The following is a 57,078-nucleotide window of genomic DNA, read 5'->3' as shown; positions in this document are numbered from 1 at the left end:
CCCAGGACGATATCGTCTACGCGCATATCTTCGAAGCGATCCTCGAACAACGCCTGGCACCCGGTACCAAATTGAGTGAAGAGGCACTGGGCGAAATCTTTGGCGTCAGCCGCACCATCATTCGCCGCGCACTTTCGCGCCTGGCCCATGAAGGCGTGGTGTTGTTGCGGCCCAATCGCGGCGCAGTGGTTGCCAGCCCGAGTGTCGAGGAAGCCCGCCAGGTCTTCATGGCGCGGCGTCTGGTGGAGCGGGCGATCACCGAATTGGCGGTGCAGCACGCCACCGCCGAGCAACTGGCCGAATTGCGCCAGATGGTTAATGACGAGCGCGACAGCTTTTCCCGTGGCGACCGAGGTGCCGGCATTCGGCTTTCCGGCGAATTCCACCTCAAGCTGGCGGAAGCTGCGAAGAACGCACCGCTGATCAGCTTCCAGCGCAGCCTGGTGTCGCAGACCTCGTTGATCATCGCCCAGTACGAAAGCGGCAACCGCTCGCACTGCTCGTACGATGAACACACCCAGTTGATCGATGCGATCGAAGCGCGCGACGCGGTGTTGGCAGTGGATCTGATGATGCATCACATGGATCACATCGACAGCAAGCTCAACCTCGATGAGGAAAGCGCGTCGGATGATTTGCATGCGGTGTTTTCGCATTTGCTGCAAACCAAGAAGCCGGGGCGTTCCTCGATCAAGCTGTAAGCCTGATCAAAAAAATGTGGGAGCTGGCTTCTGTGGGAGCTGGCTTGCCTGCGATGAGATCACCTGGGTCTGTCTGAAAGACCGAGGTGTCTGCATCGCGGGCAAGCCCGGCTCCCACAAAAAGCCCGCTCCCACATTGGTTTTATGGTGTGGCTGAAGTCAGCGCTGGTGCACCAGGTTGCCCGCCGCGTAGGTCTGCAACACCGTCCGATCATCCCCCAGCGTCATCAACACAAACAACGTCTCGGCAATGTTATTGGCCTGCTTCAAGCGATAGCTCAGCAGTGGCGTAGCGTTGTAATCCAATACCAAGAAGTCCGCATCCGTCCCTGGCTGCAACGTGCCGATCTTGTCTTCCAGGCGCAGCGCCCGGGCGCCGCCCAGTGTTGCCAGGTACAACGACTTGAACGGACTCAAGCGCGCGCCCTGCAACTGCATGACCTTGTAGGCTTCGTTCAGGGTTTGCAGCAGCGAGAAACTGGTACCGCCACCCACGTCGGTGCCCAGGCCTACATTCAATTTGTGCTTTTCTGCCATCGGCAGGTTGAACAAGCCACTGCCGAGGAAGAAGTTTGACGTCGGGCAGAACGCCACCGCCGAACCCGTTTCCGCCAGCCGTGCGCACTCGTCATCACACAGGTGCACGCCATGGGCAAACACCGAGCGTTCGCCCAGCAGCTTGTAGTGGTCGTATACATCCAGGTAGCCGTTGCGCTCCGGGAACAATTGCTTCACCCACTCGATTTCCTGCTTGTTCTCGCTGATGTGGGTCTGCATGTACAGGTCTGGGTATTCCCCCAGCAATTGCCCGGCCAACGTTAATTGTTCCGGTGTGCTGGTCGGCGCAAAACGTGGCGTGACGGCGTAGTGCAGGCGGCCTTTGCCGTGCCAGCGTTCGATCAGCACCTTGCTTTCCTGGTAGCCGGTTTCGGCGGTGTCGGTCAGGTAGTCCGGCGCGTTGCGGTCCATCATCACCTTGCCGGCGATCATGCGCAGGTCGAGCTTCTCGGCCGCTTCAAAGAACGAATTAACTGACTGTGGATGCACGCTGCCAAACACCAGCGCGGTGGTGGTGCCATTGCGCAGCAGTTCCTTGATGAAGATGTCCGCGACTTCCTCGGCGTGAGCCTTGTCGGCGAACTGGCTTTCGCACGGGAAGGTGTAGGTGTTGAGCCAATCCAGCAACTGCTCGCCGTAGGCACCGACCATGCCGGTCTGCGGCAGGTGGATATGGGTGTCGATCAAGCCGGGGGTGATCAGTGCGTCCTGGTAGTGGGTGATTTCAATATCGGCCGGCAGGGTCGGCAGCAAATCACCGGCATGGCCGACGGCACTGATCTTGCCGTTCTCGATCACCAGCAGGCCGTCTTCGAAATACTCATAGGAGGCTTCGATACCCACTTCGGCAGGGTCGGCGATGCTGTGCAACAGGGCGGCACGGTAGGCTTTGCGAGTCAAAGGCATGGTCGTCTCAATTCAAATGGCTTGGCTGCGACGCGAGGCCGGCAGCAGTTTGGCAATGGGTTCGGCGCTGGCGGTGTGCCGGCCGAAATTGGCGTTATAGGTGGCGATGATTTCGCCGGCGATGGAAATAGCGATCTCCACCGGCAATTTGCCCTTCACCTCGGTGAGGCCCATGGGGCAGTGCATGCGTTGCAGCTGTGCGGCGTCGAAGCCGCGGTCACGCAGGCGGTGTTCAAATTTGACGCGTTTGGTCTGCGAGCCGATCAGGCCGAAGTAGGTAAAGTCGTTGCGCTTGAGCAGGGCGGCGGTGAGTTCCAAATCCAGTGCGTGATTGTGGGTCATGACGATGCAGTAACTGCCCACCGGCAGGTCGGCAATTTCGTCCACCGGCTCTTCGCTGACGATTTTACGCACGCCTTCGGGGATATGTTCCGGAAACTCCTGCTCACGGGAGTCGATCCAGCGCACCCGGCACGGCAGGCTCGCCAGCAGCGGCACCAGTGCGCGGCCCACGTGGCCTGCGCCGAACACCGCGATCTGCGCTTGTATCTGGCCCATCGGTTCGAACAGCAACACGGTCACGCCGCCGCAACACTGGCCCAGGCTCGCGCCCAGGCTGAAACGCTCCAGATGGGTGTTCTGCTGGCCACGCACAAGCATGTCACGGGCGATCTGCATCGCCTTGTATTCCAGGTGCCCGCCACCGATGGTGTCGAAGGTCTGGGCGGCGCTGATGACCATCTTGGAGCCGGCGTTGCGCGGGGTGGAGCCGAGCTCTTCGATGATGGTCACGAGCACGCAGGGTTCGCCGCTGTTTTGCAGATTCGCGAGGGCGCTGATCCAATAATTCATAGTCACCTCTTGTGGTGTCTTTGAGACCGCTATCGCAGGCAAGCCAGCTCCCACATTTGACAGTGTTCACAGATCAAAATGTGGGAGCTGGCTTGCCTGCGATGGCAGCACCTCGGTCTAAAGCGAAGCCAACTCGGTTTCAGTTTCCACAGGCGAAGACGCAGTCAACTGCCGCATCTGCTCACACCCCCACAACACCCGCTCCGGCGTCGCCGGCGCATCGATCTTCGGCTGATGGCGATAGTCACCCAGGCTCGCCACTGCATCCTTGATCGCACACCACGAGGCGATCCCGAGCATGAACGGCGGCTCACCCACGGCCTTGGAATGGAACACCGTGTCTTCAGGGTTCTTGCGGTTTTCCACCAGCTTCACCCGCAGGTCCAGCGGCATGTCTGCAACGGCGGGGATCTTGTAGCTGGCCGGGCCGTTGGTCATCAGCTTGCCCTTGTTGTTCCACACCAGCTCTTCCATGGTCAGCCAGCCCATGCCCTGGATGAACCCGCCTTCTACCTGGCCAATGTCGATGGCCGGGTTCAGCGAGGCGCCCACGTCATGGAGGATGTCGGTGCGCAGCATCTTGTATTCACCGGTCAGCGTATCGACGATCACTTCGCAGCACGCCGCGCCGAACGCGAAATAGTAGAACGGCCGACCGCGTGCCTGGCTGCGGTCGTAGAAGATTTTCGGGGTCTTGTAGAACCCGGTGCTCGACAGCGACACCTGGGCGAAATACGCCTGCTGGATCAGCGCCTCGAACGTCAGGATCTGGTCGCGCACGCGTACATGACCGTTGTGGAACTCCACATCCGCTTCACTCACGTCGTACTTGCGCGCGGCAAATTCCACCAGGCGCTGCTTGATGGTTTCGGCGGCGTTCTGCGCGGCCTTGCCGTTCAGGTCGGCACCGCTGGAGGCGGCGGTCGGCGAGGTGTTGGGCACCTTGTCGGTGTTGGTGGCGGTGATCTGCACACGGTCGATTTCAACCTGGAACACTTCGGCCACCACTTGCGCAACCTTGGTGTTCAGCCCCTGGCCCATCTCGGTACCGCCGTGGTTCAGGTGGATGCTGCCATCGGTGTAGATATGGATCAGCGCGCCCGCCTGGTTGAGAAAGCTCGCGGTAAACGAAATACCGAATTTCACCGGGGTCAGCGCCAGGCCTTTTTTCAGGATCGGGCTGTGGGCGTTGTACAGGCGAATCGCTTCACGGCGCTCAGCGTATTGGCTGCTGGCCTCAAGCTCGGCGGTCATTTCTTCGAGCATGTTGTGCTCGACAGTCTGGTAGTAGTGGGTGACGTTGCGTTCGGTCTTGCCGTAGTAGTTGACCTTGCGCACCGCCAGCGGATCCAGCGCCAGATGGCGAGCGATGGCGTCCATCACTTCCTCGATGGCGACCATGCCTTGCGGGCCGCCGAAGCCGCGATAGGCAGTGTTGGACGCGGTGTTGGTCTTGCAGCGATGGCCGTTGACCGTGGCGTCGCCCAGGTAATACGAGTTGTCGGAGTGGAACATCGCACGGTCGACAATCGAGTTCGACAAGTCCGGTGAACAGCCGCAGTTGCCGGCCAGGTCCAGGTTGATGCCGTGCAGGCGGCCGGTGTCGTCAAAGCCCACGTCATATTCGATATAGAAGGGGTGGCGCTTGCCGGTCATCAGCATGTCTTCCACACGCGGCAGGCGCATCTTGGTCGGCTGGCCGGTAAGGCGCGCGACCACGGCGCACAAACACGCGGGGCTGGCAGCCTGGGTTTCCTTGCCGCCGAAACCACCGCCCATGCGGCGCATGTCGACGACGATTTTATTCATCGACACGTCCAGCACTTCGGCCACCAGTTTCTGCACTTCGGTGGGGTTTTGCGTGGAGCAATAGACGATCATGCCGCCGTCTTCGGTGGGCATCACCGAGGAGATCTGGGTTTCCAGGTAGAAGTGTTCCTGGCCGCCGATGTGCAGGGTGCCCTGGATGCGGTTTTTCGCGCTCGCCAGTGCGCTTGCCGAATCACCGCGCTGGTGGGTGTGGCTGTCCAGCACAAAGTGTTTTTTGCGAAACGCCTCGACCACATCCAGCACCGGTTCCAGATCTTCGTATTCGATCACGGCTGCCATCGCGGCTTTGCGCGCGGTTTCCAAGTCACGCGCCGCGACGGCGAGTACCACCTGGCCGACGAACTGCACCGTGTCGATGGCCAACAACGGGTCGCCAGGCATCAGCGGGCCGATGTCTTTCAGGCCCGGCACGTCTTCGTGGGTGATGACGATGCGCACGCCGTCAATGGCGTAGCACGGCGCTGTATCGATGCTGATGATGCGGGCGTGGGCACGGTCGGACATGCGCGCATACAGGTGCAATTGGTTGGGGAATTCCAGGCGGTCATCGATGTATTGCGCTTCGCCGGAAACATGCTTGGCGGCGCTGTCATGCTTGACGCTGCGGCCCACACCGGAGGTGAGGTCCTGGGCGAACAGTTCGGCGAGTTCGGCTTGGGTTTTAACGACGGCGTGATGGTTAGACATAAGCGGTCACCCGAGTCTCGATGTGCGGCGTTTGCAGTTCGATGAAGTATTTGCGCAGCAGGTTCTGTGCGCTGAGCAGGCGGTATTCCTTGCTGGCGCGGAAGTCCGACAGCGGGGTGAAATCCTCGGCCAGGGCGGCGCAGGCCTTCTCGACGGTGGCGGCGTTCCAAGTGGCACCGGTCAACACGGCCTCGCAGTGTTGGGCGCGTTTTGGCGTGGCGGCCATGCCGCCGAAGGCGACGCGGGCCTCGCGGATGACACCGTTGTCGATCTTCAGGTTGAAAGCGGCACAAACCGCAGAAATATCATCGTCCAGGCGCTTGGAAACCTTGTAGGCCCGAAACAGCGTGTGGCCCTTGGGCACGATGATTTTCTCGATGAATTCGCTGTCTTGACGCGCGGTGACGCGGTAGTCGATGAAGTAGTCCTCCAGCGCGAGGGTGCGCCGGGTTTCGCCCTTGCACAGCACGATCTGCGCGCCGAGGGCGATCAGCAGTGGCGGCGAGTCGCCGATGGGCGAAGCGTTGCCGATATTGCCGCCCAGGGTGCCTTGGTTGCGGATCTGCAAGGAGGCGAAACGGTGCAGCAGGTCGCCGAAGTCAGGGTATTGGTGGTGCAGCGCGCTGTAGCAGTCGGAGAGGGCGGTGGCAGCGCCGATTTCCAGGCGGTCGTCGAAGTCGTCGATGCGCTTCATCTCGGCGATGTTGCCCACGTAGATCATCACCGGCAGCGTACGGTGAAACTGGGTGACCTCCAGCGCCAGGTCGGTGCCACCGGCCAGCAGGCGCGCTTGGGGGTAGGCGTCGTAGAGGTCGGCCAGGTCGGCGACGGTGAGCGGCACCAGGCAACGTTTGTCGCCGCTGTTGAGTTCGCCGGTCTGGGTGGGCGCGATGGCTTTGAGGCGCGCGATGGTCTCGGCCTGGCGGCTGTCGAATTGGTCTTGTGGTTTGTTGCAGCAAGCCTGTTCGGCAGCGGCAAGGATCGGGCGATAACCGGTGCAACGGCAGAGATTGCCGGCCAGGGCTTCATGGGCTTTTTGGCTGTCGGGGGCATCGCTGTTCTTTTGCAGGGCAAACAACGACATCACAAAACCCGGGGTGCAAAAGCCGCATTGCGAGCCGTGGCATTCCACCATGGCCTGTTGCACGCTGTGCAGTTGGCCCTGGTGCTTGAGGTCTTCTACGCTGATCAACTGCTTGCCGTGCAGGGACGAGACAAAGGTCAGGCACGAATTGAGGCTGCGATAACGAATTTGCTCGATGCCTTGAGCATCGGCGTGCAGTTCGCCGACCACCACGGTACATGCACCGCAATCGCCACTGGCGCAGCCTTCCTTGGTACCGGATTTGCCCAAGTGCTCACGCAAATAGTTGAGCACGGTCAGGTTGGGGTCCAGGGCGTGCTCGCTACGGAGTTCCTGGTTAAGTAAAAACTGGATCACGGAAGGCCTCGCAGACTCATTATTGTTGTTAACCGCTTTGCGCCGAATCTAGTCATGTCTGACTTTTCGGTCAACGATTTTCTGACCAGAAGGTCAAGAAAATGCAGTCGCAACACTTTCAATTATGGTCCAGTCTTCTGGAACCGGCGTTTTCAGGGGCTTTTGGCTTTTCAACGTTGCTTATTTCATGCCAAATTCGCCACGGCGGGCGTAGCGCCATCAGCGGGCCAATGCGCTACACTGCCGCGCTTGTACCGATAGAAGATTTTGAAGGGAAAACATGACGTTCAAGGCGCCGGACAGTCTCGCCGAGCAAATTGCTCACCACCTCGCCGAACGTATCATTCGCGGCGATCTCAAGCCTGGGGAGCGAATCCAGGAGCAAAAGGTCACGCTGGCGCTCAATGTCAGCCGTGGTTCCGTGCGCGAAGCCTTGTTGATCCTCGAACGCCGCCACCTGATCGCGATCCTGCCGCGCCGAGGCGCCCACGTCACCGAACTCACCGCGCACAAGGTGCAGAGCCTGTGCACGCTGATGGGCGAGTTGTACATTCTGTTGGGCAATGCCGTTGCCGAAGGCTGGCAGACCCAGGCCGACATGGCGCCATTCCTGCAGATCCAGCAGCGCTTGATCGTCAGCTTCGAGCGCCAGGATATCCGCGCCTTCGTCGAAGAAAGCTTCAACGTGATGCGCGCCGCGTACCCCTTCGCCAACAACCCGTATCTACAGGAAACCGTCGAAAACCTGCAGCCGGCGATGAACCGCGCCTACTACCTGGCCCTGGACCAGCGCAAAGCGTCCATGAGCGAATACCTGGTGCTGTTCGAGCAACTGCTCGCCGCCGTACTCGCCCGTGACCTGGCGCAGATCCGCCAAGTGCTGTCCGCCTACGGCCAGCGCAGTTGCTCACTGGTCATCGCAGCCTTGGCGGACGCCTAAGCGTGCGGCTCAAGTGCATCAAACTGGCGGGGTTCAAATCCTTCGTCGACCCGACCACGGTGAACTTCCCCAGTAACATGGCGGCGGTGGTCGGGCCCAATGGTTGCGGCAAGTCGAACATCATCGACGCCGTCCGCTGGGTGATGGGCGAGAGCTCGGCAAAAAACCTGCGTGGCGAGTCGATGACCGACGTCATCTTCAACGGCTCCACCAGCCGTAAGCCCGTGAGCCAGGCCAGCATCGAACTGGTGTTCGACAACTCCGACGGCACGTTGATTGGCGAGTACGCGGCCTACGCGGAAATCTCCATCCGCCGCAAAGTGACCCGCGACAGCCAGAACAGCTACTTCCTCAACGGCACCAAGTGTCGCCGTCGAGACATCACCGATATTTTCCTCGGCACCGGCTTGGGCCCGCGCAGCTACTCGATCATCGAACAGGGCATGATCTCCAAGCTGATCGAAGCCAAGCCCGAAGACCTGCGCAACTTTATCGAAGAAGCGGCCGGCATCTCCAAGTACAAGGAGCGCCGCCGCGAGACCGAAAACCGCATTCGTCGCACCCACGAAAACCTCGCCCGCCTCACCGACCTGCGCGAAGAGCTGGAGCGCCAGTTGGAGCGCCTGCACCGCCAGGCCCAGGCTGCCGAGAAGTATCAGGAATACAAGGGCGAGGAGCGCCAGCTCAAGGCGCAACTGTCGGCCCTGCGTTGGCAGGCGTTGAATGACCAGGTTGGCCAGCGCGAAGCGATCATCGGCACCCAGGAAATCAGTTTTGAAGCGCTGGTGGCCGAGCAGCGCAACGCCGACGCCAGCATCGAGCGCTTGCGTGACGGTCACCATGACCTGTCCGAACGCTTCAATTTGGTGCAAGGCCGTTTCTATTCGGTGGGCGGCGATATTGCCCGGGTGGAGCAGAGCATCCAGCACGGCCAGCAGCGCCTGCGCCAGTTGCAGGACGATTTGAAGGAGGCCGAGCGCGCGCGACTGGAGACGGAGTCGCACCTGGGCCACGATCGTACCTTGCTGCTGACCCTTGGGGAGGAGTTGGACATGCTCACCCCCGAGCAGGAAGTCACCAGCGCTGCCGCCGAAGAAGCCGCCGCCGCCCTGGAAGAATCCGAAGCCACCATGCATGGCTGGCAGGAGCAGTGGGACACGTTCAACCTGCAATCCGCCGAGCCGCGCCGCCAGGCCGAGGTGCAGCAGTCGCGCATCCAGCAACTGGAAACCAGCATGGAGCGCCTGGCCGAGCGCCAGCGTCGCATGCAGGAGGAACGTGCGCTGCTGTCCGCCGACCCGGAAGACGCAGCGATCATGGAACTGAGCGAGCAACTGGCCGAAAGCGAAATGACGCTGGAAGAGCTGGAAGCCAGTGAAGAACAACAAGTGGAGCGCCTTGAGCAATTGCGTCAGCAACTGCAACAGGCGACCCAGGCGCAGCAACAGGCCCAGGGCGATTTGCAGCGGTTGAACGGGCGCTTGGCGTCCCTCGAAGCCTTGCAGCAAGCGGCCTTGGACCCAGGCACCGGCACCGCCGAATGGTTGCGTGATCAACACCTGGCTGAACGCCCGCGATTGGCCGAAGGCTTGAAAGTGCAAGCCGGTTGGGAACTGGCGGTGGAAACCGTGCTGGGCGCCGACCTGCAAGCCGTGCTGGTGGATGATTTTGGCGGCTTCGACCTGGCCGGTTTTGCCCAGGGTGATTTGCGTTTGCTCAGCCCCGCGGCCGATGGCGCGCGCGTGCCGGGCAGCCTGCTGGACAAGGTTGAGGCAGCCATTGATCTGTCGCCATGGCTGGGCCAGGTCAAACCAGTGGATTCCCTGGAACAGGCGCTGGCCCAACGCGGCCAACTGGGCGCCGGTGAAAGCCTGATCAGCCGTGATGGCTACTGGGTGGGTCGCCACTTCCTGCGGGTGCGCCGTGCCAGTGAAGCGGAAAGCGGCGTTCTGGCCCGAGGCCAGGAAATCGTCAACCTGATCGCCGAACGCGAAGAGCGCGAAGCCACTCTGGAAAGCCTGGAAACCCAACTGCAAACCCTGCGCGCCACCCAGCGTCAGCAAGAGACTGGCCGCGAACACCTGCGCCGTCTGTTGCAGGACGAAGCGCGCCAGCAAGGCGAACTCAAGGCCCAGCTCTCTGCGAGCAAAGCCAAGGCTGAACAACTGACCCTGCGCCGCACTCGCCTAGACGAAGAAGTTGCCGAGATGGGCGAGCAGCGGGCCCTGGAGCACGAACAGATCGGCGAAGCGCGCCTGCACTTGCAGGAAGCCCTCGACAGCATGGCGCTGGACACCGAGCAACGTGAATTGCTGCTGGCCCAGCGCGACAGCCTGCGCGAACGCCTCGACCGCGTGCGTCAGGAGGCGCGGCAGCACAAGGATCATGCTCATCAGTTGGCGGTGCGGTTGGGCTCGCTCAAAGCCCAGCACGCGTCCACGGCCCAGGCCCTTGAGCGTCTGGAGATGCAATCCGAACGCCTGACCGAAAAGCGTGAGCAACTGAGCCTTAACCTGGAAGAGGGCGAAGCGCCGCTCGAAGAGTTGCGCCTCAAGCTCGAAGAACTGCTCGACAAGCGCATGACGGTCGACGAAGAACTCAAGACCGCGCAGATCGCGCTTGAAGACGCCGACCGCGAACTGCGCGATGCAGAAAAACGCCGGACCCAGGCCGAGCAGCAATCCCAACTGATCCGCGGCCAACTCGAACAACAGCGCATGGAATGGCAAGCCCTGACCGTGCGCCGCAAGACCTTGCAGGATCAGTTGCTGGAAGACGGCTATGACTTGCATGGCGTACTTAATACGTTGACCGCCCAGGCCAACGAGAAAGACGCCGAAGAAGAACTTGAGCGCATTGCTGCACGTATCCAACGCCTTGGCGCGATCAACCTCGCCGCCATCGACGAATACCAACAGCAGTCCGAACGTAAGCGTTATCTGGATGCCCAGGATGCCGACTTGGTCGAAGCCCTGGACACGTTGGAAAACGTGATCCGCAAGATCGACAAGGAAACCCGTAATCGCTTCAAAGATACCTTTGATCAGATTAATAGCGGTTTACAGGCGTTATTCCCAAAAGTTTTCGGTGGTGGCAGCGCTTACTTGGAACTGACAGGCGAAGATCTACTCGATACAGGGGTAACGATCATGGCGCGGCCTCCGGGCAAGAAGAACAGCACCATCCATTTGTTGTCCGGTGGCGAAAAAGCCCTGACCGCTTTGGCCCTGGTATTTGCCATCTTCAAGTTGAACCCGGCGCCGTTCTGCATGCTCGATGAAGTTGACGCACCGCTGGATGACGCTAACGTTGGACGGTACGCACGACTGGTGAAAGAGATGTCCCAGACGGTGCAGTTCATCTATATCACCCACAATAAGATCGCCATGGAAATGGCCGATCAACTGATGGGTGTGACGATGCACGAACCTGGCTGTTCGCGTTTGGTGGCCGTGGATGTGGAAGAAGCGATGGCGATGGTGGAATCCTGACCCGCGCTTTGAAAGAGAATTTTCGGCAGGATGTAAGGTCTTTTACGAGGCTGGCAAAGATGGCTAAAGGACATAATTGTCCAAGGCATTTTGACAGACGGTGTAAAGTTATCTTTGGTCGTGCTAGTTTAATGTCAATTTTTCGTATGCGTGGGCAAAACGTCAGTCAGAACATAGAGTTGGCGCCACGTTTTAAAGCGGTTTGCACGGTGCTAAACCCCTTATTTTTCAGCATTTTTTATTAGAGGCACGGGATTACATGGAAATCGGTCTGCGCGAGTGGCTGATCGTCATCGGCATTATTGTCATTGCCGGTATTCTTTTTGATGGCTGGCGCCGGATGCGCGGTGGCAAGGGCAAGCTCAAATTCCGTCTGGACCGCAACCTGTCCAACTTGCCTGACGACGACGGCAGCGCCGAGCTGCTGGGGCCGCCCCGTGTGCTGGATACCCATAAAGAACCGCAATTGGACGAGCACGACTTGCCGTCGATGAGCGCGCCGGTGCGTGAAGCCCGCGAGCCGTCTTCCAAGCGTGGCAAGCGCAACAGCGCACCGGTTGCCGAGCCGCACCAGGGTGACCTGAACTTGGACGTCGATGAAGGCCCGAGTTTCAGCAGCCGTGACGATGATTTCCCGGATGAAAATGTTGGCAAGACCGCACCGCGCCAATCGGTTGCCGATCAGCCGGCTGCCGAAGAAGTCTTGGTGATCAGCGTGATCTGCCGCGACGCCGCTGGTTTCAAAGGCCCAGCCCTGTTGCAGAACATCCTCGAAAGCGGCCTGCGTTTTGGCGAAATGGATATCTTCCACCGCCACGAAAGCATGGCCGGCAACGGCGAAGTGCTGTTCTCGATGGCCAACGCGGTCAAGCCGGGCACCTTCGATCTGGACGATATCGACCTGTTCAGCACGCCAGCCGTGAGCTTCTTCCTCGGCCTGCCAGGCCCGCGTCACCCGAAACAAGCGTTCGACGTGATGGTGGCCGCAGCCCGCAAGCTGTCCCAGGAACTGAACGGCGAGCTCAAGGACGACCAACGCAGCGTCCTCACCGCCCAGACCATCGAGCACTACCGTCAGCGCATCGTCGAGTTTGAGCGTCGCGCCCTGACACAGAAACGCTGAGGTTCGATCTTAAGCGTTGTCTGTAGAATCCGTGCACTAACATATTGAGCAGCTTCGGCTGCTCTTTTGCTTTATGAGAGAACACCCATGACCGCCGCCCACACCCGCATCCTCGAACTGCGCGCTGAACTGGATCAGCACAACTACCGTTACCACGTACTCGACGAGCCGAGCATCCCGGACGCCGAGTACGATCGGTTGTTCCACGAGCTCAAGGCCCTGGAAGCCGAGCACCCGGACCTGGTGACGCGCGATTCACCGACGCAGCGTGTGGGCAGTGCGGCATTGTCGGCGTTCACCCAGGTGAAGCATGAGATCCCGATGCTCAGCCTCGGTAACGCGTTCGATGAAACCACCATGCTGGAGTTTGATCGCCGGGTGACCGAAGGCCTCGACCTTCCGACGGGCGATCTGTTTGGCGGTGGCGCGGCGGTGGAATACAGCTGCGAACCCAAACTGGATGGCCTGGCGGTCAGCCTGTTGTATCAGGACGGCGAATTGGTGCGCGGTGCCACCCGTGGCGACGGCACCACGGGTGAAGACATCAGCGTCAACGTGCGCACAGTGCGCAATATCCCGCTCAAGCTGCACGGCAGTGGCTGGCCGGCGACCTTGGAAGTGCGCGGTGAAGTGTTCATGTCCAAGGCCGGATTCGAACGCCTCAACGCCTCGCAGCTGGAAGTCGGCGGCAAAACCTTCGCCAACCCACGCAACGCCGCCGCCGGCAGCCTGCGCCAGTTGGACTCGAAGATCACCGCCAGTCGCCCGCTGGAATTCTGCTGCTACGGCGTGACCACCGACATCAGCGACACGCATATCGGCAACCTGCAACAGCTACAGAAGTGGGGCATGCCCATCAGCCACGAGCTGAAATTGGCTAAAGGTATCGAGGATTGCCTGGAGTACTACCGCGACATCGGCGAGCGCCGTAACAGCCTGCCCTATGAAATCGACGGCGTGGTGTTCAAGGTCAACAGCATTGCTTACCAGCGTGAACTGGGTTTCCGCGCCCGTGAGCCACGTTGGGCGATTGCGCATAAATTCCCGGCGCTGGAAGAGCTGACCGAACTGCTGGATGTGGAATTCCAGGTCGGCCGTACTGGCGCCGTCACCCCGGTGGCGCGTCTCAAGCCGGTCAAGGTTGCGGGTGTGACGGTGTCCAACGCAACCCTGCACAACATGGACGAGGTCGCGCGTCTGGGCGTCATGATCGGCGACACCGTGATCATCCGTCGCGCCGGTGATGTGATCCCGCAAGTCGTCTCCGTGGTGCTCGAACGCCGCCCGGAAAACGCCCGCCCGGTGCCGATCCCCGAAAGCTGCCCGGTGTGCGGCTCCCATGTGGAGCGTACCCAACTGGTCAAGCGCAGCAAGGGCAAGGAAACCGTCAGCGAAGGCGCGGTGTACCGCTGCGTCGGGCGCCTGGCCTGTGGTGCGCAGCTCAAGCAGGCGATCATCCACTTCGTTTCGCGACGCGCCATGGACATCGACGGCCTGGGCGACAAGACCATCGAGCAACTGGTGGATGAGAAACTCATCGGCTCGCCGGCCGATCTCTACAAGCTCAAGTACGAGCAGATCATCGACCTGGAAGGCTTCGCCGATATCTCCAGCAAGAAGCTGATCACCGCCATCGAAAACAGCAAGACGCCGACCCTGGCGCGTTTTATTTACGCCCTGGGCATCCCCGACGTCGGCGAGGAGACCGCCAAGGTGCTGGCGCGCTCCCTGGCATCCCTGGAGCGCGTGCAAAAGGCCTTGCCGGAAGTGCTGACGTACTTGCCGGACGTGGGCCTGGAAGTGGCGCACGAGATTCACAGTTTCTTTGAAGACAGCCATAACCAGGACGTGATCGGTGCGTTGCTGTCGCCGGAGGAATGCGGCCTGCAACTGCAGGATCAGGGCGACCTGAGTGCCGAGTTTGCCTCCAGCACCACGCTCGGCGGCTTGCTGGACAAGCTGCACGTGCCGACCGTTGGCCCTGGCGCTGCGCAGAAGCTGGCGGACAAGTTCGGCAGCCTGGAAGGGGTGATCAAGGCCGATTGGCTGGATATGCGCCAGGCGCTGCCCGAGAAGCAGGCCAAGGCCGTGCGCGACTTCTTTGATAACGCCGACAACGCCAACCGTGCCCTGGCCATTGAGCAGCAGCTCAAGGACTTTGGCATGCATTGGGACAGCGAGAAGAAGGTGGTCGAAGGTTTGCCCGAAGCTGGCCACACCTGGGTACTCACCGGCTCGCTGGAACTGATGAGTCGCGACGTGGCCAAGGACAAGCTCGAAAGCCTGGGCGCCAAAGTGGCGGGCTCTGTTTCGGCGAAAACCCACTGCGTGGTGGCCGGGCCGGGCGCTGGTTCGAAACTGACCAAGGCCAGCGAACTGGGCTTGAAGGTGCTGGATGAAGAAGCCTTCGTCGCGTTCCTCGCCAAGCACAACATCACCGTCTGACCGCGAGAGATCGTTCCCACGCAGAGCGTGGGAACGATCTCTCGCGGGAAATGATCTAGTCTCTGTCACCCAGGGAGAGATCGCCATGTTCCGCTACTTCGAGCAGCTCAGTTCGCGCATCGCCGCACCGTTCGTGGCCGGCCCATCTCGCAACAGCAAGGTGTGGCAATGCCGCTGCGGCCAATCCCTGTTCTTTCGCAACAGCCAATGCCTGGCTTGCCAGGCGTTGCTGGGCTACCAACCCCAACAAAGCCGGCTGGCCTCCCTGCAGCCCGGCCCTGTCGAAGGCACCTGGCTGCAGGACGGCAACCTCGACGCCGGCGCCTTCCGCCGCTGCGCCAACCTTGACACCCCGGCGGCCTGCAACTGGTTGATTCCCGCCCACAGCACCGCACCCCTGTGTGTGGCTTGTAGCTTGAATCGCACCATCCCTGACCTGTCCGTCCCGGAAAACCCTGAGCGTTGGCGCAAGGTCGAGATCGCCAAGCGTCGTCTGGTGGCGCAACTGGTCAGTCTGGGTTTGCGAGTGGTCCCCAAAACCGTCGATGAGGATGCCGGCCTGGCTTTTGACTTCGTTGGCATCGACCTTGAAGGCAACGCCCCCATGACGGGCCACGCCAACGGCCTGATCACCCTCGATATCAAGGAGGCCGACGACGCCCACCGCGAAAAAGTCCGGGTGCAAATGCGCGAGCCTTATCGAACCTTGCTCGGGCATTTCCGGCATGAAGTCGGCCACTATTACTGGGATCGTCTGATCGCCAATACCCAGTGGCAGCAACCGTTTCGTAACCTGTTCGGCGACGAACGCGCCAGTTACGCCGATGCACTGGATCATCACTACCAGAACGGCCCGCGTCCCGACTGGCAACAAACCTGCGTCAGCGCCTATGCCACCATGCACCCCTGGGAAGACTGGGCAGAAACCTGGGCGCACTACCTGCACATGATGGACGCCGTCGACACCGCGCTCGGCTTCGGCATGAGCGCCCGCGAGATGGACCTGGATTACCAGCCGTTTCCCCTCACCACCCTCTACGACCCCGAACACCCTGGCGGCATGGCGTTCCTGTCATTCGTCAACGCGTGGATCGAGCTTGCCGGCATGCTCAATGAGCTGTCGCGCAGCATGGGCCAGCCGGATTTCTATCCCTTCGTGCTGCCACCGCCGGTGATCGCCAAGCTGCACTTCATCCACCTGGTGATCCAGGAAGAGGGCGGCCGGGCGGATGACGTGCTACAGGTTCAATAGCTGAGTCTGTAGTGAGCGGGCTTGCCCCGCGCTGGGGGGCGAAGCCGCCCTAAACCGGGCGTCGCCATGTTTCAGAAAGACCGAGGTGCCGGGATTTGGGGCGGCTTCGCCCCCCAGCGCGGGGCAAGCCCGCTCACTACAGGCCGAGTCGTCTGCATCCCGGCTCTACAGCGGGCGATGTACCTTCTGGGGAAACAGGCAAGTACTTGAGCCATCAGATATTTTTAATCCGCCACGAACGGTTGTAACTTCTGATTAGATCGGTACAATGGCCCCGCTTGCCGAGAGGCAGGCGTCGTTATGGTGACCCCATCGGTCCCCCCGCAACGATTACCCGTGAACCTGGTCAGAGCCGGAAGGCAGCAGCCACAGCGGGAACATTGTGTGCCGGGGTGTGGCTGGTGGGGTTGCCTCCATAACGCTCTTCCTGCAACACCCACCTAAATCCAAATTTTTTATATGCGCTTTGCTGGCAATCATTGCCTGCGAACAGCGTTGTGCTGTCCGTTCTACGGCCTTATGGCCGGTACTTCGGAAATGCCTCGATCAGCGGCACTATTTCCCGGCCTGTTTCCACGGCCTTTGCCTCGGGGTCACTCGGAACCGGAATATTCCTCGCGAAGTGGAAAATGATGGTCTGGCCGGTGCCGCTGTCTTTGTAATACTTGAAATAACTGATTTCAGAGAAGTGCCCGTCTTTACGCAGTGACTTGGGGTAGAAATGCATCGAATAGTCGATCCCCGTTTTATTGTCCGTCAGCAGAATCGCCGGGCTGTTCGGGTTTTCCTGCTGGTGCAACTGGATGGCGCGCTTGGCGAGGTCCAGAGGCGTGAAGCGGTTGAAGTCGCGAGAAACGACGGTGAAGTCCACCATTTCACTCCAGGCATCGACGCTTTCCTCAGCGGGGAAATACTCCCACAAGCCATCCTTCTGGAATTTCAGGACGAACGTCTTGCTGCCGAACACCACTGTCTTGGTTTCGGCAATCGAGGGGCGTGACATATCTGGGGTTGAAGAGGTGGTGCAGCCGGACAGCAGGGCCAGGAGCAACGAGATCAGTAGTAGAGGCGCTTTCATTTCAATCCTTGAATGGTTTCAGGTGCGTCATGCGTCCGTGACAGTAGCCCAGCTTGTGAATAAACGCTTCGTTTAAATTGAAAGGCCGAATTTTACAGGCGGGCTAATCCGTCGCCTGGCTGCGCCCAAGCCCTGACTCGCGTAGCATGCGCCTCCCGTAGACATGGAGGTCCCACATGCGTTTTTCGTCCCTCGTTTTACTCTCCGCACTGGTGCTAGGTTTGCACGGCTGCGTGATGATTCCCTATCAGAGCCCCGAAGACCGGGCCAAAATTGAACATGACCTGGGCGTTGCACCGGCCGATATCATCGGCATCACCGAAACCAACTGGTGCCCCTACACCTACGGGATTGCAGAGATCTGCCATGCCACCCAGGGGTTGGGTGTGTTGACCAAGCAAGGGTTCATTCTCAGCCTCTACCAGAACAAGACTTATATTCCGGTCAGGACCTTACGTGTCGAAGAGGTGATGTGCGCGAAAGTGACGGAGGGTCGTGACAAGCCGGAAATCTTCTACGTGTTCACCAAAGACGATGCCTTCATGCTGGCGCCCATCACGCCAGGCGGCCAGATGAATATGCCGATGAAGTTGAAGATCTTCGATTACCTGACGGGCAACCAGCAGAAGGTGTTCACCGGTGTCGAGGGCTCATTTGTGAAACTCACCGGTAATAAGGTTTTGCGCTACGTCACCACGCCTGGCTATAAGCCGGGGATGGCGAATACGGATGAGTTTGCAATCGTCAATCCGTGCCCGCAGTGAAGTTAGGCTAGCCGAACGTCTCCCGCAGCAACCCGGCAAACGCATCCCGCGCCAGGTGCCGCTGGGTGTCTTTGTGCCAGAACAGCAGGTTGTCCACGGCCTGCAGTTCTTCAAACCGGTAAGACGCCAGTTGGTTGGCCTGCTCATAGCGCGCCAGGATGCCCTCTGGCGCCAACGCCACGCCGATCCCCGCACTCACGCAGCCGATGATTGTGCCCCAGCTGGCATAGCTGGCGATGCTTGGCTTGAAGTCGTGGGGCTTGACCCAGTTTTCCAGCGCCGCGCGGTAGGGGCAGCCGGGCGGCCATACCAGCAGGGTGCGGCCGGCCAGGTCGGCGGCGTTGCGGATCGGTTCGCTGGAGGCGCTGGCGATCAGCACCAGGCGCTCGCTGTAGACCACGCTGTGTTCAAGCTTGGCGCGTTTGCCGCCGGACGCCACCAGCGCCACATCCAGGCGGTGATGTTGCAGGTCGTCGAGCAGTTGGCCCCAGGCGCCAGTCACCAGTTCCAGGCTCACATCCGGGTAGCGCCGGTGATACTCCGCCAGTAACGGCGGCAGGCGGCCGCTGGCACTGGACTCCACGGCGCCGATGCGCAAGGTGCCACGGGGAATGGCGTTGGCGTCCACGGCGCGTTTGGATTCGTCCACCAGCGCGAGAATGCGTTCGCAGTACTCCAAAAAGATCTCACCGGCGGCACTGATGGCCAACCCACGCCCGGCACGGATAAACAGCGGGGTGCCCAACTCGCCTTCCAGTTGCTTGATGCGCGTGGTGATGTTGGACGGCACGCAATGCAACTGCACGGCCGCCTGGGCCACGCTGCCGGTTTGCGCCACGGCTCGCACCATTTTCAGTTGGGCCAGTTCCATTGCTCAGTTCCAGTGATTTCAGAAGTCAGAAACGGTTAATTGTCCTACGCCTTGCGCGGCCCAAGACTGACGGCATTCCTTCTCAGTTTCTGGATACCTTCGATGAATACCCCGTCACCCGTGAAGCTTACGCTAGTCATTGCCGGCGTCATCCTTTGTTGGGCTTATTCGCCGATTGGCGTGCACATGGGGCTGCACAGCTACAGTCCTGGCCAGTTGGCGTTGCTGCGGTTTTTGATTGCGTCGGTGTTCATGGCGGGTGTGGCGCTGGTGATGGGTATCGGTCGACCGCGGGTGAGGGATCTGCCGTGGTTGCTGGTGTTGGGTTTTTTCGGGGTGTTCCTGCATCACACCAGCCTCAATCACGGGCAGCAGTTCGTCACGGCGGCGGCGTCCAGCGTATTGGCGCAGTCGGCGCCGCTGTTCAGCGTGTTGATCGCATTTTTCTGCTTGAAGGAGCGGGTCAGTGCCTGGCGTTGGGGCTGCGTGTTGCTGGGGTTGCTCGGCGTGCTGGTGGTGATCTGGGGCGATCATGGCGTGGGTGATATTGACCCGCGTGGCTTGCTGATCCTGCTGGCAGCGGTGTCGTGGAGCGTGTATTTCGCCCTCCAGAAACACTATGCCCATCGCTACAGCCCGCTGACCATGGCGTGCTACATGGTGTGGGCGGGCACCTTGATGTTGCTGGTGAACCTGCCGGGCCTGCCCGCTGCCGTGGTGCAGGCGCCGTTGCCGGAGAACCTGGCGGTGCTGGTGCTGGGCATCTTTCCGAGTGCCCTGGCGTACCTGGCGTGGGGGTACGTGTTGAAGCATGTGGAGGTCAGCCGCGCGTCGGTGGCGATGTATTTGATCCCGCCCGTGGCGATGGTGATGGCGGCGACATTGTTAGGCGAGCACATTGCTGCGCAGGTGGTGTTGGGCGGGGTGATTGTGCTGGCCAGTGTGGCAGCCATCAGTCTTGAGGGGCGCTGGGTGCGGTCTCCCCAGTGTACAGCCGGATGATGTCGTCGATCTCGCCGGACATCTTCATCCGTAGCAGCGTGCGCAAAATCGGTTGCACTGGCACGTTTGGGTCATTGCGCACAATGCAGCCCAGGCTCAGCTCCTCGATCGCTGCCACTTTATGCAGCCGGCGACCTTCTGGCATGCCCAGGTTGAAACGGTCCAGGGTCCATTCATTGATGACGGCGTACTGGTAGCGTCCGGCCACCAGCTTTTGCAGCACTTGCTCTTCGTTGCGAGCGTCGTCGCGAGTGAGTTGGCCTTTGGCGAACAGCGCGTCTAGGGTGGAGTAGCGGTAGTTGAGCACTGTGCCGATCGACTGCGGTGCCAGCTTGGCCAGTTGCACCGGTTGCGCCGGAGCGCGGGGGCTTACCAGCACGTTGCGCTGCACCATCAGGGGCACGCTCCAGATGTAGTCGCCGGAGAGGTTGTCGACCCAGGCTTGGGCGACATAACAGCGTATGTCGATGTCGCCGTGTTCCATGGCGCCGGCAATGCGCGCCCGAGCCAGGACATGGAACTGCGCCGGGCGCCCGACCTGGGTGGCCAGGCTCGACATCAGGTCATAGAGGATGCCTTGGGTGGGCTGGTCGCCGTCCAGCTGCACCATGGGCATCGCCCAGCTGTCGGAAACCGAGAAGCGCAGCGGTGTGGGCGCTGCCAGGCTTGCCGTGGTGATCATCCATAAAGCGCCCAGGACTACGCGCATACACTCTCCGGGTTCAGGCCTTTTCGGGGCCAGCCAACAGAGCTTAGTCAGATTAGGCGAGCGTGCCGGATGCAATTTCCCCCTTGCTCCGCTAGCATTACCGGCTTCTGTTTCCCAGTTGCGACGGTTTTCGATGAGTTATCAGGTTCTTGCACGTAAATGGCGTCCGCGCTCGTTCCGCGAAATGGTCGGCCAGACCCATGTGCTCAAGGCTCTGATCAATGCCTTGGACAGCCAGCGGCTGCACCACGCCTACCTGTTTACCGGGACCCGTGGGGTGGGCAAGACCACCATCGCGCGCATCATCGCCAAATGCCTAAACTGTGAAACCGGTATCACTTCTACGCCTTGCGGCACCTGCTCGGTGTGCCGGGAAATCGACGAAGGCCGTTTTGTCGACCTGATCGAGATCGACGCCGCGAGCCGCACCAAGGTCGAAGACACCCGCGAACTGCTGGACAACGTGCAGTACGCGCCCAGCCGCGGGCGTTTCAAGGTCTACCTGATCGACGAAGTGCACATGCTTTCCAGCCATTCCTTCAACGCACTGTTGAAAACCCTGGAAGAGCCGCCGCCCTACGTCAAATTCATCCTGGCCACCACCGACCCGCAGAAACTTCCTGCAACCATTCTGTCGCGGTGCCTGCAGTTCTCCCTCAAGAACATGACGCCTGAACGGGTCGTCGAGCATCTGACCCACGTGCTGGGCGTCGAGAATGTACCGTTCGAAGACGACGCGCTGTGGCTGCTTGGCCGCGCCGCCGATGGCTCGATGCGTGACGCCATGAGCCTCACCGACCAGGCCATCGCCTTTGGTGAAGGCAAGGTCATGGCCGCCGATGTGCGCGCCATGCTCGGCACCCTGGACCATGGCCAGGTATTCGACGTGCTGCACGCCTTGATCGAAGGTGACGCCAAGGCATTGCTCGAAGCCGTGCGCCACCTGTCGGAGCAAGGTCCGGACTGGAACGGCGTACTGTCTGAAATTCTCAATGTGCTGCACCGCGTTGCCATCGCCCAGGCTTTGCCTGAAGGTGTCGACAATGGTCATGGCGATCGCGACCGCGTGTTGGCCCTGGCCCAGGCACTGCCGGCCGAAGATGTGCAGTTCTACTACCAGATGGGCCTGATCGGCCGCCGGGACTTGCCCTTGGCGCCGGAGCCGCGCGGTGGCTTTGAAATGGTCATGCTGCGAATGCTGGCCTTCCGGCCAGCCGACTCGGCAGACGCACCGAGACAGCCGCTAAAGCCAGTGGGGATCAGCCAGGCCACAGTTGATTCCGCCAAACCAGTGGCTGGCGCGGCAGTCGTTGCGCCAGTGGTTGCTGCGCCTGCGCCAGAGCCCTTGCCGGTCGTGGCGGCGCCCGTGGTTGAGCCGCAACCTGCACCAGTTGCAGAGGCCGCGCCGGTCGTCGATTTGCCATGGAATGACCCGGTAGAAGCCGAGGCCGAGCCCGAAGTCGAGCAACAGCCGGCGGTGGAGCCCGTTCTGGAAACCACCGGTGAGCAGCCGGAACTCACACCGATGCCCACGCCAACCCCGGACAGCGTAGTGCCGGATGCGCCTGAGTGGGTGTCGGCGCCTGTGCCGGAGCCGACCGTCGCCCAGGTGGAAGCTGCGGTGCCGGGTATCGATGACGACGAACCGCCGCTGGACGAAGACTACATCGAGCCGGACATGGATTCGGCCTACAGCTACCTGGACGATCTGGCCAGCGAGCACACCGCCGAGCCGGCCCCCGAGCCCGAGGCGGAACCCGCTGCCGCGCCGGCCACGGGCTTGGCCTTGCAATGGCTGGAGCTGTTCCCGAAGCTGCCGATCTCCGGCATGACCGGCAGCATCGCCGCCAACTGCACACTTATCTCCATCGATGGCGACCACTGGTTGTTGCACCTGGACCCGGCCCACAGCGCCCTGTTCAACGCGACCCAGCAACGTCGCCTCAACGATGCCCTGAACCAGTACCATGAGCGCACGCTGACCATCGCCATCGAGTTGATCAAGCCTGAGCAGGAAACCCCGGCCCAGGCCGCGACCCGCCGGCGTATCAACCGCCAGCGCGAAGCAGAAGACTCGATCCACGGTGATCCGCTCATCCAACAAATGATGCAACAGTTCGGTGCGGTCGTCCGCCACGATACTATTGAACCTGTCGAAGCCCTGGTGCCCCAAGCGTCATGACACCGGGCAACTAACTTGATCCACGTACTTTGAGGTGATTCCCATGATGAAAGGTGGCATGGCCGGCCTGATGAAGCAGGCGCAGCAGATGCAGGAAAAGATGGCCAAGATGCAGGAAGAACTGGCCAACGCCGAAGTCACCGGTAAAGCCGGTGGCGATATGGTCAGCGTGGTGATGACCGGTCGTCACGACATCAAGCGCGTGAGCATCGACCCAAGCGTATTGCCGGGCGTAGGTGAAGATGACCTGGAAATGCTGGAAGCGTTGTTCGCAGCAGCCGTCAACGACGCGGTGCGCAAGATCGAAGCCAACAGCCAGGAAAAAATGGGCGGCGTGACCGCTGGCATGCAACTGCCACCGGGCATGAAGCTGCCGTTCTGATCGGCGAGCGTTAGCTAGACTCCAATGCCAGGCCCAGTGCCTGGCATTTTTGTATGTGCTCGTAGTGAACGCAGTTGCTGTGGTGAGCGGGCTTGCACCCGCGCTGGGGCGCAAAGCGGCCCTAAAACCAGGCGCCGGGTTTTACCTGGAATGGTACGGTGAGTTTAATGGGGCTGCGGCGCAGCCCAGCGCGGGGCAAGCCCGCTCACTACAGGGTCATCTGTTCTGAACCCTGGCACTGCAAAGACGGTCTGCACCCTATACCGATGGATTCGTTAAAGGAGCCCCTGATGCCTCAACAACCGATTCTGAACCAGCGCATTGTCCTGGTCTCACGCCCCCAGGGTGCGCCAACCCCGGAAAACTTCCGCCTGGAGCGTGTGAACCTGCCGGAATTGGCAGACGGCCAGGTGTTGCTGAAAACCCTGTACCTGTCCCTCGACCCCTACATGCGCGGGCGCATGAGTGACGCGCCTTCCTACGCGGCACCGGTTGAAATCGACGAGGTGATGACCGGCGGGGCTGTCAGCCGTATCGAGCAGTCACGTAATCCGAAGTTCGAAGTGGGTGACCTGGTGGTCGGTTCCACCGGCTGGCAAAGCCACAGCATTTCCGACGGCCACAACGTGATACCAGTGCCTAAGGGCTTGGCCAGCCCCTCGATGGCCTTGGGCGTGTTGGGTATGCCGGGCATGACGGCCTACATGGGCCTGATGGATATTGGCCAGCCCAAGGCCGGTGAAACCCTGGTAGTGGCGGCCGCGTCCGGCGCAGTGGGCTCGGTTGTTGGCCAAGTGGCCAAGCTCAAAGGCTTGCGGGTGGTGGGGATCGCGGGCGGTGCGGACAAATGCCGCTACGTGGTGGACGAATTGGGCTTTGATGCCTGCATCGACCATAAGAGCGCGGATTTCGCCAACGAACTGGCGCTGGCCTGCTTCAAAGGCGTGGATATCTATTTCGAGAACGTCGGCGGCAAGGTCTTCGACGCGGTCGTGCCATTGCTCAATCCCAAGGCACGCATTCCCCTGTGTGGTTTGATCGCTGGCTACAACGCCCATCAGCCACCCAGCGGTCCCGACCGGCTGCCGGCGCTGCAACGCACGTTGCTGACCAAGCGGGTACGTATCCAGGGCTTTATCGTGTTCGATGACTATGGCGACCGTCATCCTGAGTTCATCAGCGCGATGGCTCCGTGGGTGCGCGAGGGTAAGGTGAAATTTCGTGAAGACGTGGTGGACGGCCTTGAGCAAGCGCCCGAAGCGTTTATCGGTTTGCTCGAAGGGCGCAACTTCGGCAAGTTGGTGGTGCGGGTCGCACAGGATTGACCATTTGACGCTAATCCGGGGCGCGGGTATAAACCGCGTCTCGTTGTTTTGTCGGACCTTTCGCCCATGAGCTTCAGCCCCCTGATTCGCCAACTGATCGACGCCCTGCGGACCTTGCCGGGTGTGGGCCAGAAAACCGCCCAACGCATGGCGCTGCAACTGCTGGAGCGCGACCGCAGCGGCGGCACCCGGCTGGCACAGGCCTTGAGCCAGGCCATGACCGGAGTGGGCCACTGCCGCCAGTGCCGCACCCTCACCGAGGAAGAACTCTGCCCGCAATGCGCCGACCCGCGCCGCGACGACACGCTGCTGTGCGTGGTGGAAGGGCCGATGGATGTGTACGCGGTGGAGCAGACCGGTTATCGCGGGCGCTACTTTGTGCTCAAGGGCCACCTGTCACCGCTGGATGGCTTGGGGCCGGAAGCCATCGGCATTCCGCAGCTGGTCGCACGCATCGAAGAACAAGGCACTTTCACCGAAGTGATCCTGGCCACCAACCCGACGGTGGAAGGCGAGGCGACGGCGCATTACATCGCCCAACTGCTGACCAACAAAGGCCTGATCACCTCGCGGATTGCCCATGGCGTGCCGTTGGGTGGTGAGTTGGAATTGGTAGATGGCGGGACGCTGGCGCATTCGTTTGCAGGTCGCAAGCCGATCGCGCTCTAAGCAACACAGCAAAGCAAAATGTGGGAGCGGGGTTGCTCGCGAAAGCGGTGGCTCAGTCAGAAAACCTGTACCTGATACACCGCTTTCGCGAGCAAGCCCGCTCCCACATTAGTTTTGCGTTGCCAGTGATAGCTGTGCTTGGCTTGAAAACCAAGCAAGCGCTTGGTAATTTCGCTCCACCTCTGCGTGGAGTTTGCCGATGTCTGCCTATCAGGATTACTTCGACCCCAGCCACCAATTGGTCCGCGACAGCGTGCGTCGTTTTGTCGAACGCGAGTTGTTGCCGGGCATCGAGCAGTGGGAGGAGGCTGGAAGCTTTCCCCGTGAGCTCTACCTCAAGGCGGGCGCGGCGGGAATTTTAGGCATCGGTTATCCAGAAGCGCTGGGCGGCAGCCACGAAGGTGATCTGTTCGCCAAAGTGGCGGCCAGTGAAGAGCTGATGCGCTGCGGTTCTGGCGGGGTCGTGGCGGGGCTCGGGTCACTGGATATCGGCCTGCCGCCGGTCGTCAAATGGGCACGGCCCGAGGTGCGCGAACGCGTGGCACCGCAGGTGTTGGCAGGCGAGAAGATCATCGCCCTGGCCGTCACCGAGCCCGGTGGTGGCTCGGATGTGGCCAACCTGCAAACCCGCGCCATTCGTGATGGCGACCATTACCGCGTCAGCGGCAGCAAGACCTTTATCACCAGCGGTTTCCGCGCCGACTTCTATACCGTCGCCGTGCGAACCGGCGGGCCTGGCTTCGCAGGCATTAGCCTGTTGCTCATCGAAAAGGACACCCCCGGTTTCACCGTTGGCCAGCCACTGAAGAAAATGGGCTGGTGGGCGTCGGACACGGCTGAGTTGTTCTTCGATGATTGCTGTGTGCCGGTAGGCAACCTGATCGGCGCCGAGAACATGGGGTTTGCCTGCATCATGGGTAACTTCCAAAGCGAACGCCTGGCCCTGGCGCTGATGGCCAATATGACCGCACAGATGGCACTGGAGGAGAGCCTCAAGTGGGCCGCCCAACGTCAAGCCTTTGGCAAACCCATTGGGAAATTCCAGGTGCTCAAGCATCGCCTCGCGGAAATGGCCACGGCGGTGGAAGTCTCGCGGGAATTCACCTACCGCCAGGCGGCGAAGATGGCCGGGGGCAAGAGTGTGATCAAGGAAATTTCGATGGCCAAGAACCTGGCGACCGATACGGCTGACCGGGTCACTTATGACGCGGTGCAGATTCTGGGTGGGCAGGGCTACATGCGCGGCAGCCTGGTGGAGCGGCTTTACCGGGACAACCGTATCCTGTCGATTGGCGGTGGGACGCGGGAGGTGATGAACGAGATCATCAGCAAGCAGATGGGGCTTTAGCCCTGTGTTGTTATTGAAGGCCCTATCGCAGGCAAGCCAGCTCCCACATTTGACTGTATTCGCAAATCAAAATGTGGGAGCTGGCTTGCCTGCGATAGGGCCGGCACAGTCAACCAAGAACTGTTACTGCTCGCTCAACCCAAACTGCGTCAAACAAAACGTCGCAATCCCCATATCTTCTAGCCGCTGCGACCCACCCAACTCTGGCAAATCAATAATCGCCGCCGCTTCAAAAATCTTCGCGCCCATGCGCCGTACCAGGTTCGCCGCTGCAATCAAGGTACCTCCCGTGGCAATCAGGTCATCGAACATCAGCACCGAATCGCCTTCGCACAGGCTGTCGGCATGCACTTCAAGGAAGGCCTCGCCGTATTCGGTCTGGTAACCCTCGGCCAGCACGTCGGCCGGCAGCTTGCCCTGCTTGCGGAACAGGATCAGCGGTTTGTTCAGTTGGTAGGCGATGATTGAGCCGATCAGGAAGCCGCGCGCGTCCATCGCGCCGATATGGCTGAAATCGGCCTCGACGTATCGGTGGGCAAAACTGTCGGCCACCAGGCGCAAGGCGCGGGGCGATTGGAACAGCGGCGTGATGTCTCGAAAGATCACCCCAGGCTTGGGAAAGTCGATGACGGGGCGGATAAGGGATTTGATGTCGAACGAATCGAAGGTCATCGTCGAAGAGTCCTGGGGCTGGAAACGGACTCGAAGTATACCTGCGGCCTCACCGGTTGGCGCGACCGCAGTGTCTGGATCAGCCCTCTAGCGAGCCCCCGGCCAGCGCGCACAACTGGATCGGGTCGAGGATATGCACTTCCTTGCCCTCGGCCGCGATCAGCTCGTTCTGCTGGAAGCGGGTAAACACGCGGGACACGGTTTCCACCGCCAGGCCCAGGTAGTTGCCGATTTCGTTACGCGACATGCTCAGGCGGAACTGGTTGGCCGAGAAACCTCGGGCACGGAAACGTGCCGACAGGTTGACCAGGAAGGTTGCGATGCGCTCGTCGGCGGTCTTCTTCGACAACAGCAGCATCATTTGCTGGTCGTCACGGATCTCGCGGCTCATCACGCGCATCAACTGGCGGCGCAATTGCGGCAGTTGCAGGGCCAGTTCGTCCAGGCGCTCGAAGGGGATTTCGCACACCGACGTCGTCTCCAATGCTTGGGCCGACACCGGGTGAATCTCGGTGTCCATGCCCGACAAGCCCACCAGTTCGCTGGGCAGGTGGAAGCCGGTGATTTGCTCTTCGCCGCTGTCGCTCAGGCTGAATGTTTTCAACGCACCCGAACGTACTGCATAAACGGAATCGAACTTGTCGCCCTGGCGAAACAGAAACTCGCCTTTTTTCAGTGGGCGGCCGCGTTTAACGATGTCGTCCAGCGCATCCATGTCTTCCAAATTCAACGAAAGTGGCAAGCAGAGGGGGGCCAGGCTGCAATCCTTGCAATGAGCCTGGCTGTGAGCGCGCAGTTTAACTGGCTCGGACATTTCTTAAATCCTTGTGGGAAAACACACATAAGACGTAAGGGTAACGCACTGGGGGGCGCCGAGGCCAGCCTGTACAAAAAACCGGCAGCGGTATAAAGATTTGTCAAAGTTCGCCGATGTACTGCTATCGAATACGAGCTCGGTGGTTCAGATCATGCTTCCTCTCAGTACCCAACTTGCCTTTCGTACCCAGATCCCGGTAGCGCCTGACACCAAAAAGGCTGCCGAGACTGACGCTGCCGCAGTGACCGGTACGCCGGCTGCCGACGAGACCAAGCCTGCGGTTTCCGTGACTATTTCCGGCGCAGCAATGAAAGCGGCGGCGGCAGAAAAGACTTCCAACAGTGACATCGACGACAGCGGCCTGTCGGATAGCGTCAAGAATCTGCTGAAGATGATTCGTGAGATCAAGAAGCAGATCGCCGAGAAGCAGGCCGAAATGGCTGCGGTCATGGCCGACAAGAGCCTCAGCCCGGAACAGGCGCAAGCCAAAGTCGCGGGCCTGCAATCAGCCTTGGCCGGGTTGCAGGCAGGCTTGACCACGGCTCAGGTAGCCTTGGCCAAGGCGATGAAAGACATGAGCGCTGAGGCTGCTGTAAAGACTGCCGCGTTGGCGATGAAGTAAGCACCGTCAAATCACCCGTGAAAATCGCTGCCTGTTCTGGTGCTCCAGGTAGGCATCGAACACCATGCACACCGACCGCACCAGCAGCCGCCCGGCCGGCAGTACCTGAATGCCCCGAGCGTCTAGCTCGATCAGGCCGTCGGCGGCCATGGCCTCAAGCTGCGGCCAGATGTCGTCGAAATACCCGCGAAAATCAATGTTGAAGGCCTGCTCGAGCTTCTCGAATGCCAGGCTGAAATTGCAGATCAACTGCTGGATCACTTCCCGCCGCAACCGATCATCCGTGGTGCATACCAGGCCGCGGCTGGTGGCCAGTTGCGCGCTGGCCAACGTGTTCTGGTAGGCGTTGAGGTCGCTGCTGTTCTGGCAATACAGGTTGCCGATCTGGCTGATGGCCGACACGCCGAGCCCGATCAAGTCGCAATGGCCGTGGGTGGTGTAGCCCTGGAAGTTACGCTGTAGGGTGCCTTCCTCCTGGGCGATGGCCAGTTCGTCATCTGGCAGGGCGAAATGGTCCATGCCGATGTAGCGGTAACCGGCCTGGGTCAGTTGCTCGATAGTGGTTTGCAGCATCAACAGCTTTTCTGCGGGGGAGGGCAGGTCGTCGGTGTTGATACGCCGCTGGGGCATGAAGCGTTCCGGCAGGTGCGCGTAGTTGAACACCGACAGGCGGTCCGGTTGCAAGCGAATCACTTCGTCAACGGTGCGCGCAAAATTCAGCGGGGTCTGCTTGGGCAAGCCGTAGATCAGGTCGATATTGATCGAACGAAATTGCAGGGTGCGCGCCGCATCGATCACCGCACGGGTTTCTTCCAGGCTTTGCAGGCGATTGACCGCCCGTTGCACCTCGGGATCGAGGTCTTGCAGGCCGATGCTCACGCGGTTGAAGCCCAGTTCACGCAGCAGGCCCATGGTGGCCCAATCTGCCTCGCGGGGGTCGATCTCGATGCCGTAGTCGCCGGAGTCGTCGTCCAGCAGGTTGAAGTGCTGACGCAGGCAGCCCATGACCTGACGCAGTTCATCGTGGCTGAGAAAGGTCGGCGTGCCACCGCCAAAGTGCAGTTGTTCCACCGGCTGCTTGGGGTCGAGGTGGCACGCCACCAACTGGATCTCCTGCTCCAAGCGCTGCAGATAAGCGTGGGCGCGGCCACGGTCCTTGGTGATCACCTTGTTGCAGGCGCAGTAGTAGCAAATGTTCGCGCAGAACGGCACGTGCACATACAACGACAAGGGCCGCACGGCCTTGCGACTGTCGCGCAGGGCGTGGAGCAGGTCGAAGGTGCCGACCTGGCTGTCGAATTGTACGGCGGTGGGGTAGGACGTGTAGCGCGGTCCCGCCAGGTCGTAGCGGTGAATCAGATCGGTGTCCCAACGAATGGCGTCGAGCATGCGGGCGGTCCCCCGGATAGGCTAATGGGCCGAGTCTAGGGGCGTGGCCGAGGGGGCATGTTGATTTGCATCAACGGGGAGCGGCGCTATGCCACATAGCCTTTTAGTGGCCCATTAGCCAGTGCTGATGGGGGCCAGGCAGCGTCCAGATACCGAACAGAATCACCAGCAGCCCACCGGCCATGCGCACGCTGCGTTTGCGTAGCAAGGCCGTGATGCGTTCCGCTGCCAGCCCGGTGGCCAAAAGCACCGGCCAGGTGCCGAGGCCGAACGCCAGCATCAGCAAACCACTGTCCAGCGCATTGCCCTGGCTCGCGGCCCACAGCAATGTGCTGTAGACCAACCCACACGGCAGCCAGCCCCAGAGCGCGCCCAGCAGCAACGCGCGAGGCAGGCTGGACACCGGCAGTAATCGGCTGGCAATTGGCTGGATATGCCGCCACAGGCCGCGCCCGAGGGCTTCGATGCGGGTCAGGCCGCTCCACCAGCCGGCTAGGTACAAGCCCATGCTGATCAATAACAGCCCGGCCAGCACACGCATGAACATGGCAGCCGGGCTGTTGGCGACAGCCCAGCCTGCCAGGCCGATCAATACACCGGCCGTGGCATAGCTGAGGATGCGCCCCAGGTTGTAGGCCAGCAGCAGGCGAAACCGCCGGCTGCGTTGTTCGGGGGGAATCGCCAGCGTCAATGCGCCCATCAAGCCGCCGCACATGCCCAGGCAATGGCCACCGCCGAGCAGGCCGAGGATCAGCGCGGAAACCAGCAGCGGGGCCAACTCAAGCATGCGGTGGGTCTTTGGGCGGTTGTTCCGGATGGTTGGCTTCTTCGATGCCGGCCAGGTGGTTCGGGTCCTGGTCGTCGAACAGCACGCTGTGGGCCGGGCCGTCGAGGTCGTCGTACTGGCCGCTGTCCACGGCCCAGAAGAAGATGTAGATGGCGACGCCCACCAACAACAGCGCCGCCGGAATCATCACGTAGAGAGCTGGCATCGGTACTCCATGCCCACGCGGCTCAGGCCGGCAGCGGGCGGGTTAATGTCGGGGTGCTGGCGACGTGCGCGCTCGGCAGGCGAGTCAGGCGCAGGGCGTTGAGCACCACGGTCAACGAACTGAGGGACATGCCGATGGCCGCCCATATCGGCGTGATCCAGCCCAGGGCGGCAAACGGCAGCATAAGGCCATTGTACAGCCCGGCCCACAGCAGGTTTTCAATGATTACCCGACGAGTGCGGCGCGCGAGGGTGAAGGCTTGTACCAAGGCATCGAGCCGGTTGGACAGCAGCACCGCATCGGCGCTGGTCTTGGCCAGGTCGGTGGCCGAGCCCATCGCCACGCTGATATCGGCAGCGGCAAGCACCGGTACGTCGTTGACCCCATCGCCGAGCATCAACACCTTGCGGCCTTGCTTGTGCAGTTGTTGCAGTACCTGCAGCTTGTCGTCGGGGCGCAAGCCGCCACGGGCTTCGTCGATGCCCAACTCGGCCGCCACACTGGCCACCATCGGCGAACTGTCCCCGGACAGCAGCAACGTACGCCAGCCGCGCGCCTTGCAGGCGGCCAGCAACGCCGGGGCGTCGCTGCGTAGGCGGTCGTCCAGGACAAACCAGGCGAGGGCGCCGTCGCGGTCGCCCAGCAGCAGCCACTGCCCGGCGTCTTTCGGCGAGGGCGGGATCGGGCAGCCACTCAGTTCGCAAACAAAACCCGGTTGACCGATGCGCAGATGCCGGTCGCCGACCCGGCCTTCCAGGCCAAGGCCGGGGGAGCTGAGCACTTCATCGGCAGCCAGCGGTGCACGGCCAAACGCACGGGCAATCGGGTGTTCCGAGCGGTTTTCCAGGGCTGCAGCGAGGCTCAGGCACAGATCGCTGTTCAGCGTGCCCAGGGGGCGGATCGCACGCAGGGCCAAGCGCCCTTCGGTCAGGGTGCCGGTCTTGTCGAAGATCACCGTGTCGATCTGGTTCAAACCTTCCAGCACGTGGCCACGGGTCAGCAGCAGCCCCAGTTTATGCAAGGTGCCAGTGGCCGCAGTGAGCGCGGTGGGCGTGGCCAGGGACAGCGCGCACGGACAGGTTGCCACCAACATCGCCAGCACGATCCAGAACGCCCGCGATGAATCCAGCTCCCACCACACCAGGCCGATCACGGCGGCGGCAATCAGCGAGCACAGGAGGAACCACTGGGCGGCACGGTCGGCGATCTCGGCCAGGCGCGGCTTCTCGGCTTGGGCGCGTTCCAGCAGGCGCACGATGGCAGACAGGCGCGTGTCATGGCCCAGGGCGCGCACTTCGACGGTCAGGGCGCCTTCAACGTTGAGGGTGCCTGCGGTGACCGCATCGCCGACCTGGCGCGGTTGCGGCAGGTACTCACCGGTGAGCAGGGATTCGTCGATGCTCGACTGGCCGTCGAGGATCACGCCATCTGCCGGCAGCACCGCGCCGGGGTGCACCAGCACGCGGTCGCCCAGGGCCAGTTCGCTGAGCAGGATGCGTTCGCTCTGGCCGTCGGCTTTCAAGCGCAGGCAAGACGCGGGTAGCAGGTTAACCAACTGCGCAGTGGCCGCCGCCGTGCGCTCCCGTGCGCGACGCTCCAGGTAACGGCCGGCCAGCAGGAACAGGGCGAACATACCGACCGCATCGAAGTACAGCTCGCCGACGCCGGTGATTGCGGTCCAGATGCCCGCCAGGTAGGCCCCGCCGATGGCCAGGGAAACCGACACGTCCATGGTCAGGTGGCGCGTGCGCAAATCACGCATGGCCCCTTTGAAGAAGGGCGCGCAACTGTAGAACACGATGGGGGTGGTCAGAAACATCGCGACCCAGCGCAGGATCACATGCAGTTCCGGGCTCAGGTCGATATTGAATTCCGGCCAGGTGGCCATGGTTGCCATCATCGCCTGGAACCACAGCAAGCCTGCCACGCCCAACTGGCGCAAGGCTCGGCGGTTTTCACTGGCCAGTTGTTCGGACGCGCGGTCCGCCTGATAAGGGTGGGCGGCGTAGCCGATATGGCGCAGCTCGCTGAGCAGTTGGCTCAGTGGCAATTGCCCGTCGGCCCAGCGCACTTGCAGGCGGTGGTTGGACAGGTTCAGCCGCGCTTCGGCGACGGCGGGCAGGCTGCGCAGGTGTTTTTCGATCAGCCAGCCACAGGCGGCGCAACTGATGCCTTCCATCAACAGGGTGGTTTCGGCGAGGTCGCCTTCGTGGCGCACAAAGGGCTTTTGCACGTCGGCACGGTCGTACAGTGCCAGCTCATCCACCAATTGCACCGGCAGGGCCTCGGGGTTGGCGGAGGCTTCGCTGCGATGTTGGTAATAGCTCTCCAGCCCGCCGGCCACGATGGCTTCGGCCACTGCCTGGCAGCCTGGGCAGCAGAGTTCACGGCGCTCACCGAGAATCACCGTGGTGAAACGGCTGCCGGAGGGGACGGGTAGGGCGCAGTGGTAGCAGGGGGTGGTCATGAGCTGGAATCTTTATTGGCTGGGAGGGCCTCTTCGCGAGCAAGCCCGCTCCCACATTTTGAAATGCATTCCAAATGTGGGAGCGGGCTTGCTCGCGAAGCGCGAAGCGCAGGCTGTTTATTTTTTCAGGTCTTCGGCACCCTGCAATGGCTCATCACCCAGCAGCAAGTCCTTGTCGTGGCTGACTTGCTCTTCTTCGAACATGCGCCAGGTCTTGTCTCCTTCCACGCCGAGCAACTCGACGAAGCGGCGGCCTTCGACCTTGTCGGTCACCTGGCCGATGTAGCGGCTGGGCTCACTGTCGCTGCGGGTCAGGGTAATCCGGCGGTCTTTTTCCGGTTGGGTCGGCGAAATCAGGTTCAGTTCCAATGTGTTCGGGTTGCTGTTGCCAGTCAGGTGCAGCTCGACTTCACCGGTCAGTTCATCCAGGTGCACCTTGGCGCGCAGTTGCAGGGTCTGGGCCAGCAGTTCGCGGTCCAGCGAGCGGTTGATGCCTTTGCCGGCCTCGTAGTAGTTGTCGTTGACCAGGTTGTCCGGGTTGTTCACCGCGATGGTCACCATGGACAAGGTCAACGTCACCGAACAGGTCAGGATGCCAATGATGATCCACGGCCAGAGGTGCTTGTACCAAGGGCTTGCGGCGGTAGCTACGGGCATTGTTTTACTCTCTATAGTCAACGAACTTGGGGGCCGATGAATCGGCTCTTGGCTTCAATACGGACGCTGGCGTCATCGGCATCGGTGAGGATGAATTTCACCTCGTTGGTGCTCGACGGCAATTGTTCCGGTGCGCTCGACAACTCAACCGGCATGCTGACGATATCGCCGGCAGCCACCTTGATTTCACGCCGGCCTTGCAGCTTGAGGTCCGGCAGGCCCGAGGCGTCGAGCACATAGGTGTGGTCGCGCTGGTCCTTGTTCATGATCTTCAGGCTGTAGACGTTTTCGATGCGGCCTTCGGCGTTTTCGCGGTACAGCACGCGGTCCTTGCTCACGTCGAACCCCACCAGCGAGCGCATGAAGAACGCTCCCACCAACAAGCTGATCATCGCCAGCAACACCAGCGCGTAACCGATCAGGCGTGGGCGCAGCTTGTGGGTTTTCTGCCCGGACAGGTTGTGCTCGGTGGTGTAGCTGATCAGGCCGCGCGGATACTCCATCTTGTCCATGATGTTGTCGCAAGCGTCGATACACGCCGCACAGCCAATGCACTCGATTTGCAGGCCGTCGCGGATGTCGATGCCGGTGGGGCACACCTGCACGCACATCGTGCAATCGATGCAATCGCCCAGGCCCTGGGCCTTGTAGTCGGTGCCTTTTTTACGCGGGCCACGCAGTTCGCCACGACGCGGGTCGTAGGAGACGATCAGGGTGTCTTTGTCGAACATCACGCTCTGGAACCGCGCATAGGGGCACATGTAGATGCACACCTGTTCGCGCAGCCAGCCGGCATTGCCGTAGGTGGCGAGGGTGAAGAAACCCACCCAGAAATACGACCAGCCATCGGCCTGGCCGGTGAAGAAGTCGAACACCAGTTCGCGGATCGGCGAGAAGTAGCCGACAAAGGTCATGCCGGTGACAAAACCGATCAGCAGCCACAGGGTGTGCTTGCTGAGTTTACGCAGGAATTTGTTCGCGCCCATCGGCGCCTTGTCGAGCTTGATGCGCTGGTTGCGGTCGCCTTCGGTGACTTTTTCGCACCACATGAAGATCCACGTCCACACGCTTTGCGGGCAGGTGTAACCGCACCATACGCGCCCGGCGTACACCGTGATAAAGAACAGGCCAAACGCCGCAACAATGAGAATGCCCGAGAGCAGGATGAAGTCCTGGGGCCAGAAGGTCGCGCCAAAGATAAAGAACTTACGCTCCGGCAGGTTCCACCACACGGCCTGGTGACCGCCCCAGTTCAACCACACCGTGCCGAAGTAGAGCAGGAACAGTCCGGCACCGCCAAGCATGCGCAGGTTGCGAAACAGGCCAGTGAAGGCGCGGGTGTAGATTTTCTCGCGCGAGGCGTAGAGGTCGACGGTCTTGGCAGGGGGGGTAACGTCATGTACCGGTATCTGGTCGCTCATCATTGCATCCCACGGCGGTGGACATTTGCCTCGGCCAGTACGTGCCGACCGGGGTCAAAAATAGGTTGTTGCAGTGGCGTAATGATACGCCTGCGGTGGCGTTGAAAGGTGGCGGCCTATGTGATCTGGATCAATTGACCTAGCAAGTATGGTCGGTTTTGACGGGCTCGGTCGTCAAAACAAAGCAAACTCCAATGTGGGAGCGGGCTTGCTCGCGAATGCGCTAGGTCAGTCGACTTATCCGTTACTGACAGACCGCCTTCGCGAGCAAGCCCACTCCCACATTGGCTTCTCGTTGGTTTCAGAATAGGTGAGCGATTCTATTCCTCAGCCTTCTTATCCCCATGGGACAAGCTGTAAACATACGCCGCCAGCAAGTGCACCTTGTCATTGCCTTGCAGTTGTTCCTGCGCAGGCATCTGGCCCTGGCGGCCATAGCGGATGGTCTGCTGCAGTTGGGCGAAGCTCGAACCGTAGATGAATGCGCCTGGGTGAGTCAGGTCGGGCGCGCCCATCGCTGGGGTGCCTTTACCCTGTGGGCCGTGGCAGGCAACGCAGTTGGTGGCGAAGAGTTTCTCGCCGTTGGCCACGTCGGCCTTGGCACCTTCCGGCAACTTGCGGCCATCGAGGTTGGTCAGCACAAAGCCTGCGACATCGGCCACGCCTTGCTCGCCGATGACTTCAGCCCAGGCCGGCATGATCGCGTGGCGGCCTTTCATGATGGTTTCCTTGATGGTCTCGGGCGACCCGCCCCAGCGCCAGTCGGCGTCGGTCAGGTTGGGAAAACCGTAGGCGCCCTTGGCGTCGGAACCGTGGCACACCGAGCAGTTGGACGCGAACAGACGACCGCCCATCTTCAAGGCTTGCGGGTCCTTGGCAACGTCTTCAATCGGCATCGAGGCGAACTTGGCGAAGATCGGACCGAACTTGGCGTCCGACTTGGCCATTTCCTTTTCCCATTCGTGCACACCGGTCCAGCCGGTCTGGCCGTTGGCGAACGGGGTTTGCTTGTCGTTGTCGAGGTAGTTGTAGCCCGGCAGCACGCCTTTCCAGTTGCCAAGGCCGGGGTACAGCACCAGGTAACCGAGGGCGAAGATAATGGTGCCGACGAACAGCATGAACCACCACTTGGGCAGCGGGTTGTCGTACTCCTCGATACCGTCGAAGGAGTGGCCGACGGTCTCGTCGGTTTGCTCGGTGCGCTGGCCCTTGCGGGTCGACAGCAGCAGCCAGGTCAGGGCGAAGATGGTACCCAGACTGAGGACTGTGACGTACAGACTCCAGAACGTAGTCATTCTTTGTTACTCCTAGAAGCTTGCTCGACGTGCTTGATGGCTTCGGGATCATCCGCAAAGGGCAGCATGGTCGCGTCGTCAAACTCCGACTTGCGCCGTGGGCTGAACACCCACAGCGCCAGGCCGACAAAGGCCACCATCACTACAACGGTGCCCAGGCCTCGAATCATCCCGATATCCATGAAGGTCACCGTTTGCTTTTGATGATGGTGCCCAGGCCCTGCAGGTAGGCCACCAGTGCGTCCATTTCGGTCTTGCCCTTCACGGCTGCGGCTGCACCGGCGATGTCTTCGTCGGTGTAGGGCACGCCCAGGGTGCGCAAGACTTCCATCTTCTTCGCGGTATCCTTGCCGTCGAGCTTGTTTTCCACGAGGAACGGGTACGCCGGCATTTTCGACTCAGGCACAACGTTGCGCGGGTTGTACAAGTGCGCACGTTGCCAGTCATCGGAGTAGCGCCCGCCCACACGGGCCAGGTCCGGGCCGGTGCGCTTGGAACCCCACAGGAACGGGTGGTCCCACACACTTTCGCCGGCGACCGAGTAGTGGCCGTAGCGTTCGGTTTCGGCGCGGAACGGGCGGATCATCTGCGAGTGGCAGCCCACGCAACCGTTGGCGATGTAGACGTCGCGGCCTTCCAGTTCAAGGGCGGTGCGCGGCTTCATGCCTTCCACCGGCTTGTTGGTCACGTCCTGGAAGAACAGCGGAACGATCTGGGTCAGGCCGCCGATGCTCACGGCGATGACCATGAAGAAGGCCAGCAGGCCAATATTCTTCTCGACTACTTCATGCTTCATCAGTGAGCTCCCACAACGGCGATCTTGGCGGCGGCTTCGGCTTCTGCAGGATCGGCGGCACGCACGGTGCGCCAGACGTTGTAGGCCATGAGGAACATGCCGGAGGCAAAGAATGCACCGCCCAGGGCGCGCACGATGTAGCCCGGGTGGCTGGCTTGCAGCGCTTCGACGAACGAGTAGGTGAGGGTGCCGTCATCGTTGATTGCACGCCACATCAGGCCTTGGGTGATGCCGTTGACCCACATCGAAGCGATGTAGAGCACGGTACCGATGGTGGCCAGCCAGAAGTGCGCATTGATCAGCCCGACGCTGTGCATCTGCGGGCGGCCGAACAATTTGGGGATCATGTGGTACAGCGCGCCGATGGAGATCATCGCCACCCAACCGAGGGCGCCGGCGTGTACGTGGCCGATGGTCCAGTCGGTGTAGTGGGACAGCGAGTTGACGGTCTTGATCGCCATCATCGGACCTTCGAAGGTCGACATGCCGTAGAACGCCAGAGACACCACGAGGAAGCGCAGGATCGGGTCGGTGCGCAATTTATGCCAGGCACCGGACAGGGTCATCATGCCGTTGATCATGCCACCCCAGCTCGGGGCCAGCAGGATGATCGACATCGCCATGCCCAACGACTGCGCCCAATCCGGCAGCGCGGTGTAGTGCAAGTGGTGCGGGCCGGCCCAGATGTACAGGGTGATCAGTGCCCAGAAGTGCACGATGGACAACCGGTACGAGTAAATAGGACGTTCGGCCTGTTTGGGCACGAAGTAGTACATCATCCCCAGGAAACCGGTGGTCAGGAAAAAACCGACCGCGTTGTGGCCGTACCACCACTGGATCATCGCGTCCGTCGCCCCGGCGTAGGCCGAATAGGACTTGAACAGGCTGACCGGCAGCGAGGCGTGGTTGACGATGTGCAGCATCGCGGTGACCAGGATGAAGGCACCGTAGAACCAGTTACCGACATAGATGTGCTTGGTCTTGCGCTTGACGATGGTGCCGAAGAACACCACGGCGTAGGTCACCCACACGATGGCCAGCAAAATGGCGATCGGCCATTCCAGCTCGGCGTATTCCTTGGTGGTGGTGTAGCCCAGCGGCAGGGTGACGACCGCGCCGACGATGACCGCTTGCCAGCCCCAGAAGGTGAAGGCGGCGAGGCCGTCGGAAATCAGTCGCGTCTGGCAGGTTCGCTGCACGACATAGTAGGAGGTGGCAAACAATGCACATCCACCGAAGGCGAAGATCACCAGGTTGGTGTGCAACGGGCGCAGGCGACCGAAGGTCGTCCATGGCAAACCGAAATTCAACTCCGGCCAAACCAATTGCGAGGCGATGAACACCCCGAGCCCCATGCCAAGGATCCCCCAGACCACCGTCATGATGGCGAACTGGCGGACTACCTTATAGTTATAAGCAGTCGGACTGATTGCTGTGCTCATTCTAAGGTTCCACGGTTTAGGTTTTTTTATAGGTAGAAATCGGCCGCAAGTATGTAGAAAGCGAGGGGCCAATGCAACGCAATGGCTGACCTGTATCAATGCGTTCCACGCCAGATTCTGCGCCCTTTCCATGTTTTGCGTAGGGACAAAATCAAAAATGGAAAGCTGATCGAGTGGACAAGAAATTTACCAGGCCGCAACGGGAGTCGTTGCATACGCCAGAACCGGTCCGCTGTGCAGGGAAGCGTAGACCCGAATGGCAGGAGGGGAAAGTTGTGCTTTGGAAGGGTGCGACGCTTGGTCGCATAAGAGGGCGCATCAAATGAACCTGTGGCGAGAGAGCAAGCTCCCTCGCCACAGTTAAAGCTTACTGCGCTTGGCTTTCTGGCGTTGCGCCATCAGCGTTATGGGACAGGCTGTAAACGTAGGCGGCGAGCAGGTGCACCTTGTCATTGCCCTGCAGCACTTCCTGCGCGGGCATCTGGCCTTGGCGGCCGTGACGGATGGTCTGCTGCAACTGCGCCAGGCTGGTGCCGTAGATGAACCCGGCGGGTTCGGTCAGGTTTGGCGCGCCCATGGCTTCCATGCCGTGGCCTTCCGGACCGTGGCAGGCCACGCAAGTGGTGTTGAACGCGGCTTGGCCGGCGGCCAGGTCAGCGGTGCTGTCGGCAGGCAGTGGCAACTTGGCCAGGTCGTGACGTACAAAGGCGGCGACGTTTTTCACACCGTCTTCGCCGAGTATCTCACCCCAGGCCGGCATCGCCGCGTGGCGACCGTTGAGGATGGTGGTCTTGATCGCCTCGGCCGAACCGCCCCAGCGCCAGATGTTGTCCGCCAGGTTGGGGAAGCCATACGCGCCCTTGGCATCCGAGCCGTGGCACACCGCGCAGTTGGACGCAAACAGGCGACCGCCCATTTTCAGCGCTTGTGGGTCCTTGGCCACTTCTTCCACCGGCATGGCTGCGAATTTGGCGAAGATCGGCCCGAACTTGGCGTCGGCCTTGGCCATTTCCTTGTCCCATTCCTTGGTTTGGGTCCAGCCGTCTTCATAGCCTGGCAACACGCCTTTCCAGTTGCCCAGGCCCGGGTAGAGGATCAGGTAGCCGACCGCAAACACCAAGGTGCCGGCGAACAGCATGAACCACCACTGGGGCAGCGGGTTGTCGTATTCCTCGATACCGTCGAAGGCGTGGCCCATGGTCTGGTCCACGCTGCCCTTGGTCTCGCCCTTGCGAGTGCCGATCAACAGCCAGGTCAGGCCGATCAGGCTGCCCAACGTCAGTACGCAGATCCATGTACTCCAAAATAGGGTCATGGCCGATTGCTCCTTGTTGCAGGCTCTTCTTGAGCGTCGGAAGGGGTGGGTTCATCAGCGAACGGCAGCAGGCGCGCCTGCTCGAATTCCGCATTGCGCCGGTTGTTGAACACCCACAGCGACAGGCCGATAAAGGCGATGGCAACCACCAGCGTGCCGAGGCCGCGGATGGTGCCCGCATCGAATTCAAATCCCATGGCTCACCTCTTGCTCTTGATGGCAGTGCCGAGCACTTGCAGGTACGAAACCAGCGCGTCCATTTCGGTCTTGCCTTTGAGGCTGGCCACTGCGCCACTGATGTCTTCGTCGGTGTACGGCACGCCGAGGGTGCGCATCACTTGCAGCTTTTTCTCGGTGTGGCTGCTGTCGACCTGGGCCGTGACCAACCACGGGTAGGCCGGCATTTTCGACTCGGGCACCACGTTGCGCGGGTTGTACAAGTGCGCGCGGTGCCAGTCGTCCGAGTAGCGCGCGCCGACGCGGGCCAGGTCCGGGCCGGTGCGCTTGGAACCCCACAGGAACGGGTGGTCCCACACGCTTTCGCCCGCTACCGAGTAGTGGCCGTAGCGTTCGGTCTCGGCGCGGAACGGGCGGATCATTTGCGAGTGGCACTGCACACAGCCTTCGCGGATGTAAATGTCGCGGCCTTCCAGTTGCAGCGCGGTGTAGGGCTTCATGCCTTCGACCGGCTTGTTGGTCACGTCCTGGAAGAACAGCGGGACGATTTGGGTCAGGCCGCCGATACTCACGGCCAGCACCATCAGCAGCATCAGGATGCCGACGTTCTTTTCAATCGTTTCGTGTTTCATCACGGACTCCTCAGGCCAGCTGCGCAGTGGTGGCGGCTTCGACAGGCTGCGGCGAACGCACGGTGCGCCACGTGTTGTAAGCCATCAGGAACATGCCGCTGAGGAACACCGCACCGCCCACCAACCGCACGATGAAGCCTGGGTGGCTGGCCACCAGGGTTTCGACGAAGGAGTAGGTCAAGGTGCCGTCTTCGTTGACCGCGCGCCACATCAGGCCCTGGGCGATGCCGTTGACCCACATCGAGGCGATGTAGAGCACGGTGCCGATGGTGGCCAGCCAGAAGTGCGCGTTGATCAGGCCGAGGCTGTACATCTGCTCGCGACCGAAGATTTTCGGGATCATGTGGTACAGCGCGCCGATGGAGATCATCGCCACCCAGCCCAGAGCGCCGGCGTGTACGTGGCCGATGGTCCAGTCGGTGTAGTGGGAGAGGGCGTTGACAGTCTTGATCGCCATCATCGGGCCTTCAAAGGTCGACATGCCGTAGAAGGCCAGGGAAACCACGAGGAAGCGCAGGATCGGGTCGCTGCGCAACTTATGCCAGGCGCCCGACAGGGTCATCATGCCGTTGATCATGCCGCCCCAGCTTGGCGCCAGCAGCACCAGCGACATCACCATGCCCAACGACTGTGCCCAGTCCGGCAGGGCGGTGTAGTGCAAGTGGTGCGGGCCCGCCCAGATGTACAGGGTGATCAGCGCCCAGAAGTGCACGATGGACAGGCGATAGGAATACACCGGGCGCTCGGCCTGCTTCGGCACGAAGTAATACATCATGCCCAGGAAGCCTGCAGTGAGGAAAAAGCCTACTGCGTTATGCCCATACCACCACTGCACCATCGCATCCGTCGCACCGCCGTAGAGGGAGTAGGACTTGGTCAGGCTGACCGGGATTTCCAGGTTGTTGACGATATGCAGGATGGCCACGGTGATGATGAACGCACCGAAGAACCAGTTACCGACGTAGATGTGCTTGGTGTTGCGCTTCATCACCGTGCCGAAGAACACGATGGCGTAGGCCACCCACACGATGGTGATGAGGATGTCGATCGGCCATTCCAGCTCGGCGTATTCCTTGGAGCTGGTGTAGCCCAGCGGCAAGGTGATCGCGGCCAACAGGATGACCAATTGCCAGCCCCAAAAGCAGAACGCGGCGATTTTCGGCGCGAACAGCTGGGTCTGGCAGGTGCGTTGCACCGAGTAGAAGGAGCTGGCGAACAGTGCGCAGCCACCGAAGGCGAAGATCACCGCGTTGGTGTGCAGCGGGCGCAGGCGACCGAAGCTGGTCCACGGTAAATCGAAGTTGAGTGCAGGCCAGACCAATTGAGCAGCGAGAAAAACCCCGAGCCCCATGCCGACGATGCCCCACACCACCGTCATAATGGCGAATTGGCGGACCACCTTGTAGTTATAGGCGGTACTTAAAGTAGTGTTCATGGTTCCCCATCCACGGTTCAACCCAAGCAAATGCGGCACTTGGGCTGGAGTTATAGGCAGACTAAAAAGCGAGGCAAGCATGGGCAAAGAGCACAAGGCCAGTATTGACGGGGATCAATGGGCGCAGTGTGTGCGGGAACACGGGTGGTTGTGGGATGTCGCGACCGGCCCTGGCTCAAGCGAACCTGTCACGTTGATCCTGGCCCACGGCGCCGGTGCACCGATGGACTCCACTTTCATGAACGACATGGCTGCACGCCTTGCCGGGCATGGCGTCAACGTGTTGCGTTTCGAGTTTCCGTACATGGCGCAGCGCCGTGCGGACGGCGGCAAACGCCCACCGAACCCAGCGCCGAAACTGCTGGAAGCCTGGCGTGAGGTGTATGCCGAGGTGCGACGTCATGTCGCTGGGACACTGGCGATTGGCGGCAAGTCCATGGGCGGGCGCATGGCCAGTTTATTGGCGGATGAACTGGGTGCCGACGGGTTGGTGTGCCTGGGTTATCCGTTCTATGCAGTGGGTAAGCCAGAAAAACCGCGGGTCGAACATTTGGCCGGGTTGAAGACGTCGACGTTGATTGTGCAGGGCGAGCGCGACGCCTTAGGCAATCGGGCAGCGGTGGAGGGTTATGTGTTGTCGCCGAGCATCGAGGTGATGTGGCTGGTGGCGGGGGATCATGATTTGAAGCCGTTGAAGGCGTCGGGGTTTAGTCATGAGCAGCATCTGGAGGCTGCGGCGGTGAGAGTGGCGGGGTTTCTCGGCGCTGTTTAGGGCCCCATCGCAGGCAAGCCAGCTCCCACATTCGACCGCATTCCAAGGGATATACACGGTTAAATGTGGGAGCTGGCTTGCCTGCGATAGCGATTTACCGGTTGAAACGCTCCACCAGCGAGTACTGGGTATTCGCGGTATGCGTCAGCTCTTCACTCAACTGCGCCGAGTTCAACGCTTGTTCCGAGGTCTGGTCCGCCAACAACGCAATGGTGCTGATATTGCGGCTGATCTCTTCGGCCACCGAGCTTTGCTCTTCGGTCGCCGCAGCAATCTGCGTGGTCATATCGGTGATGTGCGCCACCGCTTCACTGATGCCTACCAGCGCCTGGTCCGCTTCCATCACCCGTGCCACACCTTCTTCGGCCTGGCGATGCCCGGCGTCCATGGTTTGCACGGCGGCGGCGGCGGTTTGTTGCAGCTTGGCGATCAGGGTGTGGATCTGCCCGGTGGACTCGGCGGTACGCTGGGCCAATTGGCGGACTTCATCAGCTACCACGGCAAAGCCACGGCCCATCTCACCGGCACGCGCCGCTTCGATGGCGGCGTTGAGCGCCAGCAGGTTGGTCTGGTCGGCAATGCCCTTGATCACATCGACAACACCGCCGATCTCATCGCTGTCCTTGGCCAGTTGGGTCACGGTCACACCGGTCTCACCCACGGCAACGGACAGACGCTGAATCGCATCACGGGTTTCCCCGGCGATATCGCGGCCGCGACCGGTCAGGCGGTTGGCCTCCTGAGTCGCATCGGCCGTGCGCTGCACGTGGCTGGCGACTTCCTGGGTGGTGGCGGCCATCTGGTTGACCGCAGTGGCCACCTGCTCGGTTTCCACGCGCTGGCGTTCCAAACCGCTGGAGCTGTTGTGCGCCAGTGTGTTGGATTGCGCCGCTTGGTCGTTCAGATGCTCGGCGGTGTCTTGCAAGCGAGTCAGACACGTCTTCAGACGCGCTTCCTGGCTGAGGATCGACATCTCCAACCGCGCCTGTGCGCCACGGCTGTCGGTGTACATCTGCGCGATCAACGGGTCGGAGGTGGTCTGTTCGGCCAGGCGCAGCAGGCGCTTGAGGCCGCGCTGCTGCCAGCTCAGGCCCAGCAGGCCCAACGGCACCGACAACCCCGCCGCCAGGGCAAAGCCCCAGTGGGAATTGAGGGAGGCGCCGATCATGAAGCTCAGCTGGCTCACTAGGATAAACGGCAGCCAGTCCTGCAGCACCGGCAGCCACTTGTCACGCTGGGGAACCGCCGACTTGCCTTTGTTGATGCGTTGGTAAAGCGCTTCGGCGCGGCGGATCTGCTCGGCGGTGGGCTTGATGCGCACCGATTCGTAGCCGACCACCTGGTTGCCTTCGAAGACGGGTGTCACATAGGCGTTAACCCAGTAGTGATCACCGGTCTTGCAGCGATTCTTGACGATGCCCATCCATGGCAAGCCTTGTTTGAGCGTGGACCACATATGCGCGAACACCGCCGGCGGCACATCTGGATGACGCACCAGATTGTGCGGCGCACGCAGCAGCTCTTCGCGCGTGAACCCACTGATCTCGACAAACGCGTCGTTGCAGTAAGTGATCACGCCCTTTGCATCTGTGGTGGAGATCAACCGTTGCTGAGCGGGGAAGGTACGTTCGCGCTGGGTAACGGGTTGGTTATTACGCATGATTGTTCAATCCGCAAGGCTTTCAGGGGGTATCGGCACGGGCACGCGTTTATTTAACTTATTTTTGCAACAATCAGCCGGCCAGCATCGGGTAGGTAAACAACCCGAAGTGCAGCAGGTTCAAGCCAAAATGTGTGGCCACCGCCGCACCCAGGCCGCCGAAGCGATAGGCCAGGCCATAACCCACGCCGGCGATGCTCGCCAGCAGCACCCAGTGCCAGCCGGCGCCCAGGTGCACCAGGCCGAATAGCAGCGAGGCCAGTAGCAGCGCGAGGTTTTCGCCGTAGGGCAGGTGCTTGAAACGTTGGCTCAGGCCTCCCTGGATATAGCCCCGGAACAAGGCTTCTTCCACCAGGGTCACCAACAACAGGTTGTTCAGCACCCACAGCCATGCCTGTTCCGGCCATTTCGGTGCCCAAGTGATCATCCCCAGTAACGTCGCGCCACCCAAGGCGGCGATGGCGGTGAGGGTCAGGGCCAGGGCGGTAATGCATAGCGACAGCCGCAGTCTGCGCCGCGCCACGATCCAGGGGCAGGCCAGCAGCAGCCAGAAGCCAATCAGCGGCTTGTCCTGGTTCAAATACATCGAGAAAGGCACGGCGTCGGGCGTGAAATGCTGCGAGGCAATGCCACGACCATTGTAGAAACCTGGCAGCCAGTGCATCGCCAGGCTCACCGCCAGCACGATAAACAACCCGTGCCCCAGGTAGCGTGCCCAAGGCGCGCGTTGCTGGCGCACGGCGTAACCTGCAATCAGCAGCAGGACGACAGATACCGCTGCCAGCACCCCCAGTTGCCCGTAGGTCAAGGCCAGTACGTAGCCAATGGAAAGAAGCGCCAGGTACAGCCAGGGCAATGCGATCATGGGGAATCCTTGGAAAAAACTCGCGGCATTATAGCGACCAGTCCTACGCTGCTCAGATGAAAACTCCTCCACGCAGCAAGGGTGGTGAAGTGATTGCAAAACGTATCAGTGGCTGGTTATAGTCGCTGCCTCTTCATCCCTTCACACAAGATCAGCCCATGCCAGCTCTCCAGCGCATAGCGGTAGTCGATTCAGCGGTCAACGCTGTGGTCGTGCCGTGCGGGAGCCAACAGCCTGTGCAGATCAGTCACTACCCCCCACCTGTCAGCAGCACGCCGGTGTACGCAGTCGTATCACCGCCGGGTGTTGGCATTTCGGGCTGATCAGCTGATCGCTGTTCCCGTCTGCCCGCCTGAAAAAAACCAATGAATTTCAGCGTTTGCTGAATCGGCTTTTTTGCCTGATTACAGGTGGTATCCATGTCTGTTCTTTCGAAACAATCCGTGGCCGCGGCGGCCTCGACGAGCCTGTTTGTATTGCTGTGGAGCAGCGGGGCGATCTTCTCCAAATGGGGCCTGGCCCATGCGTCACCTTTCGCGTTCCTGTTGATCCGATTTGCCATTGCCTTGGCGGGCCTGGTGATCCTGGTGCCGGTCCTCAAGCTGAAACTGCCGCGCGCCGGCAAACCGCTGATGTATGCGGCGGCGACCGGCTTGGTGCTGTTGGGGGCCTACCAGATTTTTTACCTGCTGGCGCTGGACCTCAAGGTCACACCCGGCATGATGGCGACCATCATGGGCGTGCAGCCGATCCTTACCGTGGTGCTGATGGAGCGCCAGCGCTCGTTCAGCCGGATGTTCGGCTTGGGCCTGGGCTTGGCAGGGTTGATCATGGTGGTCTACCAGGGCATCGGTGTGTCTGGCATGTCCCTGGCGGGGATGCTGTTCGGACTGCTGGCCCTGGCGAGCATGACCTTCGGCTCGATCATGCAGAAGCGCATCACCGACAACCCGCTGGGAACACTGCCCGTGCAGTACCTGGCGGGACTGTTGTTGTGCTCGGTGTTTGTGCCGTTCCAGCCGTTTCACTTTGAACACGACACCGGCTTTTACTTGCCGGTGCTGTGGATGGGGCTGGTGGTGTCGGTAGTGGCGACGTTGTTGCTGTATCGCCTGATCGCCCGGGGCAACCTGGTGAACGTCACCAGTCTGTTCTACCTGGTGCCGGCGGTGACGGCCGTGATGGACTACCTGATCTTCGGTAACAAGCTCGCGCTGCTGAGCCTGCTGGGGATGATGCTGATCATCATCGGCTTAGCCTTCGTATTCCGTAAGGGCTGACTCGTAGTGAGCGGGACAAGCCCGCTCACTACACAACTGCGCGCGCCGGTTTTTTTGGGCGCAACACCAGCCACAACGCGCCCGCAATCAACACCCCGCCATACAGATGCGCCATCGACAGTGGTTCATCCAGCAGCAACGCGCCCCACAGCACGCCGAACGGCGGGATCATGAAGGTCACGGTCATCGACTTCACCGGTCCGATGGACGACAGCAGGCGGAAGTACAGGATGTAGGCAAACGCCGTACACACCAGCCCCAACCCCAATAACGACAACCACACCTGCCACCCACCCCAACTCGCGGGCGGTTGGCTGATGGCGCTGTAGGCAAAGAACGGCAACAGAAACAGGGTAGCGCCGAGCATGCTGCCCAGGGCCGCGAGGCGGCTGTCCAGCCCGCCACGTTGGTCCAGCCACCGGCGTGCGAGGAAACCGGCGAAGCCATAACAGGTGGTGGCCAGCAGGCAGGCCAACGCGCCCATCAACAACTGTGCGTCAAACGCCACCGGCCCGGCGCGGGTCAGTACGCCTACGCCCAGCAGGCCCAGGCACACCCCAGCGACTTTCGACGGTGTGAGACGTTCGCTGAAGAACAGCCCGCCAATCAACACGCCCATCAACGGCGTGGTGGCATTGAAGATCGCCGAGTAGCCCGCCGGCAGCACTTGGGCTGCCACTGAATACATGGTCGCCGGGATTCCGGAGTTGATCACCCCCAGCAGCAATACCGTCTTGAACTTACCCTGGAAGTCCCAGCTCACCCGCATGATTGCGAGGATCACCAGCAGCCCGGCAGCGGCAATCGACACGCGGAAAAACGCAGTCGGCACTGTGCCGATCTCTGGCGCGATAATTCGCATGAACAGGAAGCTGGCGCCCCAGATGGCGGCTAATCCCAGCAAGTAAAGGGTGTCGACAGGTCTCACGGAATACTCCTACATCAATCAGGCGGCGAGTGTTGCATGCCGCCTTCACTGATTACAGGACAAACCGCGTCACCAGCCCATTCAAACCCACCGCCAAACGCGACAGCTCATGGCTGGCGGCCGAGGTCTGGGTGGCACCGGCGGCCGTTTGCGTGGACAGGTCACGGATATTCACCAGGCTGCGGTCCACCTCCCGCGCCACCAGGGCCTGCTGCTCGGCGGCGCTGGCGATCACCAGGTTGCGCTGGCTGATCTGCGAGATCGCCGCGGTGATTTTTTCCAGCGCGCTGCCGGCGCTGTTGGCCCGTTGCAAGGTCTGGCCGGCGTGCTCGGCGCTGCTGTTCAGCGCGTCGACGGTGCCTTGGGTGCCCTGCTGGATAGCGGTGATCATTTGCTCGATTTCTTCGGTGGAGTCCTGGGTGCGTTGCGCCAGGGAGCGCACCTCATCGGCCACCACGGCAAACCCGCGCCCGGCTTCGCCCGCACGCGCAGCCTCAATGGCTGCGTTGAGCGCCAGCAGGTTGGTCTGCCCGGCGATACCTCGGATCACTTCGAGCACCTTGCTGATGTCCTGGGCCTGCACGGCCAGGCCTTCGGCTTTGTTCGAGGCGCCGAGCACTTCGTCCACCAGGTTCTGGATCGAACTGATGGTCCCGCTGATCTGATAATGGCCGTGTTTGCTGTCTTCGTCGGAAGCCTTTGACGCTTCGGCGCTGGACACCGCATTGCCAGCCACTTCATCCACCGCTGCGCTCATCTGGTTCACGGCCGTAGCGGCCTGCTCGATTTCATCGTTCTGCGCCTGCAGGCCACGGGTGCTTTGCTCCATCACCGAACTCATTTCTTCGGCGGCTGACGCCAACTGTTGCGCCGATTCGCTGATGCCACGGATGGTGCCTTGCAAGCGGTCTTGCATGGTGGCGAGGGCACTGAGCAACTGACCAGGTTCGTCGTTGCCCTGCACCACAATCGGCTGGCTCAAGTCGCCGCTGGCGATGGTGCGCGCTACGGTCAATGCCTGGTTGATAGGGGCGGTGATACTGCGGGTCAACAGCCAGGCCAGCAGCAAGGTGGCGATCAGGGCAATGGCGATGATCAGGCCCACGATCCATTGGGCGCTGGAGTACATCTGCGCGGCCAAATGTACGGCGGCTTCGACCCCGCTCTGGTTGAAGGTGATCAGGCTTTCCAGGCTCTTGCCCAGGATTACGCCTTGCGGTGCCAGGCGCGTATTAAGCAGGTCGATGGCGTCCTGTTGCTGGTCCTTGTCGACCAGCGCAACGATCTGCTCGACGAGCGTTAGGTAGCCGTCTACGTCAACCTTGAGTTGCTTGAGCAATTGGCCCTCTGCGTCGTCGCTCAGCAGGGTTTCGTGGTGCTCCAGCAACGCTTTCAGCTCGCTGAGGTGGCGGGTCAGCAGGTTTTTACTGTTATCGCGAATCCGCGATTCATCGGTGGTCGCCAGGCGCAGGGTTTCCAGGCGAATGCTGGCGACGTAGGCGGCGCTGTCGTGGATATTCTCGATGCTCGGCATCCACGATTGTTCGATAACCAACGCGCTTTCACGCAGCTTGGCCATTTGCCCCAGGCCAAACATTCCCACAATCACCAGCATGCTGGCCAAAACCCCAAAACTCAGACCGGCACGCAAACCGATCCTCATATTCCTCAATGACATCTCGATGCTCCTTGGGCGAATAGAACCTGTTCCCGGATCGGTCTTCTGACCTTGTTAGGGTGGGAAAGGGCGCGCTATATATCAAAGTGCCACTAAGGTGGTAATCAGGGTTTCCCTTAGGTGTATCAAAACGCTTACACAAACCGGGTGAACAGTTAGCGGCACATTATTTACCCGCCATCGCCCCAGGCCACGGCCTTGCAGGCGGGCGGCACATGCGTGCGCCACTTTTTGGTGCGTTACCTGACCGGCCGGTCGAATTATTAAAATTTGAAAGTAAATGTACGAAGTGCCAAAAGTTGTACAACCCGGCACCGAAAGTCGGCCTTCTCCTACCTTCCTACACTGGCTAAGCTCAGGTCTTCCAGATGCCCGTAGAGGTTTCCCGCATGCCGCAGTCCTCCCTCGCCATTGCCCAGATGATCCTCGATGGCTTCGATGATTACCGCGAACACTTTCGTCAGATCACCGATGGCGCCCGCGAGCGCTTTGAAAAAGCCCAGTGGCAGTTGGGGCAGGCGGCGTCTGCGGCGCGCATCAACCTGTATGAAGAGAAGGTCGGTGAAGTCACCGCACGCTTGCATGCCGGCTTCAATGAAGCGACGTTGTTGGACATCGACATCTGGCCCCTGGTGAAAAACGCCTACATCGGCCTGATCGACTTGCGCTTCGACGATGAGCTGTCCGAGACCTGGTACAACTCGATTTTTTGCGGCCTGTTCAGCCATGACCTGATCAGCGACGGCTGCATGTTTATCCATACCACCCGGCCCAGCCTGCGCCGGGCACGCGCGGCGCAGACGCGCATCTATACGCCGGGGGGCAAAATCCCGGAAATGCTCGCGCAGATTTTCGCCGACTACCGCTTCAGCGAACCCTATGCGGACCTTGTCGCCGACCTGCGCCGCCTCGAAACCCAGCTGCGCGAAAACCTGCCGGATTGGGTCTGCAAGGACCCGGACCTCAAGGTCGAGCTATTTTCCTCGGTGCTCTACCGCAATAAAGGCGCCTACCTGGTAGGGCGGATCTACACCCGCGACGAGCAGTGGCCGCTGGTCATTCCGCTGCTGCACCGTGAAGGCCAGGGCATCCAGATCGATGCGCTGATTACCGATGAAGCTGACGTGTCGATCATCTTCTCGTTCACCCGTTCCTACTTCATGGTCGATGTCCCCGTACCGGCGGAGTTCATCGGTTTTCTCAAGCGCATCCTGCCGGGCAAGCACATCGCCGAGCTGTACACCTCCATCGGTTTCTATAAGCACGGCAAGTCGGAGTTCTACCGTGCACTGATCAACCACCTGGCGACCACCGATGACCAGTTCATCATGGCCCCCGGCGTGCGGGGCATGGTCATGAGCGTGTTTACCCTGCCGGGCTTCAACACCGTGTTCAAGATCATCAAGGACCGCTTTTCGCCGTCGAAAAACGTCAACCGCGCCACGGTGATCGAAAAGTACCGCTTGGTGAAAAGCGTCGACCGGGTAGGGCGCATGGCCGATACCCAGGAGTTCGCCGACTTCCGTTTTCCCTTGAGCAAGTTCGAGCCCGACTGCTTGGCCGAGTTGCTGGAAGTGGCGGCGGGTACTGTCGAAGTGGAAGGCGATACCGTGCTGATCCGCCACTGTTGGACAGAGCGGCGCATGACCCCGCTCAACCTCTACCTGGACAACGCCAACGACGCCCAGGTACGCGAAGCGCTGGAAGACTACGGCCTGGCCATCAAGCAACTGGCGGCGGCGAATATCTTCCCGGGTGACATGCTGCTGAAAAACTTCGGCGTCACCCGCCACGGTCGCGTGGTGTTCTACGACTACGACGAAATCTGCTTTCTTACCGAGGCCAACTTCCGGCACATCCCCGCGCCACGTACCCCAGAGGACGAAATGGCCTCCGAGCCCTGGTACTCCATCGGCCCGCTGGATGTGTTCCCGGAAGAATTCCCGCCGTTCCTGTTTGCCGATGCCGGCCAGCGCAAGTTGTTCGACCAACTGCACGGCGAGTTGTACAACGCCGACTACTGGAAGGGCCTGCAGGAGGCGATTCGCGCCGGCAAGGTCATTGATGTATTCCCTTACCGGCGCAAAGAGCGCGATAACGAATGAGGGGCGCGGGTGGGCGGTTTTCTGCCACAATCCGCCCCCTGCCTACATAGACGACCCTTGCGTACCCGATGACCGACCAAGCGCCCACGATCGACCAACTGCTCAAAACCCTCGACCACGCCATGCTCGCCGACCGCCACCGGTTGCGCCGGCAGTTGCTTGAGTTGCGTAAAAAGCCCGACGAGGACAAGTTGGCGCAGTGGGTTGCGCGCATGCAGGCATCCTGCGCCCAGGTCACGGCACGCCGTGCCAGCCTGCCGGTGATCCGCTACGACGACAGCCTGCCGATTGCCGCCAAGCGCGATGAAATCAAAGCGGCGTTGAACAAGCACCAGGTGCTGATCATTGCCGGCGAGACCGGTTCGGGCAAGACCACCCAGCTGCCGAAAATCTGCCTGGAGATCGGTCGCGGCCAGTTCGGCCTGATCGGCCACACGCAACCGCGTCGGATCGCCGCACGCAGTGTGGCCAGCCGGGTCGCCGAAGAATTGGCTACGCCGCTGGGTGCGCTGGTCGGCTACCAGGTGCGTTTCGAAGACCAGAGCGATTCCAATACGCTGATCAAGCTGATGACCGACGGCATCCTGTTGGCGGAAACCCAGAACGACCGTTACCTGGAACGCTACGACACGATCATCGTCGACGAAGCCCACGAGCGCAGCCTGAACATCGACTTCCTGCTGGGCTACCTGAAAACCCTGTTGCCCCGTCGCCCGGACCTGAAAGTCATCATCACCTCGGCAACCATCGACCTGGAGCGTTTCTCCAAGCACTTTGACGATGCGCCGATTGTCGAAGTGTCGGGCCGCACCTTCCCGGTAGACACGTGGTACCGCCCGCTGACCCTGGAGCAGGACGAGGAGGGCAACCGTGTCGAGGATGACCTCACCGTCGACCAGGCGATCCTTGCCACCCTCGATGAAATCGCCGCCTATGAGCGCAGCGAACGTCGCAGCCCTGGCGATGTGCTGGTGTTCTTGCCCGGCGAGCGCGAGATTCGCGACGCTGCCGACATGCTGCGCAAGGCCCAGCTCAAACACACCGAGATTCTGCCGCTGTACGCACGCCTGTCACCGGCCGAGCAGCAGCGGATTTTCCAGTCCCACCCAGGCCGCCGCGTAGTGCTGGCGACCAACGTCGCGGAAACTTCGCTGACGGTACCGGGCATTCGTTATGTGATCGACAGCGGCACCGCACGCATCAGCCGCTACAGCTACCGCGCCAAGGTGCAGCGCCTGCCTATCGAGGCGATTTCCCAGGCCAGCGCCAACCAGCGTAAAGGCCGCTGCGGCCGTGTGGAGCCGGGCATTTGCGTGCGCTTGTACAGCGAAGAAGATTTTATCGGCCGCCCGGAATTTACCGACCCGGAGATTCTGCGTACCAACCTCGCCGCTGTGATTTTGCAGATGCTGCACCTGCGCCTCGGCGAGATCACCGACTTCCCGTTTATCGAACCGCCGGATGGCAAGGCCATCAGCGACGGTTTCAACCTGCTGCAAGAGCTCTCGGCGGTGGACCGCAACAGCCAGCTCACGCCACTCGGCCGCCAATTGGCGCGCCTGCCGGTGGACCCGCGCATGGGCCGCATGTTGCTGGAAGCGGCCAAGCTCGGCAGTTTGCAGGAAGTGCTGATCGTGGCCAGCGCCATGTCGATCCAGGACCCGCGCGAGCGTCCGCCGGAGCGCCAGCAGGCTGCTGACCAGGCCCACGCTCAGTGGAAGGATCCGGATTCGGACTTCGCCGGCTTGGTCAATCTGTGGCGCGGCTTTGAAGAGCAGCGCCAGGAGTTGACCGCCAGCCCCTTGCGCAACTGGTGCCGCAAGAATTTCCTCAACTACCTGCGTCTGCGTGAGTGGCGTGATTCCCATCGCCAACTCAGCCTGATCTGTCGCGACATGCAGCTGACAGTCAACAAAGAGCCAGCGGACTTCCCGAAACTGCACAAGGCAGTGCTGTCCGGCTTGCTCAGCCAGATTGGCCAGAAAACCGAAGACGGCGATTACCTCGGTGCGCGCCAGCGGCGGTTCTGGATTCACCCCTCGTCGGGCATCGGCAAGAAGCGCCCGCAATGGCTGATGACCGCCGAACTGGTGGAAACCACCAAGCTGTATGCGCGCATGGTGGCCAAGATCGACGCTGACTGGATCGAGCCGCTGGCCGGGCACTTGATCAAGAAAAACCACTTCGAACCGCATTGGGAGAAGAAGCGCGGCCAGGTGGTGGCGTTTGAGCAAATCACTCTGTTCGGGTTGATTGTGGTCGGGCGTCGGCCGGTGCATTACGGGCCGGTTGATCCGGTGGTGTCCCGCGAGCTGTTTATCCGCGAAGGCCTGGTGCGTGGCGAAATTCAGTCGCGCGCCAAATGCCTCACGGCCAACCAGCAATTGCTGGAGCAGCTCGACGAACTGGAGGCCAAGGCCCGTCGTCGCGACATCCTGGCCGATGAAGAAACCCTTTACGCCTTCTACGACGCGCGGCTGCCAGCGGAGATTCACCAGACCGCCACCTTCGACAGCTGGTACAAGATCAACAGCCAGAAAGACCCACAGCTGCTGATCATGCGCGAAGAAGACGTGCTGGCCCGCGAGGCCAGTGAAGTCACCGCCACGCATTATCCGGACACCCTGCACTTGGGCGATCTGGAGCTGGCGCTGAGTTACCACTTCGAACCCAATCACCCGCGCGACGGCGTGACCCTGCGCGTGCCGGCGCCGCTGTTGCCGGCCTTGCCGCCGGAACGCCTGGAGTGGCTGGTGCCGGGGGTGATCGAAGCCAAGTGCATTGCATTGGTACGCAACCTGCCCAAGGCGCTGCGCAAGAACTTTGTGCCGGTGCCGGACTTCGTCAAGGCTGCCTTGCAGCGTATTGAATTTGGCCAAGGCTCGCTGCCCCAGGCGTTGGGTCGCGAACTGCTGCGCATGACCGGTGCGCGGGTCAGCGATGAGGCTTGGGCCGAAGCGGCGCAACAGGTGGAAAACCACTTGAAGATGAACCTGGAAGTGGTCGACGGGCAGGGCAAGTTCCTCGGCGAAGGCCGCGACCTGGCCGAACTGACTGCGCGTTTTGCCGAGGCCAGCCAGGCAGCATTGGCCGTGCCGCAAACCGCGAAAAGCCAGCAGCCGGTGGAAGCCAAGGTGTTCGCGGCGGTGGCCGAGAAGACTCAGCAAAAGATTGCCGGCCTGTCGATGACGGTGTACCCGGCGCTGGTGGAAGACAACGGCACCGTCAAGGAAGGGCGTTTCTCCACGGCTGCCGAAGCCGAATTCCAGCATCGCCGCGCGTTACAGCGCCTGCTGATGCAGCAACTGGCGGAACCGGCGAAATTCCTGCGCGGTAAATTGCCGGGGCTGACCGAGTTGGGGCTGATGTACCGCGAGTTGGGGCGCATCGACGCGCTGGTGGAAGACATTCTGCTGGCCAGCCTCGACACCTGCGTACTTGAAGGCGAAGCCAACCTGCCGCGTGATGGCGCAGGTTTGGCAGCCCTGGCCGAGCGCAAACGCGGCAGTTGGACTGAACATGCCGAACGCTTGGCGAGGCTGACGCTGGAAGTATTGAAGCTTTGGCACGGCTTGCAAAAGCGCTTCAAGGGCAAGATTGACCTGGCTCAGGCCGTGGCGTTGAACGATATCAAGCAACAACTGAGCAACCTGGTGTATCCCGGTTTTGTACGGGAAACCCCGGCGCAGTGGTTCAAGGAGCTGCCGCGTTACCTCAAGGCCATTGAGCTGCGCCTGGAAAAACTGCCAGGCCAGGTGCAAAAGGACCGAGTGTGGAGCGGCGAGCTCGCCGGCCTGTGGACGCAGTACGAAAACCGCCTGAAGAAACACGCCCAGGAAGGCAAGCGCGATCCTCAGTTGGAGCTTTACCGCTGGTGGTTGGAGGAATATCGGGTGTCGTTGTTTGCCCAGCAGTTGGGTACCAAGGTGCCGATTTCCGATAAACGCCTGAGCAAGCAGTGGAGCCAGGTGGAGCCCTGAAACCCAACACAAATCCCCTGTGGGAGATTCTATGTTGCAGTGCAAGCATGCCCGCTCCCACATTTGAATGCATTCCAAGGGAAGGGTGTTTGTCCACAAATAGCGCCAAATTCCGAGGGTTGTGGCAAACTTCGCGCCTATAAATGCCGGGATCGTCGGGAAGGGCTGGCTGCTACAGCCACGGCGCGATGGAATAAAGCGATGCCAGTTTGATGTCCGCCGGGCGGAATCGAACTACTTAGAGTTTGGTACGACGGTACCAATATCCCCTGCCTGACAGATTTAGAGGAACGACCGTGCATAACGTCGTCATCAGCGGCACCGGCCTGTACACCCCGGCCAACAGCATCTCCAACGAAGAGCTGGTGCAGTCTTTCAATACCTACGTTCAACAGTTCAATACTGACAATGCCGCCGCCATCGAGAGCGGTGAAGTGCAGGCGTTGACTGAATCCAGTGCAGCCTTCATCGAAAAAGCCTCGGGCATCAAGAGCCGTTTCGTGATGGACAAGGACGGCATCCTCGACCCACAACGCATGGCCCCACGCCTGCCAGAGCGCAGTAACGACGAATGGTCGGTGCTCTGCCAGATGGCTATCGGCGCTGCCGAACAAGCCCTGCAGCGCGCCGGCAAGACCGCCGCCGATATCGACGGCGTGATCGTCGCCTGTTCCAACCTGCAACGCGCCTACCCGGCCATCGCCATCGAAGTCCAGGAAGCCCTGGGCATCGAGGGGTTCGGTTTTGACATGAACGTAGCGTGTTCCTCGGCGACCTTCGGCATCCAGAACGCCGCCAACAGCATTGCGCTGGGCCAGGCCCGAGCGATCCTGATGGTCAACCCGGAAGTCTGCACCGGCCACCTGAACTTCCGCGACCGCGACAGTCACTTCATCTTCGGTGATGCGGCCACTGCGGTGATCCTGGAACGCGCAGACCTGGCGACCTCCGAGCATCAGTTCGACGTGGTGAGCACCAAGCTGCTGACCAAGTTCTCCAATAACATTCGCAACAACTTCGGCTTCCTCAACCGCGCTGCGGAAGAGGGCATCGGCGCGCCGGACAAGCTGTTCGTGCAGGAAGGCCGCAAAGTGTTCCGCGACGTGTGCCCGATGGTGGCCGAGT

48 protein-coding genes and 1 other RNA gene (2 of these 49 cut by a window edge) are annotated in these 57,078 nt (G+C 61.1%); 21 read left to right on the top strand and 28 right to left on the bottom strand.

Going from position 1 to position 57,078, the window contains the following annotated elements:
• Positions 1 to 701, top strand: partial view of a GntR family transcriptional regulator gene (locus CFE47_RS14040; protein WP_135288557.1) — the 3' portion only. 64 nt of this gene lie to the left of the window's left edge; 701 of the gene's 765 nt are visible here — the last part of the coding sequence; its start codon lies off the left edge, out of view; its stop codon occupies positions 699 to 701.
• Between the two features lie 159 nt (positions 702 to 860).
• On the opposite strand, the gene guaD is transcribed toward CFE47_RS14040, so the two are convergent.
• The 4 genes from guaD to xdhA form a co-directional block, all read right to left on the bottom strand.
• Positions 861 to 2,165 (bottom strand): guanine deaminase, encoded by a 1,305-nt coding sequence (gene guaD / locus CFE47_RS14035; RefSeq protein WP_286837831.1) that lies wholly within the window; start codon positions 2,163 to 2,165, stop codon positions 861 to 863.
• A 12-nt stretch (positions 2,166 to 2,177) separates the two neighbouring features.
• Positions 2,178 to 3,017, bottom strand: a complete 840-nt coding sequence (gene xdhC / locus CFE47_RS14030; protein ID WP_286837830.1) for a xanthine dehydrogenase accessory protein XdhC — start codon at positions 3,015 to 3,017, stop codon at positions 2,178 to 2,180.
• A 117-nt stretch (positions 3,018 to 3,134) separates the two neighbouring features.
• On the bottom strand, positions 3,135 to 5,534 hold the full coding sequence (xdhB, locus tag CFE47_RS14025; protein ID WP_286837828.1) for a xanthine dehydrogenase molybdopterin binding subunit: 2,400 nt from the start codon (positions 5,532 to 5,534) through the stop codon (positions 3,135 to 3,137).
• Complete coding sequence (xdhA, locus tag CFE47_RS14020; protein ID WP_185703432.1) at positions 5,527 to 6,975, bottom strand: xanthine dehydrogenase small subunit; 1,449 nt, start codon at positions 6,973 to 6,975, stop codon at positions 5,527 to 5,529. Before xdhA ends, xdhB begins: the two co-directional genes overlap by 8 nt.
• Before the next feature lie 101 nt (positions 6,976 to 7,076).
• Here xdhA and CFE47_RS14015 point away from each other — a divergent pair, with 101 nt between their 5' ends.
• The 7 genes from CFE47_RS14015 (at position 7,077) to ffs (ending at position 16,633) form a co-directional block, all read left to right on the top strand.
• Positions 7,077 to 7,259 (top strand): hypothetical protein, encoded by a 183-nt coding sequence (locus CFE47_RS14015; protein ID WP_178924569.1) that lies wholly within the window; start codon positions 7,077 to 7,079, stop codon positions 7,257 to 7,259.
• Positions 7,256 to 7,915 carry a GntR family transcriptional regulator gene (locus tag CFE47_RS14010; RefSeq protein WP_185703434.1) on the top strand — a complete coding sequence of 220 codons (660 nt, stop codon included), beginning with the start codon at positions 7,256 to 7,258 and terminating at the stop codon, positions 7,913 to 7,915. Before CFE47_RS14015 ends, CFE47_RS14010 begins: the two co-directional genes overlap by 4 nt.
• Positions 7,916 to 7,917: 2 nt before the next feature.
• On the top strand, positions 7,918 to 11,406 hold the full coding sequence (gene smc / locus CFE47_RS14005) for a chromosome segregation protein SMC (RefSeq protein WP_286837823.1): 3,489 nt from the start codon (positions 7,918 to 7,920) through the stop codon (positions 11,404 to 11,406).
• A gap of 259 nt (positions 11,407 to 11,665) precedes the next feature.
• A complete protein-coding gene (zipA, locus tag CFE47_RS14000; RefSeq protein ID WP_286837821.1) occupies positions 11,666 to 12,529 on the top strand; it encodes a cell division protein ZipA in 864 nt (287 codons plus the stop codon).
• An 87-nt stretch (positions 12,530 to 12,616) separates the two neighbouring features.
• The gene (gene ligA, locus CFE47_RS13995; RefSeq protein WP_286837820.1) at positions 12,617 to 14,974 is read left to right on the top strand and encodes an NAD-dependent DNA ligase LigA; all 2,358 of its coding nucleotides are present in this window, start codon (positions 12,617 to 12,619) and stop codon (positions 14,972 to 14,974) included.
• Positions 14,975 to 15,059: 85 nt separating this feature from the next.
• A complete protein-coding gene (locus tag CFE47_RS13990; RefSeq protein WP_286837819.1) occupies positions 15,060 to 16,226 on the top strand; it encodes a zinc-binding metallopeptidase family protein in 1,167 nt (388 codons plus the stop codon).
• Between the two features lie 310 nt (positions 16,227 to 16,536).
• Positions 16,537 to 16,633: signal recognition particle sRNA small type (gene ffs, locus CFE47_RS13985), an RNA gene on the top strand.
• 110 nt (positions 16,634 to 16,743) lie between these two features.
• Here ffs and CFE47_RS13980 read toward each other — a convergent pair.
• On the bottom strand, positions 16,744 to 17,304 hold the full coding sequence (locus CFE47_RS13980; RefSeq protein ID WP_286837817.1) for an HI_0983 family protein: 561 nt from the start codon (positions 17,302 to 17,304) through the stop codon (positions 16,744 to 16,746).
• A gap of 176 nt (positions 17,305 to 17,480) precedes the next feature.
• On the opposite strand from CFE47_RS13980, the gene CFE47_RS13975 reads away from it, so the two are divergent.
• Positions 17,481 to 18,068, top strand: a complete 588-nt coding sequence (locus CFE47_RS13975; RefSeq protein ID WP_286837815.1) for a hypothetical protein — start codon at positions 17,481 to 17,483, stop codon at positions 18,066 to 18,068.
• Positions 18,069 to 18,075: 7 nt separating this feature from the next.
• Here CFE47_RS13975 and CFE47_RS13970 read toward each other — a convergent pair whose 3' ends face one another.
• Complete coding sequence (locus CFE47_RS13970; protein ID WP_286837813.1) at positions 18,076 to 18,939, bottom strand: LysR family transcriptional regulator; 864 nt, start codon at positions 18,937 to 18,939, stop codon at positions 18,076 to 18,078.
• Positions 18,940 to 19,041: 102 nt separating this feature from the next.
• Here CFE47_RS13970 and CFE47_RS13965 point away from each other — a divergent pair, with 102 nt between their 5' ends.
• Positions 19,042 to 19,941 carry a DMT family transporter gene (locus CFE47_RS13965; protein WP_286837811.1) on the top strand — a complete coding sequence of 300 codons (900 nt, stop codon included), beginning with the start codon at positions 19,042 to 19,044 and terminating at the stop codon, positions 19,939 to 19,941.
• On the opposite strand, the gene CFE47_RS13960 is transcribed toward CFE47_RS13965, so the two are convergent.
• Positions 19,892 to 20,650 (bottom strand): substrate-binding periplasmic protein, encoded by a 759-nt coding sequence (locus CFE47_RS13960; protein ID WP_286837810.1) that lies wholly within the window; start codon positions 20,648 to 20,650, stop codon positions 19,892 to 19,894. The two genes, CFE47_RS13965 and CFE47_RS13960, sit on opposite strands and share 50 nt — an antisense overlap.
• Positions 20,651 to 20,783: 133 nt before the next feature.
• Between CFE47_RS13960 and dnaX the strand changes: the two genes are divergently transcribed.
• The 5 genes from dnaX to CFE47_RS13935 all read left to right on the top strand — a co-directional run bounded on the left by dnaX (position 20,784) and on the right by CFE47_RS13935 (position 26,556).
• On the top strand, positions 20,784 to 22,832 hold the full coding sequence (gene dnaX, locus CFE47_RS13955; RefSeq protein ID WP_286837808.1) for a DNA polymerase III subunit gamma/tau: 2,049 nt from the start codon (positions 20,784 to 20,786) through the stop codon (positions 22,830 to 22,832).
• A gap of 43 nt (positions 22,833 to 22,875) precedes the next feature.
• Positions 22,876 to 23,214 (top strand): YbaB/EbfC family nucleoid-associated protein, encoded by a 339-nt coding sequence (locus tag CFE47_RS13950; RefSeq protein WP_003175481.1) that lies wholly within the window; start codon positions 22,876 to 22,878, stop codon positions 23,212 to 23,214.
• Positions 23,215 to 23,504: 290 nt separating this feature from the next.
• Positions 23,505 to 24,539, top strand: coding sequence for an NADPH-dependent curcumin/dihydrocurcumin reductase (curA, locus tag CFE47_RS13945; RefSeq protein WP_286837806.1), 1,035 nt, complete (start codon positions 23,505 to 23,507; stop codon positions 24,537 to 24,539).
• A gap of 66 nt (positions 24,540 to 24,605) precedes the next feature.
• A complete protein-coding gene (recR, locus tag CFE47_RS13940; RefSeq protein WP_015885312.1) occupies positions 24,606 to 25,208 on the top strand; it encodes a recombination mediator RecR in 603 nt (200 codons plus the stop codon).
• A gap of 199 nt (positions 25,209 to 25,407) precedes the next feature.
• Positions 25,408 to 26,556 carry an acyl-CoA dehydrogenase family protein gene (locus CFE47_RS13935; RefSeq protein ID WP_286837804.1) on the top strand — a complete coding sequence of 383 codons (1,149 nt, stop codon included), beginning with the start codon at positions 25,408 to 25,410 and terminating at the stop codon, positions 26,554 to 26,556.
• A gap of 123 nt (positions 26,557 to 26,679) precedes the next feature.
• On the opposite strand, the gene CFE47_RS13930 is transcribed toward CFE47_RS13935, so the two are convergent.
• Complete coding sequence (locus tag CFE47_RS13930; RefSeq protein ID WP_286837803.1) at positions 26,680 to 27,228, bottom strand: adenine phosphoribosyltransferase; 549 nt, start codon at positions 27,226 to 27,228, stop codon at positions 26,680 to 26,682.
• Positions 27,229 to 27,307: 79 nt separating this feature from the next.
• Entirely contained in the window at positions 27,308 to 28,042 is a 735-nt protein-coding gene (gene fnr, locus CFE47_RS13925) for a fumarate/nitrate reduction transcriptional regulator Fnr (RefSeq protein ID WP_016979302.1), read from the bottom strand.
• 154 nt (positions 28,043 to 28,196) lie between these two features.
• Between fnr and CFE47_RS13920 the strand changes: the two genes are divergently transcribed.
• Positions 28,197 to 28,667, top strand: coding sequence for a hypothetical protein (locus tag CFE47_RS13920; RefSeq protein WP_286837799.1), 471 nt, complete (start codon positions 28,197 to 28,199; stop codon positions 28,665 to 28,667).
• Positions 28,668 to 28,673: 6 nt separating this feature from the next.
• Here the strand turns inward: CFE47_RS13920 and hemN are convergent, their stop codons facing one another.
• The 14 genes from hemN to ccoN (CFE47_RS13850) form a co-directional block, all read right to left on the bottom strand.
• The gene (hemN, locus tag CFE47_RS13915) at positions 28,674 to 30,056 is read right to left on the bottom strand and encodes an oxygen-independent coproporphyrinogen III oxidase (RefSeq protein WP_286837797.1); all 1,383 of its coding nucleotides are present in this window, start codon (positions 30,054 to 30,056) and stop codon (positions 28,674 to 28,676) included.
• A 103-nt stretch (positions 30,057 to 30,159) separates the two neighbouring features.
• Positions 30,160 to 30,843 (bottom strand): sulfite exporter TauE/SafE family protein, encoded by a 684-nt coding sequence (locus tag CFE47_RS13910; RefSeq protein WP_286837795.1) that lies wholly within the window; start codon positions 30,841 to 30,843, stop codon positions 30,160 to 30,162.
• A complete protein-coding gene (gene ccoS / locus CFE47_RS13905; RefSeq protein WP_033900568.1) occupies positions 30,836 to 31,048 on the bottom strand; it encodes a cbb3-type cytochrome oxidase assembly protein CcoS in 213 nt (70 codons plus the stop codon). The genes CFE47_RS13910 and ccoS overlap by 8 nt, the downstream gene beginning before the upstream one ends.
• Before the next feature lie 22 nt (positions 31,049 to 31,070).
• Entirely contained in the window at positions 31,071 to 33,515 is a 2,445-nt protein-coding gene (locus CFE47_RS13900; protein ID WP_286837792.1) for a heavy metal translocating P-type ATPase, read from the bottom strand.
• A gap of 117 nt (positions 33,516 to 33,632) precedes the next feature.
• A complete protein-coding gene (locus tag CFE47_RS13895; RefSeq protein ID WP_185703472.1) occupies positions 33,633 to 34,172 on the bottom strand; it encodes a FixH family protein in 540 nt (179 codons plus the stop codon).
• A 17-nt stretch (positions 34,173 to 34,189) separates the two neighbouring features.
• A complete protein-coding gene (gene ccoG, locus CFE47_RS13890) occupies positions 34,190 to 35,593 on the bottom strand; it encodes a cytochrome c oxidase accessory protein CcoG (RefSeq protein WP_286837789.1) in 1,404 nt (467 codons plus the stop codon).
• Positions 35,594 to 35,913: 320 nt separating this feature from the next.
• Positions 35,914 to 36,888 carry a cytochrome-c oxidase, cbb3-type subunit III gene (ccoP, locus tag CFE47_RS13885; protein WP_286837787.1) on the bottom strand — a complete coding sequence of 325 codons (975 nt, stop codon included), beginning with the start codon at positions 36,886 to 36,888 and terminating at the stop codon, positions 35,914 to 35,916.
• A complete protein-coding gene (locus tag CFE47_RS13880; protein WP_005790274.1) occupies positions 36,885 to 37,070 on the bottom strand; it encodes a CcoQ/FixQ family Cbb3-type cytochrome c oxidase assembly chaperone in 186 nt (61 codons plus the stop codon). The genes ccoP (CFE47_RS13885) and CFE47_RS13880 overlap by 4 nt, the downstream gene beginning before the upstream one ends.
• Before the next feature lie 5 nt (positions 37,071 to 37,075).
• Entirely contained in the window at positions 37,076 to 37,684 is a 609-nt protein-coding gene (ccoO, locus tag CFE47_RS13875; RefSeq protein ID WP_003193167.1) for a cytochrome-c oxidase, cbb3-type subunit II, read from the bottom strand.
• Positions 37,684 to 39,126, bottom strand: a complete 1,443-nt coding sequence (gene ccoN / locus CFE47_RS13870; protein ID WP_185703478.1) for a cytochrome-c oxidase, cbb3-type subunit I — start codon at positions 39,124 to 39,126, stop codon at positions 37,684 to 37,686. Before ccoN (CFE47_RS13870) ends, ccoO (CFE47_RS13875) begins: the two co-directional genes overlap by 1 nt.
• A 367-nt stretch (positions 39,127 to 39,493) precedes the next feature.
• Positions 39,494 to 40,441: a cytochrome-c oxidase, cbb3-type subunit III gene (ccoP, locus tag CFE47_RS13865; RefSeq protein ID WP_286837784.1), complete on the bottom strand. Its 948-nt coding sequence runs from the start codon at positions 40,439 to 40,441 to the stop codon at positions 39,494 to 39,496.
• Positions 40,438 to 40,638, bottom strand: a complete 201-nt coding sequence (locus CFE47_RS13860; protein ID WP_065909612.1) for a cbb3-type cytochrome oxidase subunit 3 — start codon at positions 40,636 to 40,638, stop codon at positions 40,438 to 40,440. The genes ccoP (CFE47_RS13865) and CFE47_RS13860 overlap by 4 nt, the downstream gene beginning before the upstream one ends.
• A gap of 3 nt (positions 40,639 to 40,641) precedes the next feature.
• A complete protein-coding gene (ccoO, locus tag CFE47_RS13855) occupies positions 40,642 to 41,250 on the bottom strand; it encodes a cytochrome-c oxidase, cbb3-type subunit II (RefSeq protein WP_185703485.1) in 609 nt (202 codons plus the stop codon).
• Between the two features lie 10 nt (positions 41,251 to 41,260).
• Positions 41,261 to 42,685, bottom strand: coding sequence for a cytochrome-c oxidase, cbb3-type subunit I (gene ccoN, locus CFE47_RS13850; protein ID WP_185703488.1), 1,425 nt, complete (start codon positions 42,683 to 42,685; stop codon positions 41,261 to 41,263).
• 79 nt (positions 42,686 to 42,764) lie between these two features.
• On the opposite strand from ccoN (CFE47_RS13850), the gene CFE47_RS13845 reads away from it, so the two are divergent.
• Entirely contained in the window at positions 42,765 to 43,457 is a 693-nt protein-coding gene (locus CFE47_RS13845; RefSeq protein ID WP_286837781.1) for an alpha/beta family hydrolase, read from the top strand.
• A 94-nt stretch (positions 43,458 to 43,551) separates the two neighbouring features.
• On the opposite strand, the gene CFE47_RS13840 is transcribed toward CFE47_RS13845, so the two are convergent.
• From CFE47_RS13840 to CFE47_RS13830, 3 genes are all read right to left on the bottom strand, one after another.
• Positions 43,552 to 45,117, bottom strand: coding sequence for a methyl-accepting chemotaxis protein (locus CFE47_RS13840; RefSeq protein ID WP_185703492.1), 1,566 nt, complete (start codon positions 45,115 to 45,117; stop codon positions 43,552 to 43,554).
• A 73-nt stretch (positions 45,118 to 45,190) separates the two neighbouring features.
• Positions 45,191 to 45,982, bottom strand: a complete 792-nt coding sequence (locus tag CFE47_RS13835; protein ID WP_286837778.1) for a CPBP family intramembrane glutamic endopeptidase — start codon at positions 45,980 to 45,982, stop codon at positions 45,191 to 45,193.
• Between the two features lie 250 nt (positions 45,983 to 46,232).
• Positions 46,233 to 46,403, bottom strand: coding sequence for a hypothetical protein (locus CFE47_RS13830; RefSeq protein ID WP_185703496.1), 171 nt, complete (start codon positions 46,401 to 46,403; stop codon positions 46,233 to 46,235).
• Between CFE47_RS13830 and CFE47_RS13825 the strand changes: the two genes are divergently transcribed.
• Positions 46,402 to 47,262: a DMT family transporter gene (locus tag CFE47_RS13825; RefSeq protein ID WP_286837775.1), complete on the top strand. Its 861-nt coding sequence runs from the start codon at positions 46,402 to 46,404 to the stop codon at positions 47,260 to 47,262. The two genes, CFE47_RS13830 and CFE47_RS13825, sit on opposite strands and share 2 nt — an antisense overlap.
• A 28-nt stretch (positions 47,263 to 47,290) precedes the next feature.
• Here CFE47_RS13825 and CFE47_RS13820 read toward each other — a convergent pair whose 3' ends face one another.
• Both CFE47_RS13820 and CFE47_RS13815 read right to left on the bottom strand, forming a co-directional pair.
• Positions 47,291 to 48,190, bottom strand: a complete 900-nt coding sequence (locus tag CFE47_RS13820; protein WP_286837774.1) for a DMT family transporter — start codon at positions 48,188 to 48,190, stop codon at positions 47,291 to 47,293.
• 52 nt (positions 48,191 to 48,242) lie between these two features.
• Entirely contained in the window at positions 48,243 to 49,805 is a 1,563-nt protein-coding gene (locus tag CFE47_RS13815) for a methyl-accepting chemotaxis protein (RefSeq protein WP_502695491.1), read from the bottom strand.
• Between the two features lie 452 nt (positions 49,806 to 50,257).
• Between CFE47_RS13815 and aceK the strand changes: the two genes are divergently transcribed.
• The 3 genes from aceK to CFE47_RS13800 form a co-directional block, all read left to right on the top strand.
• Complete coding sequence (aceK, locus tag CFE47_RS13810) at positions 50,258 to 51,973, top strand: bifunctional isocitrate dehydrogenase kinase/phosphatase (RefSeq protein WP_286837770.1); 1,716 nt, start codon at positions 50,258 to 50,260, stop codon at positions 51,971 to 51,973.
• A 68-nt stretch (positions 51,974 to 52,041) separates the two neighbouring features.
• The gene (hrpA, locus tag CFE47_RS13805; protein ID WP_286837768.1) at positions 52,042 to 55,953 is read left to right on the top strand and encodes an ATP-dependent RNA helicase HrpA; all 3,912 of its coding nucleotides are present in this window, start codon (positions 52,042 to 52,044) and stop codon (positions 55,951 to 55,953) included.
• 296 nt (positions 55,954 to 56,249) lie between these two features.
• Positions 56,250 to 57,078, top strand: the 5' portion of a protein-coding gene (locus tag CFE47_RS13800; RefSeq protein WP_286837766.1) for a beta-ketoacyl-ACP synthase III. It continues 293 nt past the right edge of the window; only the first 829 of its 1,122 coding nucleotides appear in the window; its start codon is at positions 56,250 to 56,252; the stop codon falls past the right edge of the window.

This window comes from Pseudomonas sp. PGPPP1 (assembly GCF_002255865.1).
In the GTDB taxonomy this organism is placed as follows: Bacteria; Pseudomonadota; Gammaproteobacteria; order Pseudomonadales; family Pseudomonadaceae; genus Aquipseudomonas; species Aquipseudomonas cremoris.
Note: the sequence above shows the minus strand (reverse complement) of the source record. Positions and strands in the feature narration are given on the sequence as shown.

Excerpts from the sequence above, each read along its gene's own strand:
- guaD (WP_286837831.1), bottom strand. The coding sequence starts at position 2,165 with ATGCCTTTGACTCGCAAAGCCTACCGTGCCGCCCTGTTGCACAGCATC.
- xdhC (WP_286837830.1), bottom strand. The coding sequence starts at position 3,017 with ATGAATTATTGGATCAGCGCCCTCGCGAATCTGCAAAACAGCGGCGAA.
- xdhB (WP_286837828.1), bottom strand. The coding sequence starts at position 5,534 with ATGTCTAACCATCACGCCGTCGTTAAAACCCAAGCCGAACTCGCCGAA.
- CFE47_RS14015 (WP_178924569.1), top strand. The coding sequence starts at position 7,077 with ATGCAGTCGCAACACTTTCAATTATGGTCCAGTCTTCTGGAACCGGCG.
- CFE47_RS14010 (WP_185703434.1), top strand. The coding sequence starts at position 7,256 with ATGACGTTCAAGGCGCCGGACAGTCTCGCCGAGCAAATTGCTCACCAC.
- zipA (WP_286837821.1), top strand. The coding sequence starts at position 11,666 with ATGGAAATCGGTCTGCGCGAGTGGCTGATCGTCATCGGCATTATTGTC.
- ligA (WP_286837820.1), top strand. The coding sequence starts at position 12,617 with ATGACCGCCGCCCACACCCGCATCCTCGAACTGCGCGCTGAACTGGAT.
- CFE47_RS13990 (WP_286837819.1), top strand. The coding sequence starts at position 15,060 with ATGTTCCGCTACTTCGAGCAGCTCAGTTCGCGCATCGCCGCACCGTTC.
- CFE47_RS13980 (WP_286837817.1), bottom strand. The coding sequence starts at position 17,304 with ATGAAAGCGCCTCTACTACTGATCTCGTTGCTCCTGGCCCTGCTGTCC.
- CFE47_RS13975 (WP_286837815.1), top strand. The coding sequence starts at position 17,481 with ATGCGTTTTTCGTCCCTCGTTTTACTCTCCGCACTGGTGCTAGGTTTG.
- CFE47_RS13970 (WP_286837813.1), bottom strand. The coding sequence starts at position 18,939 with ATGGAACTGGCCCAACTGAAAATGGTGCGAGCCGTGGCGCAAACCGGC.
- CFE47_RS13965 (WP_286837811.1), top strand. The coding sequence starts at position 19,042 with ATGAATACCCCGTCACCCGTGAAGCTTACGCTAGTCATTGCCGGCGTC.
- CFE47_RS13960 (WP_286837810.1), bottom strand. The coding sequence starts at position 20,650 with ATGCGCGTAGTCCTGGGCGCTTTATGGATGATCACCACGGCAAGCCTG.
- dnaX (WP_286837808.1), top strand. The coding sequence starts at position 20,784 with ATGAGTTATCAGGTTCTTGCACGTAAATGGCGTCCGCGCTCGTTCCGC.
- CFE47_RS13950 (WP_003175481.1), top strand. The coding sequence starts at position 22,876 with ATGATGAAAGGTGGCATGGCCGGCCTGATGAAGCAGGCGCAGCAGATG.
- curA (WP_286837806.1), top strand. The coding sequence starts at position 23,505 with ATGCCTCAACAACCGATTCTGAACCAGCGCATTGTCCTGGTCTCACGC.
- recR (WP_015885312.1), top strand. The coding sequence starts at position 24,606 with ATGAGCTTCAGCCCCCTGATTCGCCAACTGATCGACGCCCTGCGGACC.
- CFE47_RS13935 (WP_286837804.1), top strand. The coding sequence starts at position 25,408 with ATGTCTGCCTATCAGGATTACTTCGACCCCAGCCACCAATTGGTCCGC.
- CFE47_RS13930 (WP_286837803.1), bottom strand. The coding sequence starts at position 27,228 with ATGACCTTCGATTCGTTCGACATCAAATCCCTTATCCGCCCCGTCATC.
- fnr (WP_016979302.1), bottom strand. The coding sequence starts at position 28,042 with ATGTCCGAGCCAGTTAAACTGCGCGCTCACAGCCAGGCTCATTGCAAG.
- CFE47_RS13920 (WP_286837799.1), top strand. The coding sequence starts at position 28,197 with ATGCTTCCTCTCAGTACCCAACTTGCCTTTCGTACCCAGATCCCGGTA.
- hemN (WP_286837797.1), bottom strand. The coding sequence starts at position 30,056 with ATGCTCGACGCCATTCGTTGGGACACCGATCTGATTCACCGCTACGAC.
- CFE47_RS13910 (WP_286837795.1), bottom strand. The coding sequence starts at position 30,843 with ATGCTTGAGTTGGCCCCGCTGCTGGTTTCCGCGCTGATCCTCGGCCTG.
- ccoS (WP_033900568.1), bottom strand. The coding sequence starts at position 31,048 with ATGCCAGCTCTCTACGTGATGATTCCGGCGGCGCTGTTGTTGGTGGGC.
- CFE47_RS13900 (WP_286837792.1), bottom strand. The coding sequence starts at position 33,515 with ATGACCACCCCCTGCTACCACTGCGCCCTACCCGTCCCCTCCGGCAGC.
- CFE47_RS13895 (WP_185703472.1), bottom strand. The coding sequence starts at position 34,172 with ATGCCCGTAGCTACCGCCGCAAGCCCTTGGTACAAGCACCTCTGGCCG.
- ccoG (WP_286837789.1), bottom strand. The coding sequence starts at position 35,593 with ATGAGCGACCAGATACCGGTACATGACGTTACCCCCCCTGCCAAGACC.
- ccoP (WP_286837787.1), bottom strand. The coding sequence starts at position 36,888 with ATGACTACGTTCTGGAGTCTGTACGTCACAGTCCTCAGTCTGGGTACC.
- CFE47_RS13880 (WP_005790274.1), bottom strand. The coding sequence starts at position 37,070 with ATGGATATCGGGATGATTCGAGGCCTGGGCACCGTTGTAGTGATGGTG.
- ccoO (WP_003193167.1), bottom strand. The coding sequence starts at position 37,684 with ATGAAGCATGAAGTAGTCGAGAAGAATATTGGCCTGCTGGCCTTCTTC.
- ccoN (WP_185703478.1), bottom strand. The coding sequence starts at position 39,126 with ATGAGCACAGCAATCAGTCCGACTGCTTATAACTATAAGGTAGTCCGC.
- ccoP (WP_286837784.1), bottom strand. The coding sequence starts at position 40,441 with ATGACCCTATTTTGGAGTACATGGATCTGCGTACTGACGTTGGGCAGC.
- CFE47_RS13860 (WP_065909612.1), bottom strand. The coding sequence starts at position 40,638 with ATGGGATTTGAATTCGATGCGGGCACCATCCGCGGCCTCGGCACGCTG.
- ccoO (WP_185703485.1), bottom strand. The coding sequence starts at position 41,250 with ATGAAACACGAAACGATTGAAAAGAACGTCGGCATCCTGATGCTGCTG.
- ccoN (WP_185703488.1), bottom strand. The coding sequence starts at position 42,685 with ATGAACACTACTTTAAGTACCGCCTATAACTACAAGGTGGTCCGCCAA.
- CFE47_RS13845 (WP_286837781.1), top strand. The coding sequence starts at position 42,765 with ATGGGCAAAGAGCACAAGGCCAGTATTGACGGGGATCAATGGGCGCAG.
- CFE47_RS13840 (WP_185703492.1), bottom strand. The coding sequence starts at position 45,117 with ATGCGTAATAACCAACCCGTTACCCAGCGCGAACGTACCTTCCCCGCT.
- CFE47_RS13835 (WP_286837778.1), bottom strand. The coding sequence starts at position 45,982 with ATGATCGCATTGCCCTGGCTGTACCTGGCGCTTCTTTCCATTGGCTAC.
- CFE47_RS13825 (WP_286837775.1), top strand. The coding sequence starts at position 46,402 with ATGTCTGTTCTTTCGAAACAATCCGTGGCCGCGGCGGCCTCGACGAGC.
- CFE47_RS13830 (WP_185703496.1), bottom strand. The coding sequence starts at position 46,403 with ATGGATACCACCTGTAATCAGGCAAAAAAGCCGATTCAGCAAACGCTG.
- CFE47_RS13815 (WP_502695491.1), bottom strand. The coding sequence starts at position 49,805 with ATGCTGGTGATTGTGGGAATGTTTGGCCTGGGGCAAATGGCCAAGCTG.
- aceK (WP_286837770.1), top strand. The coding sequence starts at position 50,258 with ATGCCGCAGTCCTCCCTCGCCATTGCCCAGATGATCCTCGATGGCTTC.
- hrpA (WP_286837768.1), top strand. The coding sequence starts at position 52,042 with ATGACCGACCAAGCGCCCACGATCGACCAACTGCTCAAAACCCTCGAC.